This window comes from Streptomyces sp. NPDC004542 (assembly GCF_040610035.1).
GTDB lineage: Bacteria > Actinomycetota > Actinomycetes > Streptomycetales > Streptomycetaceae > Streptomyces.
The window spans coordinates 1-45,226 of the sequence record NZ_JBEXLP010000061.1; the positions used below are offsets into that span (position 1 = coordinate 1).

Sequence of the window (45,226 nt, forward strand, 5' to 3'; positions counted from 1 at the left end):
GGCCGGTCCGTCCTGACGGACCGGCCCCCGCGGTGCGTTGCGCCGGCCCCGTGGTGCCGGCCGCTCAGGCCTCCGCGGCCGGCTCCTCCGTCACTTCCTCGGGCACGACGAACCCCGGCAGCCACTCCTGCAGCTCCTCGCGGAGCCGTACCGTCGCCCCCAGCTGGCACAGGACCCCGATGGTGCTCAGGGTCACCCGGTGGATGAGGAGGTACGCCGGGGGCAGGTTCAGCTGTTTGCCCAGCTGGTGGGCGGGGGAGCGGGGGTCGGCGATGCGGGCCGCCTGGCTGCGCATCCAGGACCGGGTGAAGGTGAACTCGTCCGCCCGGGCCGGCTCGATGATCGGCAGGAGGTAGTCCAGAACCGCGTCCGGGTCGAGGTCTATGGACTCCTTGACGAAGCCCTCGGCACACAGCAGCTCGTAGATCTCCTCGGCCCTGCCCTCCAGCGTCATGCGCAGGGAGTCGCCGATCGGCGTGGGCAGGCCTCCCGGGAGGCGGTCGACGGTACCGAAGTCCAGGACGCCCAAGCGCCAGCTGTCCTCGCCGTCGGGCAGCAGGCGGAAGTTGCCCGGATGCGGGTCGGCGTGCAGCAGGCCGGTGCGGGCCGGGCCGGAGAACAGGAAGCGGGCCAGGAGCTGGCCGGCGCGATCGCGCTGCTCCGTGCTGCCGTCCGAGATCACCTCCGAGAGCGGGATGCCGTCGATCCACTCCGTGACCAGCACCTGATCACATTGGTGCACCACCGCCGGGACCACGACGTCGGCGTCGTCCGTGAACTCCTCCGCGTGGACCCGCTGGGCCTGCGCCTCCAGGCCGTAGTCCAGTTCCTCGGAGACACGGTCCCGCAGTTCCGCGATCAGCGGCTTGACGTCCATCCCGGGGATGAGCGGGCCCAGCAGACGGGCGAAACGGCTCAACTGGTTGAGATCGGACAGGAGGGCCTCGCCCGCCCCCGGATACTGCACCTTGACCGCCACCTCGCGGCCGTCGTGCCACAACCCGCGGTGCACCTGCCCGATCGAGGCGGCCGCCGACGGCTTGTCCTCGAATTCCAGGAACAGCTCACGCCACTGCGGCCCCAGCTGCTCCTCCAGCACCGCGTGCACCGTGCGGGTCGGCATCGGCGGAGCCGCGTCCTGCAGCTTCGTCAGGGCAGCCCGGTAGGGTCCGGCGATCTCCTCGGGCAGGGCCGACTCGAAGACGGACAGCGCCTGCCCGAACTTCATGGCCCCGCCCTTCAGCTCGCCGAGGACCTTGAACAGTTGTTCGGCCGTCCGCTGTTGCAGCTCACGGCCGACGATCTCCGCGGACTCGCCCACGATCCGCTTGCCCAGGCCCCAGGTCGCCCGCCCGGCGAAACCGAGCGGGAGCGCGGCGAGCTTGGCGGTCCGGGTGACCGCCTTCCGGGGAAGATCAGACATGCGCCCTCCAAGTCCCAGTCGGCCGCGTCTCGTCCATCGTGCTCGGTCGACGCGTCGACGGCCGTTGCACCGCCATTGTCTCGTGCGGCTCCCCGTTCGTGGAGGAGTGTTCCCCGTTACCTCTGTCCGCGGCCCCGCAGGGGCATGCGGGATGCGGCCAGATCGGCCGGGCGTGCCAGTTCAGGCCGGGTAGGGAGACCTCCCAGCGTGCCCCCGCGCTCGACGGTGATCCGCCGTCGAGGAAGGCCAGGGCGTGCGCGGCCGCGAGTCCGGCGACCGTCGTGGCCAGCGTCACATCGCACGGCGGCACCGGCCGGGTCCTCCCGGAGCGCCACTGCGCGACCAGGCGGGGCCAGACCGGGTCCCGGTCCGTACGGCCCTGGTGCAGACATCCGGCGCACCCCGTCTCGCCGGGCAGTACGAGGGGACCCACGACGCCGGTTCCCTCCACGACACCCACATGCAGATGAGGTGTCCCGGAGGCGAGCAGGGGCTCCGCCCCGGATGGGTCGGGGGCGTGCACGGCCACGTCGTCCCGAGGGGCGAGGACCACCAGGGAGAAGCCCGGCTCGCCACTCTCCGACGGCGACCGCCGGCCCCGGCGCGGCGGACGCCCCGGGGCCGCTCTGCGCACCGCCTGCCGCGCCGCCTCCGTCCGCCGCTCGCCGATGGACTCGGCCGGCAACCCGCCCGGCCCCACGTCCCACGGCTCGACGCACCCGACGTCACGCACGTCCACCTCGCCGACACCCGCACCCGACAGCAGTGAGGCCACGAGGGCACCGACCCGGCCGGTGCCCCGGACCTGCACGCGCAGCGCGCGGCGGGCCGCCAGCCGGGCGAGCGCCTCGCCCGGCTCGCACGCGGTCAGCGACAGCGACGCCAGGTCCGGCCGCAGCCGGTCGAGGACGTCCGGCTTGGCGCGCAGCGCGTCGGCGTCCGGCCCGCCCCCCTGGGCGTCATCGAGGAGCCCCGCCCGCGTCAGCCGTCGTACGAGCCCGTCGACATGGCCGTCGGGCAGGTCCATCCGACGTCCCTCCTCGCGCAGGAGGGGCAGCCCCCGGCTGCCGTTGAGCAGGTCCAGGAAACTGCCGGTCGCCGTGTCCATCGGACCCAGTGTCATCGCGTGCGCCGGAGTCATCCCGAACTGCACGGTGTTCAGGTCGCGCCAGCCGCGCCGGAGCGCGGGTTTCACCATCGGATGCATCGCAGGCCCCCGTAGTCCTGAAAAAATCCCCGAACTTCTTCCTGGGCGGTGAAGCCGGTCACGCTCCGCCGACGAGTGCCAGCATGCCCGGTCCGGCGAGCGGGTGCCCGAAGTTGTCCACAAGCGGCATGGTTCGTCATATAAATCAATGTTCAGTACCGGTCGTGCACACCGGGTGATCACCGGCCGTGCGCATCGGCCGTGGGCATCGGTCGTGCGCATCGGTCGTACGAATCAGACGGATGGCGGGGGATCGGCAGGGAACCTTTCCGGACCCGGGACTTCCCGCGGGCGCAACGGGTAACGTCGGGGCGTGCCCGCCGACCCACTGCACCGCGCCGCAAAGCCACAGCGCAGTACGACGAGCCAGCCGCCGAGCGGCTCGGGGGCGAGCGCGATCGAGGTCCGCAGGAGCGACCGGCGACGCCGGACGGTCTCCGCGTACCGCGAGGGCGATCGCACCGTGGTACTGATCCCTGCCCGGATGTCCGAGGCGGAGGAGCAGCGCTGGGTGACCGTCATGCTCGACAAACTGGCGGCCCAGGAGAGCAAGCAGGTACTGGACGACGCGGAACTGGCCGGGCGCGCACAGTGGCTGTCGGCCCAGTACCTCGGCGGCAGGGCCCGGCCCGCCACCGTGCGCTGGGTCACCAACCAGAACACGCGCTGGGGCTCGTGCACCCCCGCCGAGGGCAGCATCCGGCTCTCGCACCGGCTGCAGGGCATGCCCGAGTACGTCGTCGACTACGTCCTCCTCCACGAACTCGCGCACCTGCTGGTCCCCGGCCACGGCCAGCGCTTCTGGCGGCTGCTGGAGGCCTATCCGCGTACCGAACGGGCCCGTGGTTACCTCGAAGGAGTGGTCGCCGCCGAGCGGTTGCCCCATCTGCCCGGTACGCGGTGAATTGACCGGCCGGTACGCCGTGATCCCGGGCGGATGCCGACCACGGTTTTGTACCGGGTCCGTACCGACTTCGTCCGGTCTCGGAGTTTGCCGTTAGCCTGGCGCGACGCACTCACATTCGGGATGGGGGACGGTCGTAACGCATGGCCAGGGAATTCCAACGGGGCCACAAGGCCAGGATCAGTGACCTCACGGCGGGTACCGATCTGTACGTAGGTGTGCAGATCTCCGCCCCCGGGCTGACCTTCGACATCAGCTGCTTCGGTCTCGACGCCGACGAACGTCTCTCCGACGACCGGTACTTCATCTTCTTCAACCAGCCGAAGTCCCCCGAGGAGTCCATCCAGCTCCTGGGTACACAGGCCGGGGACACGGAATCCTTCCGGGTCACCCTGGACCGCATCCCGCCGCAGATCCAGAAGCTGTCGTTCACGGCGACCATCGACGGCGCCGGTCAGATGTCGCAGGTCGGCCCCGGGTACCTGCGCATCGTGGCGGGCGGCGAGGAGGTGGCCCGGTACTCGTTCACCGGCTCGGAGTTCTCCACCGAGCGGGCCGTGATGCTGGGCGACTTCTACCTGAAGGACGTATGGCGGTTCGCCGCGGTCGGACAGGGCTTCGACGGCGGCCTCGAGGCCCTGCTGAAGAACTTCGGCGGCGAGGTGCTCGAGGAAGAGGCGCCCGCCGCCGCCCCGCAGCAGCCCCAGGCCGGGGTCACGCCGGGATTCGCCCCGCCCGCCCAGGCCACCGCGCCGCCCGCGTTCAGCGCCCCGACCGCCCCCGCCCCCGCCCCCGCCCCCGTCCCCGCTCCGGCCCCCGCCCCGGCGCCCGCGCCGCAGGGCTTCACGCCGCCGCCCGCGCCCAATGTGCACGCCGCGCCGACGGTCATCGCCCCCCTGACCCCGCCCACCGGCCCGGTCCCGCCCCCGCCCCCGGCACCCCAGTACGGCCAGCCCGCCGCCCCCGGCGCGCCCCTGCCCCCTGGCTACGCACAGCCCCCGCAGGCCCCGGCGCCGCCGCCGGGCTACGGCCAGCCCACCCCGCCCCCCGGCTACGGCCAGCAGCCGTCCTTCGGCCAGGTCCCGGGCCAGTCGGCCGCACCGTACGGCGTGCCTCAGGGTGCCCACCAGGGCGCCGGGGTGGGCGCCGCGCTCCAGCAGTTCAAGGAGACGCCCACCGGGCAGCGCTGGACACAGCAGAACAAGAAGCTCATCCGCGTCGACCTCGGCATCGGCGGCCAGCCCGTGCTCGCCCGCCAGGGCAGCATGGTGCTCTACCAGGGCAAGGTCGACTTCAACTACAAGGGGGCGGGCTTCGCCGGCCGGATCGTGGGCAACGCGACCGGCCAGGAGATGCAGCTGATGCGCTGCACCGGCCAGGGCCAGGTGTTCCTCGCCGAGAATTCCACGCACCTGCACCCGGTCGAACTCCAGGGCGACGCGATCTGCGTCTCCGCCGAGAACGTGCTGGCCTTCGACGAGAGCCTGCAGTACGAGGTCCGCCGCATCGAGGGGCACGGCATCCCGGGCGGAGCCCTGTTCACCATGCAGTTCCAGGGCACCGGCACGATCGTCGTCAAGACGCACGGCACGCCGGTCGTCCTGCCGGTCACCCCCACCACGTTCGCCGACTGCAACGCGGTGGTCGCCTGGTCCGCCGCCTCCCAGGTGATCGTCTCCAGCCAGGTGCGCATGCGCCGCAACGCCTACCCCGGCGACACCGGGGAGAGCGTCAACCTGCAGTTCCGGGGCGCGCCCGGCAACTTCATCGTCGTCCAGCCGTACGAGGTCTGAGGGAGCCCGTCATGAACCAGCCGCTCGCGGGCTATGCCCCCGCACCCGTCACCGCCCGCATGGAGAACCACGGCGACCACATGCTGAAGGTCGCCATGCAGACCGGCAACGACCTCCTCGCGCGCGTGGGCTCGATGGTGGCCTACGAAGGGTTCATCCAGTACGAGCCCAACCCGCCGGCCGTGCGTCAGGTCGCCCGTGACTGGATCACCGGCGAGGGCGCTCCCCTGATGAAGGTCACCGGGGACGGCCTGCTCTACCTGGCCGACTACGGGGCGAACGTCGTCGTGATCAACCTCAACGGCGACGGCATCTCCGTCAACGCCACCAACCTGCTCGCCTTCGACGCCCACCTCACCTGGGGCGTGGAGCGGGTCAAGGGCCTGGCGAAGTTCGCCGGACAGGGCCTGTGGAACACCAAGATCTCCGGTCAGGGCTGGGTCGCCCTGACCTCCCGGGGCAAGCCGATCGTCGTGGACTGCGGTGGCGGCGAGGACGAGACGTACGTCGACCCGGACGCGCTCGTCGCCTGGTCCCCGAACCTCAAGGTCAAGGGCAAGCGCAGCTTCAAGGCGCAGTCGCTGATCGGCCGGGGCAGCGGCGAGGCCTACCAGATGGCCTTCTCCGGCCAGGGCATCGTCGTCGTCCAGCCCAGCGAGGACAGCACCGACCGCCTCCGGTTCCGGGGCTGAGGGGGAGCACACATACCATGCAGAGCCCGCTTTTCGCCCACAACGACCTGCAGACGCAGGAGCGGTGGAGCCTGCAGAACAAGCAGATGCTCCGCGTCACCCTGGACGGGCACGACGACCTCCTGGCCCGCAAGGGCACCATGGTCGCCTACCAGGGGCTGGTCGAGTTCGACGCCGAGTACCGCAGCAACAACCAGGCACGCGCGCGTGCGTACACCGGTGAGGGCCTGGACCTGATGCGCTGTCACGGGCAGGGCACGGTCTACCTGGCCAACCTCGCCCAGTACGTCCACGTCATGGAGGTGGAGCAGGACGGCCTGACGGTCGACAGCGGCTACGTCCTCGCCATGGACTCCTCGCTGCACCACGAGGTCATCGCCGTCGACAGCCTGTACGGCATCTCCGGCTCCGGGAAGTACCAGCTCAACATCACCGGGCGCGGCAAGGTCGCCCTGATGACCTCGGGTGCCCCGCTGCTGATGCAGGTGACACCCGACAAGTACGTCAACTGCGATGCCGACGCGATCGTCGCCTGGTCGACCGGGCTGCGCGTGCAGATGCAGGCCCAGACGCACTCCTCCGGGGTGTGGCGGCGCCGGGGCAGCACCGGCGAGGGCTGGGAGCTCAGCTTCATGGGCACCGGCTTCGCGCTGGTCCAGCCGAGTGAACTGCTGCCGCCGCAGCACGCCCAGATCGGACAGGGTCTCGCCGCGCAGTTCGGGATGGGACAGCAGGGGGCGCGTGGACAGAACCAGGGGAACGTCTGGAGCTGAGCACAAGGGAGGGGTGACCGCGCCGGGCGGTCACCCCTCGTCCCGTCAGAGTCTGGCGCGCGTGGCCCCGAACAGTCGTACCACCGACTCGTCCGCCACGTCCGCCACCTCGTCGTAGCCGAACCAGCGCAGATCGAGGGACTCGTCGCTGATCTCCTGGATCGCGCCGGACGGCGCCAGGACCGCGTACTGCACGTCGAAGTGCCAGTGGCACGGCGCCGGGATCGGATGCCGGTCCAGCCGCACCGGCCCGCCCGGCAGCAGAGCGAGGCCGGTGATGCCGGACTCCTCCGTCGCCTCCCGCAGGGCGGCCTCCTCCAGGGTGGCGTCCCCCGGCTCGCAGTGGCCGCCCATCTGGAGCCACATCCGCAGCTTCCTGTGCAGGGTGAGCAGCACCCGGCCGCGCTCGGGATCGATCACCAGGGCGCTCGCCGTGAGGTGCCCCGCACCGCAGGCCTTCCACATGCCGTCCGGGTGTGCCGCCAGGTGGTCCAGGTAGGCCTGGCGCAGCGCTTCCTGGTCCTCGTAGCCCTTGAGCACGAGGACCGCGTCGTCGTACAGGCTCACTCGGTGTCGTCGCCCTTGGCCTCGTCCCCGTCCTGCTCGCCGAGGTCCGGCTTCCTCAGGTCCGGCTTCCCGGCCGAGCCGCCCGCCGCCTCGCCGAGCATCTTGTCCAGCTCGGAGAAGTCCAGCTGCTCGCGGTGGACGAAGCCGTCCGGGTCGTCCAGGTCGGTGGCCGTCGGCAGCATGTCCGGGTGGGACCACAGGGCGTCCCGGCCGTCCACGCCGCGCGCGTCGGTGAGCGAGGCCCACAGCCGGGAGGCGTCACGCAGGCGGCGCGGGCGCAGCTCCAGGCCGATCAGCGTGGCGAACGTCTGCTCGGCCGGGCCGCCGGTGGCGCGGCGGCGGCGCAGCGTCTCGCGCAGCGCGTCGGCGGACGACAGCCGGGGCTTCGCGGCCGCGTGGACCACCGCGTCCACCCAGCCCTCGACGAGTGCCAGCGCGGTCTCCAGGCGGGCCAGGGCCGCCTTCTGTTCGGGCGTGTCCTCCGGCTGGAACATGCCCTGCTGGAGAGCGTCCTGCAACTGCTCGGGGTTCTGCGGGTCGAACTGGCCGACCACGTCCTCCAGCTTGGCGGTGTCCACCTTGATCCCGCGCGCGTAGCCGTCGACCGCGCCGAACAGGTGCGAGCGCAGCCACGGCACGTGCGCGAAGAGGCGCTGGTGGGCGGCCTCGCGCAGGGCGAGGTAGAGCCGCACCTCCTCCCGCGGCACGCCGAGGTCCTTGCCGAACGCCTCGACGTTCGCCGGCAGCAGCGCGGCCTTGCCGGCCGGGCCGAGCGGCAGTCCGATATCGGTGGAGCCGACGACCTCGCCCGCGAGCACGCCGACGGCCTGCCCGATCTGCGTGCCGAACATGGCGCCGCCCATCGAGCGCATCATGCCGATCAGCGGGCCCGCCATGGCCTGCATCTCCTCGGGCAGGACGTCGCCCATGGCCGCGCCGACCCGCTCGGCGACCGGGTCGACGAGCTCCTGCCAGGCCGGCAGGGTCGCCTCGACCCACTCCGCGCGCGACCAGGCCACCGCGGTGCCCGCACCGGACGGCAGGGACGTCGCGTCGTCCAGCCACAGATCGGCCAGACGGACGGCCTCCTGCACGGCCTGGCGCTCGGCGGGGCCGACGCTCGCGTCCTTGACGCCGTCCGGGGTGCCCTGGGAGACCGTCTGGCGGGCGATCTGCTTGGCCATGTCCCAGTTCACCGGGCCGCCCTCGTAGGAGAGCATCTGGCCCAGCTGCTGGAAGGCGGCGCCCAGGTCGGTGGGGTTCAGCGAACCGAACATGGCTGCGAGCGGATGGTCGGCGCCGGGGCCGCCGAAACCCCCGGCCCCGGGCAGCCCGAAACCGAACGGGTTGGCCGGTCCCTGCCCACCACCGCTCTCCTGGTCCTTCTTCTTGCCCTCGTCGCCGTCTTCCGGCTCCTCCGGCGGAAGGCCGAATCCGAATGGGGTGTCACTCACGGGATTCCTCGGCTGGTAAGGCCACCGGTTCTTCCGGCGGCGCGGCTGCCCGACAACACCACCCAGCGTAGACACCCCGACCCGATCGGGCCTCGGTGCTTCGCCGACTCTCGGCCTGCGGCAGGATGGATGCCACCTGGTACGTACGCGTCACTCACGCTCGTACTGAAGACAACCGCTGGAGACGCCTGGTGAGTTCCCCAGATCCGCAGGTTCGCGCAGCGCGAAACCACTCAACCGGTCCTGCCACGCGCGGGCCCGTCGTCGCCGTCACCGGCGCCGCGACCGGGGTCGGGGCGCTGCTCACCGAGCGGCTCGCCGCGTCGGACGAAGTCAAGCAGGTCATCGCCATCGACGAACGGCGCGGGGAGTGCGCGGCGGCGCAGTGGCACATCCTCGACGTGCGGGACCCGGCGATCGCGGACAAGCTGCGGGGCGCCGACGTCGTCGTCCACCTCGCGCTCGACCTGGATCTGGAGACCGATCCGGCGGCGCGTACGGCCTACAACGTCCGGGGCACGCAGACCGTGCTGACCGCGGCCGCGGCGGCCGGGGTGCACCGTGTGGTGCTGTGCACCTCCGCGATGGTCTACGGGGCGCTGCCGGACAACGAGCTGCCGCTGTCGGAGGACGCGGAGCTGCGGGCGACGGCCGAGGCGACCGGGGTCGGGGACCTGCTGGAGATCGAGCGGCTCGCGCGGCGCGCTCCGCGGGCGCATCCCGGGCTGAACGTCACCGTCGTACGGCCGGCGGTGCTGGTCGGGGGCACCGACACCGCGCTGACCCGGTACTTCGAGTCGCCTCGGCTGCTGGTGGTGGCCGGGTCGCGGCCGGTCTGGCAGTTCTGTCATGTCGAGGACCTGTGCGGCGCGCTGGAGTACGCCGTTCTGGAGAAGGTCGAGGGGGAGCTGGCCGTCGGGTGCGACGGGTGGCTGGAGCAGGAGGAGGTCGAGGAACTCAGCGGGATCCGGCGGATGGAGCTGCCGTCGGCGGTGGCGCTGGGGGCGGCGGCGCGGCTGCACCGGATCGGGCTGACTCCGTCACCGGCGGGGGACCTCGCGTACACGATGTACCCGTGGGTGGTGAGCGGGAGCCGGTTGCACGACGCCGGGTGGCGGCCGCGGTGGACCAACGAGGAGGTGCTCGCGGAGCTGCTGGACGAGGTGTCCGGGCGGCACACCGTTGCCGGGCGGCGGCTGGGGCGGAAGGACGCGACGGCGGCCGGGGCCGCGGGGGCGACCGTGGCCCTGCTGGGCGCCGCAGCCGTGGTGCGGCGGGCCCGGAAGGCACGGCGCCGCATCTGAGGAGCGGTTCTCGCACCCGCCGCCCTTGCCCTTCCCGGCCCCAGGAGCCGCGTCCCTCCCCTCTCCTCACGGGTCGTGCCCGGCATCCCTCGCGGGCTGTTCCGTGTCGTCGGTGTCGTGCGGCACGATGGTCCTATGTCAGCCAGTAATGAGCACCCCGCAGAGCGTCCCGGCCAGGATCCCGTCAGGTTGATCGGCGTCCGGGAGAGCGCCCTGTCGGTGGATGAGGTGTTCCGGGCCGTCGGGGACGACGCCGCCGGGGGGATCGCTCTGTTCGTGGGGACGGTGCGGAACCACGACGGGGGCGCCGACGTCGACGCGCTGGGCTATTCGTGTCACCCGAGTGCCGAGGCGGAGATGCGGCGCGTCGCCGAGAAGGTCGTCGCGGAGTACCCGGTGCGGGCGCTGGCGGCCGTACACCGGGTGGGTGACCTCCGGGTAGGGGATCTCGCCGTCGTCGTCGCGGTGGCGTGTCCGCACCGGGCGGAGGCCTTCGAGGCCTGCCGGAAGCTGATCGACGACCTCAAGCACGAGGTGCCCATCTGGAAGCACCAGAAATTCTCGGACGGCACCGAGGAGTGGGTCGGCGCCTGCTGAGCCCACTTGCCGTATCCCGGTTGCGTAACCCGACCCCTGCCGTGAGCGTTGTCAGTGCGGAAGGTTAATCTGCTGATCAGTCAGTCCGGATGCTCACCCGGATGCTCACATGGGTTGGGAGGGCGGCATGGCGGCACTCGCCTGGTTGCTGATTCCGCTGGTGGCTGCCATCGGCGCCGGACTCTGGGGCAGTTGGGCCAACCGGACACGGAAGGTCCGGAGCGACGGCCCCGAGCTGGACGGATACGCCCGTTTCCGTGAGGCCATGGAGAGGTCTCACTCCCGTACTTGACGGGGACGGTACAAGGGTGGCCCTGACGGTGCGCCGACAGGGGCGTCCCGTACTGTCGAGGCATGCCACGCCGCACCGCGACGATGCTCGCCTCCACCCTGATGCTGATCGCGCTCCTGTGCGCGGGAGTCTTCATCCCCGTGCCGTACTCGGAGATGTCTCCGGGGCCGACCGTGAACACCCTGGGCGACCACGACGGCGAGCCGGTGCTGCAGATCTCCGGGCACAAGACGTACGCGGCCTCCGGGCACCTCAACATGACCACCGTCAGGGTCACCAGCGCCGACTACCGGATGAACCTGGTGGAGGCCGTCTACGGATGGCTCGCCCACGACAGCAAGGTCGTGCCGCACGACACGCTCTACCCGGACGGCAAGACGGAGGAGCAGTCCACCCAGGAGAACGCCGAGGAGTTCACCCAGTCGCAGGAGAGCGCCAAGGTCGCCGCCCTGCAGCAACTGGACATCCCGGTGAAGTCCTGGGTGATCGTCTCCACGGTGGTCAAGGACTCCCCGGCCGAGGGCCGGCTGCACGCCGGTGACGTGATCAAGGCCGTGGACGGCACGACGGTCAAGGAGCCGGCCGACGTCGCCGAGCTGGTGACCAAGCACAAGCCCGGCCAGGACGTCGTCTTCAAGGTCGTCACGGCCAAGGAGCAGGCCGCCGCCGAGAAGGAGCACCGGACGGCGACCGCCACCAGGGACGTCACGATCACCACGGCGGCCTCCCACGACACCGGAGCCAAGCGCGCCATCGTCGGGATCTCCGCCGGGACCGACCACACCTTCCCGTTCACCATCGACATCAAGCTCGCCGACGTCGGCGGCCCCAGCGCCGGGCTGATGTTCTCCCTCGGCATCTACGACAAGCTGACCCCGGGCGACCTGACCGGAGGCAAGTTCGTGGCCGGCACCGGCACCATCGACGACGACGGCAAGGTCGGTCCGATCGGCGGCATCGAGATGAAGACCGTCGGCGCGCGCGGCAAGGGCGCCCAGTACTTCCTGACGCCCGCCGACAACTGCGCCGCCGCCGCCAAGGACACCCCGAGCGGACTCCGGCTGGTCAAGGTGAACACCATCGAGGACGCCCTCGAGGCCCTCAAGGACATCCGTGGCGGCGACACCGCCGACCTGCCGAAGTGCACCACCAAGGGCTGACCCCGGCTGCCCGGGAGCCCCATCGGCTGAGCCGGCCCGGCCGGCTCGGCGCGCCCGGCCGGCTCAGTCGGCGAATGTCGCCATCAGCGCCTCCGCCAGTCCCGGCACCAGGTCGGGGCCGGTGAGAACCTCCGTCGGGGTGTCCTTCTCGCGCAGCCGCAGCGCCGACTCGCGGGTGCCGTCGCGCAGCACCGCGACCGTCATGCGGACCTCCTGGCGCTCGGGGTGGGCGGCCACCCACTTCGCCAGCTTCGCCTCGTTCAGGCCCTCGGGGACCTGGGCCTCGGCGGCCGGCGGCAGCATCAGGCGCTCCACCGTCAGCGCGCAGCCGGCCACCGCGTCGGGCCAGGCGATGGTGCCGAGGAACTCGTCGAGCGGCCGGTCCGTCGGCACCTCGTCCTGCTCGATCGGGGTGAGACCGGTGGTCTGCGGTCCCTCCTCCAGACCGAGCTGCGCCGCGAGCGAGGGTTCCTGGGCCCGCAGCCGCGCGGTGTCGACGAGGGCGAAGAGGCGAGCGGGCTGGTCCCAGCCGAGGCCGGAGGCGTACTCGTCGATCTCGAGTACGGCCCGGGTGAGCGGGCTCGCTGCCATGGGAGTGTTGGACATGGTCACAATCCTGCCTCGTTCCCGGCCGGAATCGGGAACCGAGTAAACCGTGAGTAAGTTGCATAGGTGTGGGACCGCGATCACGGGGGACCACGGACGGCCCGAGAACATCAGGGCCTGACGGATCGACAGCGAACATCGAGGGGCGCACCTTGGCTTTCCAGATGCCGGACCGCGGCGGAGGCCCGACGGGGCCGCGGATCAGAGTGGGCCGCCCGTCCAGGCGCGCCCGGACCCTGCTCATGACCCTGGGGGTCCTCGCCGCGCTCGGCATGGCGTTCACCATGTTCGCCGGCTTCTGGACGGACTGGCTCTGGTACCGCTCGGTGCACTACTCGTCCGTCTTCACCACCACACTGTGGACGAAGACCGGCCTGTTCTTCGTCTTCGGGCTGCTGATGGCCATAGCGGTCGGGTTCAACATCTGGCTGGCCCACCGGATGCGGCCCCCGCTGAGCGCCATGTCCATGGAGCAGCAGAGCCTGGACCGCTACCGCATGGGCATCGCGCCGTACAAGAAGTGGCTGCTGGCCGCCATCACCGCCCTGGTGGGACTGATCGCGGGCGCGTCCGCGGCCGGCCAGTGGCGGACCTGGCTGATGTGGGTCAACGGCGTGCCCTTCCACCAGAAGGACCCCCAGTTCCACCTGGACGTCTCGTTCTACGCGTTCGACCTGCCCTGGTACCGGTTCCTGCTCGGCTTCGGCTTCGCCGCCGCGATCCTGTCCCTGATCGCCGCCGCGCTCACCCACTACCTGTACGGCGGGCTGCGCGTCACCAGCCCCGGCGCCCGCGCCACGGCCGCGGCCACCGGACACCTGTCGGTGCTCCTCGGCGTCTTCGTCGCCCTGAAGGCGGTCGCCTACTGGCTCGACCGGTACGGGCTGGCGGTCAAGTCCAGCGACTTCAAGGCCACCGGCAACTGGACCGGCCTGAGGTACGTGGACGCCAACGCCTACCTGCCCGCCAAGACGATCCTGTTCTGCATCGCCGCCATCTGCGCCCTGCTGTTCTTCGCCACCCTGTGGCGGCGCACCTGGCAGCTGCCCGTGATCGGCTTCGGCCTGATGGTCCTCTCCGCGATCCTCATCGGCGGCCTCTACCCGGCGATCGTGCAGAAGTTCCAGGTCCAGCCGAACGAGCAGGCCAAGGAAGCGCCCTACGTCGAGAAGAACATCAAGGCCACACGCAAGGCGTACGGCATCGACGACGCGAAGGTCTCCGAGTACGCCGGCCGGAGCACCACCGAGGACAAGACCACCCTGCGCGACGACGTCGGCAAGGCGGCGAGCATCCGGATCCTCGACCCGAACATCGTCTCGCCCACGTTCCAGCAGCTGCAGCAGATGCGGAACTACTACGGCTTCCCGACCAACCTCGACGTCGACCGGTACACCAAGGACGGCAAGGACCAGGACACCGTCATCGGCCTGCGCGAGCTGAACCTCGACGGCATCCCGAAGAAGAACTGGATCAACAACCACTTCCGCTACACCCACGGCTACGGCGTGGTCGCCGCCAAGGGCACCGAGGCGGACTCCGAGGGACAGCCGGTCTTCACCGAGTACGACCTGCCCGCCAAGGGTGACCTGCCCAAGTACCAGCAGCGCGTCTACTACGGCGAGAAGACCACCACGTACTCCATCGTCGGCGGCCCCCAGAAGGAGGTCGACTACTCCGACGACACGGGCGAGAAGACCACCAGCTACCGGGCCAAGAGCGGGGTCAGCCTCTCCAGCCCGGTCAACCGCGCCGCCTACGCGGTGGCCTTCAACGAGCCGCAGATGCTCTACTCGGGCGCGATCGGCGAGGGCTCGCGGATCCTGTACAACCGCACGCCCAAGGAGCGCGTCGAGGCGGTCGCCCCCTGGCTGACCATCGACGGCGACGCCTACCCGGCGGTCGTGGACGGGCACATCCAGTGGATCGTCGACGCGTACACGACGACGAACGGATACCCGTACGCCTCCCGTACGACCCTCGGCGACACCACCGCCGACTCGCTGACCGCCACCAACGACAACCGCGCGGTGGTGGCCCAGCAGAACCAGGTCAACTACATCCGCAACTCGGTGAAGGCGACCGTCGACGCGTACACCGGCGACGTCAGGCTGTACCAGTGGGACACCGCGGACCCGGTCCTGAAGACCTGGATGAAGGCGTTCCCGGGCACGGTGAAGCCGAAGAGCGCCATCTCCGACTCCCTGATGGCCCACCTGCGCTACCCGCAGGACCTGTTCAAGGTCCAGCGCGAGCTGCTCACCCGCTACCACGTGACCGACGCGCAGACCTTCCTGACCGGCAGTGAGGTCTGGCAGGTGCCGGACGACCCGACCAACAAGTCGGGCAACGCGGTGCCGCCGTACTACCTGAGCATGAAGGTGCCCGGCCAGGCGTCGCAGGCGTTCTCGCTGTCGACGACGTTCACGCCCAACGGCCGGGACAACCTGAGCGCCTTCATGTCGGTCGACGCCGAGGCGGGCTCGGGCGACTACGGCAGGATCAGAATCCTGAAGCTGCCGACGAGCACGACGGTCGACGGACCGAAACAGGTCCAGAGCAAGTTCAACTCCGAACAGGACATCGCCGCGGCCATCAAGCTGCTCAAGGGCGGCGACTCCGACATCGAGTACGGCAACCTGCTGACCGTGCCGCTCGACGGGGGCCTGCTGTACGCGGAGCCGGTCTATGTGCGCGGCGGCGGGCTCAAGTACCCGCTGCTGCGGAAGGTGCTGGTGACCTACGGGGGCAAGACCGCCTTCGAGAACACCCTCGACGACGCCCTCAACGTGGTCTTCGGAGCGAAGCCGTCGACCACACCGTCCGACACGGACACGGACACGGAGACCGGCACCGGCACCGACAACCCGCCCACGTCCGGCAACCCGACGGTCCAGCAGGCCCTGAAGGACGCCCAGAAGGCGTTCGACGAGGGCCAGGAGGCCTTGAAGAAGAACGACTGGACGGCGTACGGCCAGGCGCAGAAGGACCTCGAGGACGCACTGCAGCGGGCCGAGAAGGCGCAGTCCCGGTCCGGCAAGGCCGGCGGCGGCTGACCGGGCCGGTCAACGGTCACCCCGCGCCGTGATACGGTTGAGTCACAACGGCGCGGGGTGGAGCAGCTCGGTAGCTCGCTGGGCTCATAACCCAGAGGTCGCAGGTTCAAATCCTGTCCCCGCTACTGCAATCGAAGGCCCGGATCCTTGACTGGATCCGGGCCTTCGTGGTGTGCGCAGGTGCGGCGAACGCATGTATCGGCGCGCGGACCCGCCGCGCCGCCGTGGGGAGTTCGGTGATCTGTGTTTGACTTGTCTCTCTGTGGGCATGTCGACAAAACGCTGAAGTGACCTCACGGGCTGCGGTATTCCGGGTGTACCCCGGTTGTAGGTGGTGCGACGATGGACGTTATGGGGGACAAGGCATCTCTGTGGGAGACAGGGCCTTTTGTGCAACCTGCAGCCTTTGCGCAGGATGCCGACTTCGTGCTGCCCGCCGACCTCGTGCCGTCCGCCGACCGTGACGAGGCGGGTGAGGTCGCGGAGGAGGCGCGTCAGCGGCTCGCCGCGCAGGCCGGTGACGCCGAGGCGATGAGCGTCCTCGGGGCCATGCTGCTGCGCCGCGGCGACCTCGACGGAGCCGAACCCCATCTGCGTGCCGCCACGGCGGCCGGTGACCGGGCCGCCGCCAACAACCTGGGCGTCCTCCTGCACCAGCGCGGGTACGCCGACGAGGCCGCCGGATGGTGGCGCATCGCCGCCGTCGCCGGTTCCGCCGCGGCCGCGCACGCGCTGGGACGGCACCACCGCGAGCGCGGGGACGAGCCCGCGGCCGAGTACTGGCTGCGCCAGGCCGCCGAACAGGGACACGTACTCGGCGCGTACGCGCTCGCCGACCTGCTCGAACACCGCGGGGACGCCGGCGCCGAGCGGTGGATGCGGGCCGCCGCCGAGCGCGGCCACCGGGAGGCCGCGTACCGGCTGGCGCGCGCCCTCGACCGCAGGGCCGCGCACGAGGAGACAACCGCGGCCGGCCACGCCGCCGAGGAGGCCGAGCAGTGGTACCGCCAGGCCGCCGCGCGCGGACACCGGCGGGCGGCGCTGCACCTCGGCGCGATCCTGGAGAAGCGCGGCGAGCTGAAGGAGGCCGGGCGCTGGTACCTGACCTCCGCCAAGGACGGTGAGGCGCGTGCCGCCTGCGCGCTCGGCTTCCTGCTGCGCGACGCCGGGGACACCGAGAGCGCGGCCGTGTGGTGGCTCAGGGCCGCGCAGGACGGTGACGGCAACGCGGCCAACGCGCTCGGGGCGCTGCACGCCGAACGCGGCGAGACCCAGACCGCCGAGCGGTGGTACCGGGCGGCGACGGACGCCGGTGACGACAACGGCGCCTACAATCTCGCCCTGCTCTGCGCCGAGCAGGGCCGGACCGCCCAGGCCGAGCAGTGGTACCGGCGGGCCGCGTACGCCGGGCACCGGGAGGCGGCGAACGCCCTCGCCATCCTGCTGCTGCAGGGCGGCGACACGACGGGCGCGGAGCCGTGGTTCTCCAAGGCGGCCGAGGCCGGCAGCGTGGACGCCGCGTTCAACCTGGGCATCCTGTACGCCGGGCGGGGCGAGACCGCCGTCGCGCTGCGCTGGTACGAGCGTGCGGCCGCCGCCGGGCACACCGAGGCGGCGCTGCAGGTCGGGATCGCGCGGCTGCGGGAGGGTGACGAGCAGGAGGCCGAGCGGCATCTGCGGTGTGCGGCGGGCGGCGGCAGCGCGGAGGCCGCGTACCGGCTGGCGACCGTGCTGGACGCGCGGCGGCCCGCCGAGCCGGCGCACGAGCTCGGTGAGGCCGTGCACGAGAAGACCGAGTGCGAGGAGTGGTACGAGCGCGCGGCGTGCCAGGGGCACCGGCGGGCGCAGGTGCGGGTCGGGATGCTGTCGGCGGCCCGGGGGGACGTGGTCGAGGCGGCACGGTGGTACCGGGAGGCGGCTCAGGCCGGGTCGCGCAACGGGGCGTTCAACCTGGGGCTGCTGCTGGCCCGGGAGGGCAGTGAGCCCGAGGCGGCGGTGTGGTGGGAGCGGGCCGCCGACGCCGGGCACGGGCGGGCGGCGCTTCGGCTGGCCCTGGTCTACGCGCGTCGGGGAGAGCTGGCGGTCGGCCAGCGCTGGGCCGACCGGGCGGTGACGCTCGGGCCCGCGGCGGTCGCGGAGCGGGCGGCGCGGTTGCGGGACGCGCTGCGGGAGGAGCTGTCCGCGTAGCGCCGGCCGACGGCATGCGCAAAGGCGGGTGATCCCGAGCGATTTGCTTCCCGGCGCATCCCTCACGTAGTGTCTGGTTCATCGACGCGGGGTGGAGCAGCTCGGTAGCTCGCTGGGCTCATAACCCAGAGGTCGCAGGTTCAAATCCTGTCCCCGCTACTGAAGGCCGAGGGCCGGAATCCAGAAATGGGTTCCGGCCCTCGGTGTTGTGACGAGTCGGCTGGTGTCGTGACGAGTCGACATCGCGGAAAGCCCCGGTACCCATCGGTGCCGGGGCTTCGCGGTGCTCGCGGTCCGAAGGCTAGGCCGCCGCGCAGTTCGGGCACACGCCGCGGTACGTCACCTCGACGTCCGAGACCGTGAAGCCGAAGCGCTCCGAGTCGGGGAGGTCGGCCAGCGGGTTGCCGATCGGGTGGACGTCCTTGATCGCGCCGCACCGGGCGCAGACCAGGTGCTGGTGCGGCCGGTGCGCGTTCGGGTCGTAACGCTTGGCCCGCTGGTCGGTCGAGACCTCGAGCACCTCGCCGAGGGAGACCAGTTCGCCGAGCGTGTTGTAGACCGTCGCCCGGGAGATCTCGGGCAGCTTGGCGACGGCCCGGGCGTGCACCTCGTCGGCCGTCAGGTGGACGTGTTCGCCGTCGAGGACCTCGGCCACGACGCGTCGCTGCGCGGTCATCCGCCATCCGCGTCCGCGCAGCCGATCCAGAAGGTCGCTCATGCGAACCAGCGTAACAGCAAGAGGACCAGTTTCCGAACGGGTGTGAGTTTGGAGCTCTACTTGACTTGGACTTTGTCCAATATAGGATCGAGCCTGACTTTGGGCTGAGTGGCAGGAAGGAAACGGCAGTGACGCAGGAGGCGGACGTGACGCGGGGACCGCTCACGACGGAGGCCGGTGCGCCGGTGGCCGACAACCAGAACAGCGAGACCGCGGGCGTCGGCGGCCCGGTGCTCCTCCAGGACCAGCTCCTTCTGGAGAAGCTGGCCCACTTCAACCGCGAGCGCATTCCGGAGCGCGTGGTGCACGCACGGGGCGCCGGCGCCTACGGCACCTTCACGGTGACCGCCGACGTCACCCCGTACACGCGCGCCGGCTTCCTCTCCGAGGTCGGCAAGCAGACCGAGGTCTTCCTCCGCTTCTCGACCGTGGCGGGCAACCTGGGTGCACCTGACGCCGTCCGCGATCCGCGCGGTTTCGCGCTGAAGTTCTACACCGAGGACGGCAACTACGACCTCGTCGGCAACAACACCCCGGTGTTCTTCATCAAGGACGCCATCAAGTTCCCGGACTTCATCCACACCCAGAAGCGCGACCCGTACACGGGCTCGCAGGAGGCGGACAACGTCTGGGACTTCTGGAGTCTGTCCCCCGAGTCGTCCCACCAGGTGACCTGGCTGTTCGGGGACCGCGGCATCCCGGCCTCCTACCGTCACATGGACGGCTTCGGCTCGCACACCTTCCAGTGGAACAACGAGGCGGGCGAGGTCTTCTGGGTCAAGTACCACTTCAAGACCGACCAGGGCATCAAGACCCTGACCGCCGAGGAGGCCGGGGCCCTCGCGGGCAAGGACCCCGACTCCCACCAGCGCGACCTGCGCGAGGCCATCGAGCGCGGCGAGTACCCGACCTGGACGGTCGGCGTGCAGATCATGCCCGCCGCCGAGGCCCCGGCCTACCGTTTCAACCCCTTCGACCTGACCAAGGTGTGGCCGCACGCGGACTACCCGGTCGTCGAGATCGGCAAGCTGGAGCTCAACCGCAACCCGGAGAACATCTTCGCCGAGGTCGAGCAGTCGGTCTTCTCCCCGGCGCACTTCGTGCCCGGCATCGGCCCGTCCCCGGACAAGATGCTCCAGGGCCGCCTCTTCGCCTACGGCGACGCGCACCGCTACCGCGTCGGCATCAACGCCGACCATCTGCCGGTGAACCGCCCGCACGCGGCCGAGGCGCGCACCAACTCCCGTGACGGCTACCTGTACGACGGCCGGCACAAGGGCGCCAAGAACTACGAGCCGAACAGCTTCGGCGGCCCCTCCCAGACGGACCGCCCCCTCTGGCAGCCGGTCCCGGTCTCCGGCGTCACCGGCGACCACGAGGCCCCGGTGCACGCCGAGGACGACGACTTCGTCCAGGCGGGCAACCTCTACCGGCTGATGTCCGAGGAAGAGAAGGAGCGCCTGGTCCGGAACCTCGCCGGCTCCCTGGCGCAGGTCTCGCGAAACGACATCGCCAAGCGCGCGATCGACAACTTCCGCCGGGCCGACGGGGACTTCGGCAAGCGGCTGGAGACCGCGGTGCCGGCCCTGCGCGGCTGACGCGCACCGGTGACGGGCCGGGCTCCCCCGCGGGGCCCGGCCCGTTCCGTGTTCAGGCCGGGACGACGTGTGGCCGGGCCGGTGCCCAGCAGCGGATGATGTCGCGCACCGAGACGATTCCGGCGGGCTCCCCGTTGTCCAGGACGACGAGGTGGCGGAAGCCGCCGTGCGCCATGGCGCGGGCGGCCTCCTCCAGGGTCCAGGTCGGTGCGGCGAACACGACGTTGTTGGTGGTGTGGGCGTGGATGCGTTCGGTGTCCGGGTTCTGGCCGAGGCCTACGGAGTTGAGGATGTCCCGCTCGGTCAGGATCCCGATGCCGCCGGCCTCCGGATCGAGGACGATGGCGGCGCCGATCCGGCGGGCGGACATCAGGGCGGCGGCTTGGCGGAGGGTGTGGGCGGGGCCGACGGTGAGGACCACCGTGCTCATGGCGTCACGGACGAGCATGGGATGGAGGCACCTCCTACGAATCCGATGAACCCGTGAAGGACATGGTTCATCGATTCACAAGTTCACAAACGAGGGTGCTCTCAGGGTCCCAGGTAAAGGACGGGTCAACAAGGGGGCGCACGCGGCCAGTTGAGGGCGCGCGTGATCGTCCCGTGGGACTCAGTAGCGCTGGTTGAGATACCCCAGCAACTCGTCGTGCAGCAGGCCGTTCGACGCGGCCGCGTTGCCGCTGTGCGGGCCGGGGCGGCCGTCGAGGCCGGTGAAAGTGCCGCCGGCCTCGGTGACGACGATCGCGGTGGCGGCCATGTCCCACAGGGACAGCTCGGGCTCGGCGCAGAGGTCGACCGAGCCCTCGGCGACCATCATGTAGGGCCAGAAGTCGCCGTACGCGCGCGTGCGCCAGACCTCGCGGGTGAGGTCGAGGAAGCCGTTCAGCCGGCCCTGCTCCTCCCAGCCGCTGAGCGAGGAGTACGCGAAGGAGGCGTCGGCGAGCTTCGACACGCGGGAGACGTGCATACGGGTGGCGGAGGTCAGGCTGCGGCCGGTGAAGGCGCCGTGGCCCTTCGCGGCCCACCAGCGGCGGCCGAGGGCGGGTGCGGAGACCACGCCGACGACGGGCTGGTAGCCGCCCTCGCCGGCCTCCATCAGGGCGATGAGGGTGGCCCAGACGGGAACGCCGCGCACGTAGTTCTTGGTGCCGTCGATCGGGTCGATCACCCAGCGGCGGGGCCCGGTGCCCTCGACGCCGTACTCCTCGCCGAGGATCGCGTCCCTGGGGCGGGCACGCTGGAGCTGGCCGCGGATGAGCTCCTCGGCGGCCTTGTCCGCCTCGCTCACCGGGGTCATGTCCGGCTTGGTCTCCACCTTGAGGTCGAGAGCCTTGAAGCGAGCCGTCGTCGCCGCGTCGGCCGCGTCCGCGAGGACGTGGGCCAGTCGGAGGTCGTCGAGGTAGTCGGGCATGCAGGAACCGTATCCGGGCGACTCGGGGCGGTGCTACCGGGGGCGGGGGGTACGAGGGGGCACGGGGGCACCGGACCGGGGCGCGGAGGTCAGCGGAGGACACGCGCATGCCGGTACGAAGGCGCCCCCTGGTGCCTTCGTGAACCCTTGACAGTGCCTGTGCGCGCGTCAAATCTGGGCGCAGAGCCGCTCGCCCGAGGGAGGCGATGATGCCTGCAGCGCGGGAATCCCTGCTGGACGCCGCCTACACGGCGCTTGCGCGCCGGCCGTGGTCCGCCGTACGGATGGTGGACGTGGCCGCGGCGGCCGGAGTGTCCCGGCAGACGTTGTACAACGAGTTCGGCAGCAAGGAGGGGCTCGCCAGAGCGCTGGTCCGGAGAGAGGCCGACGGGTACATCGCCGGGGTGGACCGGGCGCTCGCCGCGCACGCCGACCCGTGCGACCGGCTCACCGCCACCGCCGAGTGGATGACGTCGGCCGCCCGGGACAACGCGCTGGTACGGGCCATGCTCACGGGCTGCTGGAGCGAGCGCCTGCCCGCGCCGGCGCTGTCCGCCCTGTCGTCCTCCTCCGCCGTACCGGCGCAACGCCGGGCGGACGGCCCGCTGCCCTCGCCCGGCGACTTCGTGCGGATCGTGCGCGACCGGGCGGTCGCGGTGCTGGCCGGTCCCGGAGCGGGCCCGGCGGACACCGCCGAGCTGGCCAGGTCCTGTGAACTCGCCGTACGGCTCGCCCTGTCCTGCGTCGCGGCTCCGCCGGGGGCGGACGGGGTCGCGGAACTGGTGCGTGAGGCTCTGGCCCGACAGTCGGCGTGAGGCGTGGCTGCGGCGAGCCAACCTCCGTGGACAGAACACCTAGTGCGCCGAGCCCGACAGTTGCAGGCCGATCACGCCGGCGATGACCAGGCTGATGGAGATGATCTTCAGCGCGGAGACCAGGTCGCCGAGGAAGACCATGCCGTAGATCGCGGTGCCCGCCGCGCCGATGCCGGTCCACACCGCGTAGGCCGGGCCGACGTCCAGTTTCCGCAGGGAGAGGGTCAGCAGGCCGAAGCTGCCCAGGGCGAAGCAGGCGAAGGCGATCGTGGGCCACAGGCGGGTGAAACCGTGCGACAGCTTGAGGCAGACGGCGAAACCGGTCTCGAGCATTCCGGCCACGATGACCAGCAGCCACGCCATGTGCTGTCCTCCCGTAGGTCCGGCTCGGTGCGATTATGCACTTACCGGGCTCGCGTGCCGCCAAACAACGCGGCCGTCAGTCGCCTTCCGTGCGCTCCCGGGTGGCCAGCAGCCTGCGCAGCGAGTAGAGCCGTGCCGGATCGGCGTGGCCCTCGGCCACCCAGGCGTCCAGCGCGCAGTCCGGTTCGTCGTGACTGCACGCGCGCGGGCAGCCCGCCGTGCCGGGTTCGAGGTCCGGGAAGGCGTGGATGACGCGGGAGGGGTCGATGTGCGCGAGGCCGAAGGACCGTACCCCCGGTGTGTCGATCACCCAGCCCCCGTCGGCCGCCAGGGGCAGGGCGAGGGCCGACGTGGTGGTGTGACGGCCGCGGCCCGTCACCGCGTTCACATGGCCCGTCATGCGCCGGCGCTCCTGGGGGACCAGCGCGTTGACGAGGGTCGTCTTGCCGACGCCCGAGTGGCCGACGAAGGCCGTGATCCGGCCGTCCAGATGCTCCCGCACCCGGTCGGCCGCACCGCCGTCCTCCAGTTCCTCGCGGTTGGTGACGACGTAGGGGATGTCCAGGGCGCCGTACAGCTCCAGCAGCTTGTCCGGCGGTGCCAGGTCCGACTTGGTCATCACCAGGAGGGGCTCCAGGCCGCCGTCGAAGGCCGCGACCAGGCAGCGGTCGATCAGCCGCGGCCGCGGCTCGGGGTCGGCCAGGGCCGTGACGATCGCCAGCTGGTCGGCGTTGGCGACCACCACCCGCTCGTACGGGTCGTCGTCGTCCGCGGTGCGGCGCAGCAGCGACGAGCGCTCCCCGATGCGGACGATCCGCGCGAGGGTGTCCTTCTTCCCGGACAGGTCACCCACCAGCGCCACCCGGTCGCCCACCACCGCGGCCTTGCGGCCCAGCTCGCGGGCCTTCATCGCCAGCACCGTACGGCCGTCGACGAGGCAGGTCAGCCGGCCCCGGTCGACGGTGAGGACCATGCCCTCGGCCGCGTCCTCGTGCTTGGGGCGGATGTGGGTGCGGGGCCGGTTGCCCTTGCGGTTGGGGCGGGTGCGGATGTCGTCCTCGTCGGTGTGCTTGCCGTAGCGGCGCATGGCGGTGAGTCCCCTACGCCCTGTCGCTCCGGAGCATCCCGGTCCACAGCTCGGGGAAGTCGGGCAGGGTCTTCGCCGTGGTCGCCACGTTCTCGATCCGCACACCGTCGACCGCCAGCCCGATGATCGCGCCGGCCGTCGCCATGCGGTGGTCGTCGTACGTGTGGAAGGTTCCCCCGCGCAGCGGGCGCGGCCGGATGTGCAGGCCGTCGGCCGTCTCGGTGACGTCACCGCCCAGCTCGTTGATCTCCTTGGTCAGCGCGGCCAGCCGGTCCGTCTCGTGCAGCCGCAGATGGGCCACGCCGCGCAGCGTCGACGGGGAGTCCGCGAGTGCGGCGACCGCGGCGATGCCCGGGGTCAGCTCGCCGACGTCGCCGAGGTCCACGTCGATGCCGTGGATCGAGCCCGAACCCCTGAAGGCGAGTCCGTACTCGGTCAGCTCGCAGGAACCGCCCATCTCGGTGAAGATCTCGCGCAGCCGGTCACCCGGCTGGGTGGTACGGGCCGGCCAGTCCGGGATCAGCACCTTGCCGCCGGTGACCAGCGCGGCCGCCAGGAACGGCTGGGCGTTGGACAGGTCCGGCTCGATGGTCAGGTCGCGGCCGAGCAGCGCGCCCGGGGTCACCCGCCAGACGTTCGGCTCGCCGCCCGACTCCGGGGTGTCCACCTGGGCGCCGACCGCGCGCAGCATGTCGACGGTCATCCGGATGTGCGGCAGGGAGGGCAGCGTGGCGCCGGTGTGGCGGACCTCGACGCCCTGGTTGTACCGGGGGCCGGACAGCAGCAGCGCCGACACGAACTGGGACGAGGACGAGGCGTCGACCGACACCGGGCCGCCGTCCAGCGCGCCGCCGCCGTGCACGGTCAGCGGCAGTGCGCCCCGGCCGTCGTCGTCGATCCGGGCGCCGAGCACGCGCAGCGCGTCGATGACGCCGTTCAGGGGGCGCTCGTACGACCTGGGGTCGCCGTCGAAGCGGACGGGGCCGTCGGCCAGCGCGGCGACGGGCGGCAGGAAGCGCATGACGGTGCCGGCGTTGCCGACATCGACCGTGGCCGGGCCGTGCAGGCCGGTCGGGAGCACGCGCCAGGCCTCACCCGTGCCGTCCGGGCCGACCCCTTCCTCGATCTCGACGCCCATCGCGCGCAGGGCGCCGGCCATCAGCAGCGTGTCGCGGGAGCGCAGCGGGCGGCGCAGCCAGCCGGGCTCGGAGGCGAGGGCGGCGAGCACCAGGGCGCGGTTCGTGACCGACTTGGACCCGGGCACGTGGACCGTCGCGTCGACGGCTCCGCTCGCGTGCGGGGCGGGCCAGAGGGCGGTGTGGGCGTCGTTCGGGGCCATGGGCCCCACTTTAATGGCGGGCGGTCGGGGGCGTTGCCGGGCCGCGGGCCCGTCGGGGCCGGCCGCGCGAGCCTCACATGCCCAGCAGCCAGCGGCCGCCACCGATCAGCGAGCACAGCGACACCACATGGAACAGGAACAGCCACAGGCCCGCCGGGACGTGCGTGAGCCGGGACAGCTGGTCCGCGTCGGAGTCGCCCGCGCCGCCGCGCGACCGCTTCGCCTGGAGCTCGAACGCCGGACGGACGCCGCCGAAGAGCAGGAACCACACCACCGCGTAGGCGAAGGCGGCCTGCACCTGGGAGCCGGCCAGCCAGGAGACCAGGAGGAAGGTCCCGCCCGTCAGGACCACCGTCAGGACGCCGTACGCGTTGCGGATCATCACCAGCATCGCCACCAGGAGCGCGGTCGCCAGCCACAGCAGCAGCGTGATCCGTCCGGCGGCCAGCAGGGCGGCGCCGCCGAGGCCCAGCAGTGGGGGAGCGGTGTAACCGGAGGCGGCGGTGAGGATCATCCCGATGCCGTGCGGCTTGCCCCGGCTGAGGGTGAGGCCGCTGGTGTCGGAGTGCAGCCGTATGCCGGTGAGGGTGCGGCCGGTGAGCAGTGCGACCAGGCCGTGGCCGCCCTCGTGGGCGATGGTGATGGCGTTGCGGGAGACGCGCCACAGGGTGTGCGGGACGACCACCGCGAGTGCCGCGACCAGGGTGGCGAGCACCACCCACAGGTCGGGGTCCGGCTGGGTCCCCATGAGGCGGTCCCAGAGGTCGGGCAGCGCGGTGGCGGCGGTGCTCTGCATGTTCGGTGGTTGCTCCCTGTCGCGGTGCGGAGTCTGGCAGTGTGGCACGTATGTGCGGACGGTATGCGGCGAGTCGTGGGCCCGAGGATCTCGCGGGAATCTTTGAAATCGAGAAGTGGGAGCCCGAGGAGACCCTGGAGCCGGACTACAACGTGGCTCCGACCAAGGAGGTCTACGCGGTCCTGGACCGTCCTGTGAAGGACGCCGGTGACCCGGACCCGGTTCGCCAACTGCGCAGGCTCACGTGGGGTCTGGTCCCCTCCTGGGCCAAGTCGCCCGAGGGCGGCGCGCGGATGATCAACGCGCGGGCGGAGACCGTGCACGAGAAGCCGTCCTACCGCCGGGCCTTCGCCACCCGGCGCTGCATCCTGCCTGCCGACGGCTACTACGAGTGGGTCACCGGCCGGCAGGAGCGGGACCTGGAGGTCGAGGGGAAGAAGAAGCGGCCGCGCAAGCAGCCGTACTTCGTGCTGCCCGCCGACGGGTCGGTCTTCGCGATGGCCGGGCTGTACGAGTTCTGGCGGGACCGGACGCTGCCGGACGACCATCCGCAGGCCTGGTGGGTGACGTGCTCGGTGATCACCACGGAGGCGGAACGGACGCCGCTGGCGGTCGCGCCCGCGGAGGGACCGGACTCGCTGGCCGCGATCCATCCCCGGATGCCGCTGATGCTCACGCCGGACCGGTGGGACGCCTGGCTGGACCCCTCCCGTACCGACGTCGAGGAGCTGCGCGCGCTGCTGGAGCCGCCCCCCGCGGGGCTGATGCGGGCGTACCCCGTGTCCACGGCGGTGAGCAATGTGCGCAACAACGGCCCTGAGCTGCTGAAGGAACTGGAGGGGCCGGAGGAGGGCACGCTGTTCTGAGCGGGGCCCGGGAGCGCCCCCGCCGCCCACCCGTGCCGCCCCGGCGGCACGACCGCCCGCGGCCGTGCCGGCGTCCGGACGGCCGTGGCTAGGCTGGCGCGTGTGGAGATCGTGAGCCGTACCGACACCGTCGACACCGACGCCGGAACCGCCCGTGTCACCTGGCACCCGGCCGGGAAGCCGAAGCTCGTGCTGGCCCTCGGCCATGGCGCCGGGGGCGGTGTCGAGGCGCGGGACCTGCAGGCGCTCGCCGTGGCCCTGCCGGGCCACGGGGTGAGCGTCGCGCTCGTCGAGCAGCCCTGGCGGGTGGCGGGCCGGAAGGTGGCGCCCGCGCCGAGGACGCTCGACGCCGGGTGGCGCGGGATCTGGCCCGTGGTCGCCGGGCAGGGACTGCCGGTGGTCTCCGGCGGGCGGAGCGCGGGGGCGCGGGTCGCCTGCCGTACGGCCGGTGAACTCGGCGCGCATGCCGTGCTCGCCCTCAGCTTCCCCCTGCACCCGCCGGGCAGGCCCGAGAAGTCCCGCGCCGGCGAACTGCTGGGCGCCGGGGTGCCGACGCTCGTCGTGCAGGGCGGCAACGATCCGTTCGGGCGGCCGCAGGAGTTCCCCGAGGGGCCCCACGGCCTCGTCGAGGTGCCGTACGGCGATCACGGCTTCGCCGTGCCCAAGCGGGCGGGGATCACCCAGGAGCGGGCGTGGGAGGTCATCACCGACGCGGTCGTCGAGTGGATCGCGTCACTCGGCTGACCGCCGGGAATGCGCGGCACGGCGGCACTGTTGTGGCGGACGGAAGTGCTGAGCCACCAGCACAGATGCCGTAGGAGAGGAAGTCCGCCGCATGGGTTCGACCATCTGCCCGAGCCGCAGCAGCCGTCCTGACTTGGACTGGTCAGTGCTGCACGCGGCCAGGACCGCTCCTGTTCGAGCGGCGGCAGGCACCGGTCGTCGTCTATCCTCCGAATCGAGTGGGTCCGGCCTCGGCCCCACGCGCGATCTTGAGGAGGTGGGTCCGGTCACTGGGACGGACGCAGGGACCGACAACGGCCAGGCGGAGCTGCCCGAGGGCCAGGGCATCAGCGCGGAGTCGACCACGGAGCGCAGCGCGCGCTTCGAGCGGGACGCGCTCGAATTCCTCGACCAGATGTATTCGGCCGCCCTGCGCATGACACGCAATCCGGCCGACGCCGAGGACCTGGTGCAGGAGACGTACGCCAAGGCGTACGCGTCCTTCCACCAGTTCCGCGAGGGCACCAACCTCAAGGCGTGGCTGTACCGGATCCTCACCAACACCTTCATCAACTCGTACCGCAAGAAGCAGCGCGAGCCCCAGCGCAGCGCGGCCGAGGAGATCGAGGACTGGCAGCTCGCCCGTGCCGAGTCGCACATGTCGACCGGTCTGCGCTCGGCCGAGTCGCAGGCGCTCGACCACCTGCCGGACTCGGACGTGAAGGAAGCGCTGCAGGCGATCCCCGAGGAATTCCGCATCGCCGTCTATCTCGCCGACGTAGAGGGCTTTGCGTACAAGGAGATCGCGGACATCATGGGGACACCCATCGGTACGGTGATGTCCCGGCTGCACCGGGGCCGCCGTCAACTGCGCGGCATGCTCGAGGACTACGCCCGCGAGCGTGGGCTGGTCCCGGCCGGCGCCGGGGAGTCGAACGAAGCGAAAGGCTCGGGCTCATGAGCTGCGGAGAGCCGCACGAGACGGACTGCAGTGAGGTACTCGATCACCTCTACGAGTTCCTCGACAGTGAGATGCCGGACGTCGATCGCGACAAGTTCCAGCAGCACTTCAAGGAATGCTCGCCGTGCCTGGAGAAGTACGGTCTGGAACAGGCCGTGAAGAAGCTGGTCAAGCGGTGCTGCGGACATGACGACGTGCCGACCGACCTGCGCGCCAAGGTCATGGGGCGGATCGACCTGATCCGCTCCGGCCAGGCGGTCCCCGAGCACGACGTGACGGCCGGACCGGTCAGGCCCCAGGAGTCCTGACCAGGATTCCTGACCGGCAGGTCATCACCCGAACGTGCTAATCCCCGGGTCATAGGCCCCCGACCCCCCCGACTTCAGGCCTAGGCTCCGACTGCCTGGAAGGGCATGGTCGGGGGAGGGGTCATGGAGGCGGTTCCGGCACGGGTACGCGGCTATGTGGCCGGTATCGCCCTGCTCGCGCTGCTCTGCCTGTTGCCGCTGCCCGCACTCCGCGCCCCCTATGGAGTGGTCGCCCTGCTCGCCGCGCTGTACGCGGCCTGCGAGCACGCCGTACGGCGCCGCTTCCCGGGTGCGTTCCACCCGGTCTACCCCGTCCTGCTCGCCGGGGCGTTCCTGCTCCCCCCGCCCGCCGCCGCGCTCGTGCCGCTGCCGGGCGCACTGCTGGCCCCCGTGGGCCGGCGGCCCGCGACCGCGCGGCGGATCTGGCGGGCCGCCCGGCTCGCGCTCGCCGTGTGGGGCGCGGCCCGGGTGCACTGGACGCTGGGCGGCCGGGCCGCGGTCGTCGCCCCGGACTTCCCGTACGCCCTGCTGCCCGCCGTGGCCGCCGTGCCGGCGTTCTGCCTGGTGCTGGCCGCCCTCGACGGCGGGATGCTGGCCGTCGAGGGCCGGGTGCCGGCGCGCCGCGCCTGGCGGGGGCCGCTGTCCCGTTCCCTGGCACCGATCGGGGTGCACGGACTGGCCGGGCTGATGATGGCCGTGCTGTGGCGCAGTCCGTACGGCCCGGTCGCCGCGCTGCTCGTGCTGCTGCCGATGTACGTGTCCTGGTGGGTGTTCGCCCAGTACCACCGGGAGCGCGCCGCCCACCAGGCGACCATCCGCGCACTGGTGCAGGCCGTCGACATCAAGGACGGCTACACCCGCGGGCACAGCGAGCGCGTCGGGCAGGCGTCCGTGCTGATCGCCCGCGAACTGGGCATGGACGACCAGCGGGTCGAAGTGCTGCGCTTCGCCGGGATCCTGCACGACGTCGGCAAACTCGGCGTGCCCACCCGGCTGCTCCGCAAGGACGGACCGCTCACCCCCGAGGAGCGGCGGATCATCGAGCTGCACCCGGAATACGGCCACGAGATGGTCCGCGGCATCTCCTTCCTCGGCGAGGCACGCGCGGCGATCCTGCACCATCACGAGCGGATCGACGGCAGCGGATACCCCTACGGGCTGGTGGGCGGCCAGATCCCCGAGTGCGCCCGGGTCGTCGCCGTCGCGGACGCCTTCGACGCGATGACGTCCACCCGGTCCTACCGCAGGGCCCGGCCCGTACCGGCCGCCGTGGAGGAACTCCAGCGGTGCGCGGGGACGCAGTTCGACCCCCGGATGGTCGCCGCGCTGGCCCGGGCCCTGGGCCGGCACGGCTGGCGCCCCGCGGTCACCGCCGACGAGCCGGAGGGCGCCACGGCACCGTCCGAACCCGTCGCCGGCCGCCGGACCGGAGCGCGGCCATGACCGCGCTGCGCATCGTCCACGCCTGCGCCGCCCTCGTCGCCACCGCCGCCCTCGCCGACACCCTCTGGACCGGCCTGGGCGAACGCGGAGCCGCCCTCGCCTTCGGCGTGCTCGTCACGGTCGGCGAACTCACCCGGTGGACCGGCGCCCAGGTGCGCGAGGCCGCACCGCTGGGCGCCGCCGGGGCGATGGCCTACGCACTGCTCGGGGAGGAGGCGGGGCACGCCGCCCGGCACGGCGCGCCCCAGGTCGTCGCCGTCGTCCTCGCCGCCGCCCTGCTGGGCAACGTGCCGCACATCTGGAGCGGGCGCACCGGGACACTCGACCACCTGGCCCGCCGCGTCCTCACCGTCGGCTTCGCCGCCGTCTGCTTCCAACCTCTCTACGGCCGGGGCGTGTTCGAGACCTGGAGCGGACCGGCCTACGCGCTGCTGCTGATCGCGCTGCTCTCCCTCACCGCGCTGTGCGACGCCCTGCTGGCCGCCGCGCTGGCACACTCCCGCAGCCGCTGGCCGTTCGCTCCGCTCCTCAGGGACGAGCTGCGGGGACTGGTCGGGATCGGGTCGGCCGTGTGCGCGACCGGGGCGGTGATCGCGCTCGCGGTCGCCGTCGCGGGCCTGTGGGCGCTGCCCGTCTTCTGCCTGCCCCTGCTGCTCACCCAGCAGTCGCTGCGAAGGTACGCGGCCGTGCGCGCCACCTACCGGCAGACCATCGCCTCCCTCGCGCGGGCGACCGAGATAGCCGGCTGCACCCCGGCCGGGCACGCCCACCGGGTCGCCGCGCTCAGCCGGGCCGTCGGCCGCGACCTGGGGCTGACCCGGCCCGAGCTGACCGTGCTGGAGTACGCGGCCCTCATGCACGACATCGGCCAGCTCAGCCTCGTCGACCCGGTGCCGGCCGGCGCCACCGCGGTGCTGCCCGCCGAGGAGCAGCGGCGCATAGCCCTGCTCGGCGGGGCCGTCGTACGCCAGACCGGGGTGGACGCGGCGGTCGCCGTGGTCGTGGAGCGGCAGGCCGACCCCTACCCGGAGCAGCCGCTCGCCGCGCGGATCGTCCGGGCCGTGAACGCCTACGAGGAGAAGACGCGGGACGCCGGGCCCGGCGGGCCGCTGAAGGCGCTGGAGGAACTGCGGCTCGGCACGGCCGGGGAGTACGCGCCCGAGGTCGTGGAGTCCCTCGCGCGGGTGCTGTGGCACCAGCGGGGCGGCGTGCTCGGGGTGCCTGGGGGTGTTCCGCTCCGGGGCGGCCTCGGGCAGGCTGGTGGCGGGTGACGGCCCGGGCGACCGGCTGACCCTGCCGCGGGCCGGGTAACCGATGGGTAATGAGCGCCCTGGCCTGCGTACGTGGTTGGATGCGAGGGAGAGGGTGTCCGGGGGCACAAGCCAGCCCACTGTGCGGAACTGGAACTGGCAGGCGGGAATCGTGAGGATCTTCGGCAAGGGACGGCACCGGCCCTCCGCCTCCTGGCGGCAGGCCACCGACCGGGCGTTCACCCTGATCGGGGACGGCCGGTACGAGGACGCGGGCGAGCTGCTGACGCGCGCCGCCGACCTGGAGCCCTGGCTGTCGGAGTCCTGGTTCAACCTCGCCCTGCTGCACAAGTTCCGGCACGACTGGGAGCAGGCGCGGGCGGCGGGCCTCAGGGCGGTGGCACTGCTCGACCGGGAGACCGGGGCGCCGGACTGGTGGAACGTGGGCATCGCCGCCACTGCCCTGCAGGACTGGCCGCTGGCCCGCCGGGCCTGGCAGGCCTACGGGCTGAAGGTGCCGGGAGGGGCCACCGCCTCCGGCGAGCCCCTGGGGATGGACCTGGGCAGCGCTGCCGTGCGGCTGTCGCCGGAGGGCGAGGCCGAGGTCGTGTGGGGCCGCAGGCTCGATCCGGCGCGGATCGAGGTGCTCTCCATTCCGCTTCCCTCGTCCGGACGCCGCTGGGGCGAGGTCGTGCTCCACGACGGTGTGCCGCACGGCGAGCGGACCACGGCCGCCGGGCATGCCTACCCCGTGTTCGACGAGATCGAGCTGTGGGCGCCCTCGCCGGTGCCCACCTGGGTGGTGCTCCTGGAGGCCGCCACCGAGGCCGACCGGGACGCCCTGGAGCGGCTCGCCGCCGACGCCGGCTTCGCGGCGGAGGACTGGTCGTCGTCCGTGCGGCTGTTGTGCCGCATGTGCTCCGAGTCCCGGATGCCGTCCGACGAGGGCGACGGCGTTCACCTGGACCCCCACGACCACAGCGAGCCGGGACACCCCGGTCCGCTGGGGCACCGGACCGACGGGCAGCTGTGGGTGCCCGAGCGCGAGTGCGGGGTGGCCGCGCCGGCCGCACTGGTCCGGGGACTCCTGGACGGGTGGGTCGCGGACAGCCCGGATTCCAGGGACTGGCGGGATCTGGAGGAAGTCTGTTAGGCCGGTGGGCCGCAGCGGTGCCGCCGTGGCCGGCAGCGCGGTTCCCCGCGCTCCTTCGGGGGCGCATCCCCCTTACCCTGTATCAGCAGCGCACCTGAGGCGCGCACCCCCGTTTTTCCGAGGAAGGCGTACGTCGGTCATGGCCCAGCAGGACACCGATCAGCAGCACGCGGGCGTGCTCCCCGTCGACGAGGAGGGCTTCGTCGTCGATACGGAGGACTGTGAGGAGCGCGAGACCTCCTGGCGCGAGCGCGGCACCTCGCGGCCGATCACGGTCGTCGGCAACCCGGTGCTGCACAAGGAGTGCAAGGACGTCACCGAGTTCGGCGAGGAGCTTCAGGAGCTGGTGGCCGACATGTTCGCCAGCCAGCGCACCGCCGAGGGCGTGGGCCTGGCCGCCAACCAGATCGGCGTCGACCTGAAGGTCTTCGTCTACGACTGCCAGGACGACGAGGGCGTGCGGCACGTCGGCGTGGTCTGCAACCCGAAGCTCGTCGACCTGCCCGCCGACAGGCGCCGGCTGGACGACAGCAACGAGGGCTGCCTGTCGGTCCCGACGGCGTACGCGCCGCTCGCCCGGCCCGACTACGCCGAGGTCACCGGGCAGGACGAGAAGGGCAACCCGGTCAAGGTGCGGGGCACCGGCTACTTCGCACGCTGTTTGCAGCACGAGACCGACCACCTGTACGGCTACCTCTACATCGACCGTCTCTCCAAGCGTGAACGCAAGGACGCGCTGCGTCAGATGGCCGAGAACGAGCCTCGCTACCCCGTGGTCGCCAACGACTGAGCCCCGGCCCCGCATGTGCGGTGGACCGCAGGAGAGCAGCCACGACGCCCGGTCAGGATCTGTCCCGACCGGGCGTCGTTCGTTTGTTCGTCACGAGATTTCCGGAATCTTGGGGTGGTGAGTGGAGCAAATCCGTTCCCAGACCGGTCAGTTGTAGTGCTGAATGGAAGAGCGGGGATACGCAACGGCGCACGCCCGGCACAGCGGGAGGGGCGTGCGCAACCGGCGGCTGAGAGGGGTTTGTTCGTGCATGCTTTCCCACGCAGCACCACATCGACACCGGCGGTCGCGGTTCCGCCGTCGCTCGCCCTTCCGGTGATCGAGGACGCCTTCCCACGGAACCTGCATCCGTATTGGCCAAAGCTTCAGGAGAAGACCCGCCTGTGGCTGCTCGAAAAACGGCTCATGCCGGCGGACAAGGTGGCGGAATATGCCGACGGACTGTGCTACACCGACCTCATGGCCGGGTACTACCTCGGCGCCCCCGACGAGGTGCTCCAGGCCATAGCCGACTACAGCGCGTGGTTCTTCGTCTGGGACGACCGTCACGACCGTGACATCGTCCACGACCGCGCCGGCGACTGGCGGCGGCTCAGGTTCCGCCTGCACGCGGCCCTCGGCTCACCCAGGCATCACCTGCACCACCCGGACCCTCTGGTGGCCGGTTTCGCGGACAGCGTGCTGCGGCTGTACTCGTTCCTGCCGGACACGTGGAACGCGCGGTTCGCCCGGCACTTCCACGCGGTGATCGAGGCGTACGACCGGGAGTTCCGCAACCGCACCCAGGGGCGCGTCCCCGAGGTCGAGGAGTACCTCGCCCTCCGGCGCCTGACCTTCGCCCACTGGATATGGACGGACCTGCTGGAGCCGAGCGCGGGACGCGAACTCCCGGACGTCGTAAGGAAATCCCCGGCCTATCGCCGCCCGGCCCTGCTGAGCCAGGAATTCGCCGCGTGGTACAACGACCTCTGCTCGCTGCCGAAGGAAATAGCGGGCGACGAGGTGCACAATCTCGGAATCAGTCTGATCACCCATCAGGGACTCACTCTGGAAGAGGCGGTCGCGGAGGTCCGGCGGCGCGTCGAGGAATGCATCGACGAATTCCTGGAGGCGGAGCGGATCGCCTTGCGGTTCGCCGACGGCCTCGACGACGGCACGGTGCGGGGAAAGGAACTCGGCGTCGCGGTACGGACCTGTCTCGGCAATATGCGGAACTGGTTCAGCTCCGTCTACTGGTTCCACCACGAGTCCGGCCGGTACATGGTCGACAGCTGGGACGACCGGTCCACGCCCCCGTACGTCAACAACGAAGCGGCAGGTGAGAAATGACCGTCGAGTCCGTGCAACCCGTGACGCCCGACGCGTCGGAGCCGGCGGAACCGCCCTTCGCCCGGGGCGCCGTCCCGCTCCTCGGCCACGGCTGGAAACTGGCCCGCGATCCGCTGGCCTTCATGTCCCGGCTGCGCGACGACGGAGACGTCGTACGCCTCAGGCTCGGCCCCAAGACGGTGTACGCCGTCACCGCGCCGGATCTCACCGGTGCGCTGGCCCTCAGCCCCGACTACCACATCGCCGGACCGCTGTGGGAGTCCCTGGAGGACCTGCTCGGCAAGGAGGGCGTGGCCACCGCCAACGGCTCCCTGCACCGCCGCCAGCGGCGCACCATCCAGCCCGCCTTCCGGCTCGACGCGATCCCCGCCTACGGGCCGATCATGGAGGAGGAGGCGCACGCGCTGGGCGAGCGCTGGCGGCCCGGCGAGACCCTCGACTGCACCTCCGAGTCCTTCCGCGTCGCCGTGCGCATCGCGGCCCGCTGCCTGCTGCGCGGCGCGTACATGGACGAGCGGGCCGAGCGGCTGTGCGTCGCCCTCGCCACCGTCTTCCGGGGCATGTACCGCCGGATGGTCGTCCCGCTCGGACCGCTCTACCGGGTGCCGCTTCCGGCCAACCTGAAATTCAACCGGGCGCTGGCCGATTTGCATCTCCTGGTCGACGAGATCGTCACCGAACGCCGCGCGTCCGGTCAAAAGCCGGACGATTTGCTGACGGCATTGCTGGAGGCGAAGGACGACAATGGCGACCCCATCGGGGAACAGGAGATCCATGATCAGGTGGTGGCGATACTCACCCCCGGAAGCGAAACAGTCGCCTCCACGATCATGTGGCTCCTCCAGATCCTCGCCGAACACCCGGAACACGCCGCCAGGGTGCGGAGCGAGGTCGAATCCGTGACGGGTGGCCGGCCCGTCGGATTCGACGACGTACGGCGGCTGACCCACACGAACAATCTCATCGTCGAGGCGATGCGTTTGCGTCCCGCCGTATGGATATTGACGCGGCGGGCGATGACCGACACCGCGCTGGGCCGCTATCGCATTCCGGCGGGGGCGGACATCATCTACAGCCCGTACGCGATCCAGCGCGACGCGCGTTCCTACCCGGAGCACCTCGAGTTCGACCCCGACCGCTGGCTGCCGGAGCGGGCCAAGGACGTGCCCAAGTACGCGATGAGCCCGTTCGGCGTCGGCAACCGCAAGTGCCCCAGCGACCACTTCTCCATGGCCCAGCTGACCCTGATCACCGCCACGGTGGCGTCGAAGTACCGCTTCGAGCAGGCCGGCGGGTCGGACGACGCGACCCGCGTGGGCGTCACGCTGCGTCCGCACCGGCTGCTGGTCAAGCCCGTGGAGTGGTGAACGGCGGCCGGCCGGCACCGGCGCCCGCTCCGGCCCCGTGGCCGGCCCAGGCGGCCTCGGGGCCCCGGAACGCGCGCCGGTAGGCGTTCGGCGTCGTGCCCAGCGCCCGGACGAACTGGTGGCGCAGCGCGGCCGCCGTTCCGAACCCGGTCCGCCAGGCGATCGTGTCCATCGTCTCGTCCGTGCCCTCCAGCAACTCCTGCGCCAGCAGCACGCGTTGGCGCAGGAGCCAGCGGTAGGGGGTGGTGCCGGTCTCCTGCTGGAAGCGGCGGGCGAAGGTGCGCGGTGCCATGCGGGCGCGGGCCGCGAGCTGCTCCACGGTGACCTCCTCGTCGAGGTGCCGCTCCATCCAGGCCAGCACCTCGCCCACGGTGTCGCAGGAGCTCCTCGGCAGCGGGCGCTCGATGTACTGCGCCTGTCCGCCGTCCCGGTGCGGTGGCACCACCATGCGCCGGGCGATCTTGTTGGCGACCTCCGGGCCCTGCTCCTTGCGCACGATGTGCAGACAGGCGTCGATCCCGGCGGCGGTACCCGCCGACGTGATCACGGGGTCGTCGTCGACGTAGAGGACCTCCGGCTCGACGAGGGCGCGCGGGTACCGCCGGGTCAGCTCGTCCGCGTGGTGCCAGTGCACCGTGCAGCGCCGCCCGTCCAGCAGTCCGGCGGCACCGAGGGCGAACACCCCTGAGCACACGCTCAGCACCCGGGCCCCGCGTTCCACGGCCCGCACCAGGGCGTCGAGGAACGCGGGCGGGTAGTCCCGGCGGTGGTACCCCTCACCGGCCGGCACGGCGATCAGATCGGCCTGGTCGAGCCGGTCGAGACCGTACGGCGTGGAGACGGTCAGCCCGCCGACGTGCGTGCCCAGCGCCGGGCCCTCGGCCGACACCACCGTGAAGTCGTACACCGGCAGCCCCTCGTCGCTGCGGTCGATGCCGAACACCTCGCAGACGACGCCGAGCTCGAAGGGATGCACGCCGCCCAGCAGCACGACCGCCACGTTCTTCAGCATGCTGCCAGTGTGCCCCCACGGTGGCAGGAATTTGAAGATGCATGGCAGTCCTGCCACTCACGGTAAGGGGTATCCGGCGCGACAGTGGTGTCATGACTACCGCGCAGACAGAAACCCTGACCGCCATGCTCGTCGTCCTCGGACTCCTGGTCCTGCTGGCCCTCCCGTCACTGATCGGCATCGCGCACGACCGGCGCGTCGACCGGCGGATCAGGGAGGCCCGGCAGGCACGGGAAGAGACCGGGGATCAGAAGTCCTCGTCCAGGTCGACGGTGCCCTCCACCGCCACCTGGTACGCCGAAGGACGCCGCTCGAAGAAGTTGGTCAGCTCCTGAACCCCCTGGAGCTCCATGAAGGAGAAGGGGTTCTCGGAGCCGTACACCGGAGCGAAGCCGAGGCGCGTGAGGCGCTGGTCGGCGACACACTCCAGGTACTGCCGCATCGAGGCGGTGTTCATCCCCGGGAGGCCGTCACCGCACAGGTCGCGCGCGAACTGCAGCTCGGCCTCGACGGCCTCCCGCAGCATGTCCGTGACCTGCTCCCGCAGCTCGTCGTCGAAGAGGTCCGCCTCCTCCTTGCGGACGGTGTCCACCACGTCGAAGGCGAACGACATGTGCATCGTCTCGTCGCGGAACACCCAGTTGGTGCCGGTGGCCAGCCCGTGCAGCAGGCCCCGGCTGCGGAACCAGTAGACGTACGCGAAGGCGCCGTAGAAGAACAGGCCCTCGATGCACGCGGCGAAGCAGATGAGGTTGAGCAGGAACCGGCGGCGGTCCGCCCTGGACTCCAGACGCTCCAGCTTCTCGACCTCGTTGATCCACTTGAAGCAGAACCCGGCCTTCTCGCGGATCGACGGGATGTTCTCCACGGCCGCGAAGGCGGCGGCGCGGTCGTCCGGGTCGGGGAGGTAGGTGTCCAGCAGGGTCAGATAGAACTGGACGTGCACGGCCTCCTCGAACAGCTGGCGCGACAGGTACAGGCGCGCCTCCGGGGAGTTGATGTGCTTGTAGAGGGTCAGCACCAGGTTGTTCGCGACGATCGAGTCGCCCGTCGCGAAGAAGGCCACCAGCCGGCCGATCAGGTGCTGCTCGCCCGGCGTCAGCTTGGCGAGGTCGGCGACGTCCGAGTGGAGGTCGACCTCCTCCACGGTCCAGGTGTTCTTGATGGCGTCCCGGTAGCGCTCGTAGAAGTCCGGGTAGCGCATGGGGCGCAGGGTCAGCTCGAAGCCCGGGTCGAGGAGACGGGTGTTGCGGGTGGTGCTGGTCATTACTGGCAGGCCTCGCAGGACTCGGGGTTCTCAAGGGAGCAGGCGACCGCGTCGGGGTCGGCGGCCTGCTGGACGGGGATGGTCGTCGGGGCTTGGGCCCGGGCCTGGCCCTGGGCGGCACGGGCGATGCGGGTCGCCGGGCGGGAACGCAGGTAGTACGTCGTCTTCAGGCCCGACTTCCAGGCGTACGCGTACATCGAGGAGAGCTTGCCGATGGTCGGCGTCTCCAGGAACAGGTTCAGGGACTGGGACTGATCCAGGAACGGGGTCCGGGCGGCGGCCATGTCGATCAGGCCGCGCTGCGGGATCTCCCAGGCCGTCCGGTACAGCGCCCGCACGTCGGCCGGGATCCAGGCGAAGTCCTGTACCGAGCCGTTCGCGTCGCGCAGCGCCTCACGGGTGCGGGCGTCCCAGACGCCGAGTTCCTTGAGGTCCTTCACCAGGTACGAGTTGACCTGGAGGAACTCACCGGACAGCGTCTCGCGCTTGAACAGGTTGGACACCTGCGGCTCGATGCACTCGTACACGCCGGCGATCGAGGCGATGGTGGCGGTGGGCGCGATGGCCAGGAGCAGCGAGTTGCGCAGGCCGCTCGCCGCGACGCGTGCGCGCAGCGCGGCCCAGCGCTCCGGCCAGGTGAACTCGACGCCGTAGTGGTCGGGGTGCAGCACGCCGCGGGCCGTACGCGTCCTCTCCCAGGCCGGCAGCGGGCCGCTGCGCTCGGCGAGGTCGGCGGAGGCCTCGTACGCGGCGAGCATGACGCGCTCGGCGATACGCGTGGAGAGGGCCTTCGCCTCCGCCGAGTCGAAGGGCAGGCGCAGCTTGAAGAAGACGTCCTGCAGACCCATGGCGCCGAGGCCGATCGGACGCCACCTGGCGTTGGAGCGGCCGGCCTGCTCGGTGGGGTAGAAGTTGATGTCGACGACGCGGTCGAGGAAGGTGACGGCGGTACGGACGGTGTCGTCCAGCCGCTCCCAGTCGAGGTCGCCGGCCGCGGTGTCCACGAAGGCGCCGAGGTTGACCGACCCCAGGTTGCAGACCGCGGTCTCCCCGTCGTCCGTGACCTCCAGGATCTCCGTGCACAGGTTCGAGGAGTGGACGACGTGGCCCGGCTCGGCCGTCTGGTTGGCGGTGCGGTTGGCGGCGTCCTTGAAGGTCATCCAGCCGTTGCCGGTCTGCGCGAGGGTGCGCATCATGCGGCCGTACAGGTCGCGGGCCGGGATGGTCTTCTTGGCCAGGCCCTCGGCTTCGGCCTTGCGGTACGCCGCGTCGAACTCCTCGCCCCACAGGTCGACCAGCTCGGGCACGTCGGCCGGCGAGAACAGGGACCACTCGGCGTCGGCGTTCACGCGGCGCATGAACTCGTCCGGGATCCAGTGCGCCAGGTTGAGGTTGTGCGTACGGCGGGCGTCCTCACCGGTGTTGTCGCGCAGCTCCAGGAACTCCTCGATGTCGGAGTGCCAGGTCTCCAGGTAGACCGCGGCGGCGCCCTTGCGCCTGCCGCCCTGGTTCACCGCGGCGACCGAGGCGTCGAGGGTCTTGAGGAACGGCACGATGCCGTTGGAGTGCCCGTTGGTGCCGCGGATGAGGGAGCCGCGCGACCGGATCCGGCTGTACGACAGACCGATGCCGCCGGCGTGCTTGGAGAGCCGGGCGACCTGGTGGTAGCGGTCGTAGATGGAGTCCAGCTCGTCCTTGGGGGAGTCGAGGAGGTAGCACGAGGACATCTGGGGGTGCCGGGTGCCCGAGTTGAACAGGGTGGGGGAGGAGGGCAGGTAGTCGAGGCGGCTCATCAGCCCGTAGAGCGCGGCGACCTCGTCGACCGAGCGGGTCCCCGCCTCCGGGCCGGACGCGCTGTCCTCGGCGAGGCCGCTCGCCACCCGCAGCAGGAAGTGCTGGGGTGTCTCGACGACCTTGCGGGTGTGGGGGTGCCGCAGGAGGTAGCGGCTGTGCAGGGTGCGGAGCCCGAAGTAGCCGAAGCGGTCGTCGGCGTCCGGGTCGATCAGCGCGTCCAGACGGGCCGCGTGCAGCCGTACGAAGTCGGCGGTGCGGTCGGCGATGAGGCCCTCGCGGTGGCCGACGGCCACGGACTCGGTGAACGAGGTCACGCCCTGGGAGGCGGCCTCCGCGGCGATGCTGATCGTCAGCAGCCGGGCGGCCAGCCTGGAGTAGGCAGGGTCCTCGGAGATCAGGCCGGCGGCGGCCTCGGTGGCCAGTTCGCGCAGTTCCGCCTCGTCGGCGCGGGCGGACCGGCCGCGCAGCGCGGCGGCGGCGACCCGGCCGGGGTCGGCGTCGGGCAGGTCGGCGGTCAGCTCGGTCAGGGTCCGCAGCAGCGCGGTACCGGGACCGTCGGACTCCACCCGGGTCGCCTCGGTCGCCGGGGCGGCTGAAGCCGGGTCGGCTGGCGCGATGGTCACGTGGGGCACTCCCTCGCTCGGCAGGGGGCCTGGCGGAGGGCAGGGGGCAGCACACGAGCGCGCACGGCGTCGCGTCCACCGGCCCACTCCACGAGGCCCGGACGTCACAGCGCCCGACCGGGACGGCCGGGGCGCGCTGTCGACAGGTCCTCGGACTGACTCCTGTGCACGGATGTGCACAAGTACACCGTTGCGGGACAGTTCCGGATTCGCACCGGATTCCCCTGCGGCGACAGCGAGCATGAGCATACATCTTGTGCTCGCCTGTCACGCCACCCCCAGATGTTGTGTCGAGGCGGTTTCAGAGCGTCAGCTTGTAGGTGAGCAGGGTGAGGTCGTCCAGGTGTGGCACGGGATTCCAGTCCCGCTCCGGTGTGCGCACGAAGCCGAGACGTTCGTAGAGCCGGTGGGCGGTGTGCATGGAGCGCTGGCTCGACAGGACGACGTGGGTGCGGCCCTCCGTGGCGCGGGCACGGTCGATGCACGCCCTGACGAGGGCCTCGCCGACACCCTGCCCGCGAGCACCGTGTTCGACGGCCAGCGCGCGGATCTCGGCCTCCCCGGGGCCGGCGATGTCGGCGACGGGGCCGCCGTCGGGGACGAAGGTGACGCCGCCGAGCAGCCTGCCCTCGCGCACCGCCACCAGTACCTCGGCCGCGGCGGCTCGCTTCGCGACGTCCTTCAGCACGGGCAGGTACTCGTCGCCCTCGCCGTAGTCGAGGAGGCCGTCGTCGAGGTAGGCGCGGGCGGTGATCTCGCCGAGTGCGGCGTACTCGTCGGGCGTTGCTTCGCGGATCCGGATGTCCATGGCGGGCAGTGTGCCCCACGCACACGACGGCGGGCCGCCGGTTTTCCCCGACGGCCCGCCGACAGCCCGGCGTGATCCGGGCGAGAGGCCGTAGGCCCTGTCGTCGAACTCCCGCCTGCCGCGCTGCGCCGTGCACGCTCCCCACGGCCTGAAGGGCGGGGGAGGTGCCCCCATGCGCGGCCACGGGCCCTGACCCGAGTACATCCCGTACGAGGGGCAGGGCCCGGCACTCCCCCAGCCTTCGGCCGCGGGACCCTCGAAGCACACGCACCTGACGCCGCGCGGTCCGCCCTTCGGGCGGCGGACTACGGGAGTTCGACGACAGGGTTCAGTGGGACGCTCCCGCCGTCGCCGGCGGCAGTTCCACCTGGACGCCCGGGTCGCCCGCGTCCGCCGTGTAGTCCTCCGGCTTGGTCTCGTCCACGCCCTCGGGGGCCTTCACCGCCTTCAGGGCGAAGGTCAGGACCACCGACACGGCGACGTTCAGGACGAACGCCGTCAGACCGATGTAGCCGATCTCCCCGATGCCCGGGATCTCCTTGGCGCTGCCGCCGAAGTGCGCCTGCGTCGGCGAGGCGATGCCGTACGCGGCGACCGTGCCGTACACCATGCCGACCGCCCAGCCGGCCAGCAGGGCCCAGCGGTGGAACCAGCGGGTGAACAGGCCGCCGACCAGGGCCGGGAAGGTCTGCAGGATCCAGATGCCGCCGAGCAGCTGGAAGTTGATGGCGACCGTCTTGTCCATGGTCAGGACGAAGACCAGCGCGCCCACCTTCACCAGCAGCGACACGATCTTGGAGACCCGGGTCTCCTCCTTCGCCGTGGCGTCCGGCTTGATGAAGTCCTTGTAGATGTTGCGGGTGAAGAGGTTGGCCGCCGCGATCGACATGATCGCCGCCGGCACCAGGGCGCCGATGCCGATCGCCGCGAAGGCCACGCCCGCGAACCAGTCGGGGAACATGTCCTCGAACAACTGGGGGATCGCCAGCTGGCCGTTGGTGACCTTCACCCCGGCCGCGATCGCCATGAAGCCCAGCAGCGCCAGCAGACCCAGCATGAGCGAGTACAGCGGCAGGATCGTGGTGTTGCGGCGGATCACCTCGCGGCTGCGCGAGGACAGGGTCGCGGTGATCGAGTGGGGGTACATGAACAGCGCCAGCGCGGAGCCCAGCGCCAGGGTCGCGTACGTCCACTGTCCCGCCGGGGCCGGCACCAGTGCGCCCGCCTTCGCCTCCGCGTACTTCGCGCCCGCCTTGGCGAAGACGTCGTCGAATCCGCCCAGCTTGATCGGGATGTAGATGATCGCGACGGCGATGACGAGGTAGATCAGCGTGTCCTTGACGAACGCGATCAGCGCGGGTGCCCTGAGACCCGACGAGTACGTGTACGCGGCCAGCACGCCGAAGGCGATCAGCAGCGGCAGGTCCTTCACGAACCAGTTGGTGTTCTCACCGCCGCCGACGCCCATCACGTCCAGCACGGCCTGGATGCCGACCAGTTGGAGCGCGATGTACGGCATCGTCGCCAGGATGCCGGTCAGCGCCACCGCCAGTGACAGGCCCTTGGAGCCGAACCGGCCGCGCACGAAGTCCGAGGTGGTCACATAGCCGTGCCGGTGCGACACCGACCACAGGCGGGGCAGGAAGGTGAAGATCAGCGGGTACACGAGGATGGTGTACGGCACCGCGAAGAACCCCGCCGCGCCCGCCGCGTAGATCGCCGCCGGCACCGCCACGAAGGTGTACGCCGTGTACAGGTCGCCGCCGAGCAGGAACCAGGTGACCCAGGTGCCGAACGACCGGCCGCCCAGACCCCATTCGTCGAGGCTGTGCTCGTTGTCGGGCCTGCGCCAGCGTGCGGCAAGGAAGCCCATGACCGTGACGGCCAGGAAGAAGAAGACGAAGACGCCTAGCGCGACACCGTTCACACCGTCCTTCATTCCGCCGCACCTCCCTTCGCGGACTGACGGGCCCGCTGGTCACGGCGCCACAACTGGTAGGCGGTCATGGTCAGCGCGGTGGAGATCAGCACCCACAGCATCTGGTACCAGTAGAAGAACGGGATACCGATGAACGCGGGGTCCGTCCTGGCGTAGGAGCCGACCCACAGCATCGCCACGAAGGGCGCGACGAGACACAGTCCGATGATCACACGGACCGGTGTCACGACCGGTGGTCTCACTTCAGGCGTTTCGGACATGCCCCAGCTCCGTCCCTCGCTGATCACCTGTGTAATGCGCAGGCAATCTAGGCGACGGGGTCACGGCAACGGAAGACCTCATCCGCGCATCGGTATGCCGATTTCGGGGTCGCGGCGTGAAGATGCCGACGCGCCTACTCCTGCGGGCGCTTGAGTCTCGCCACGAACTTGTAGCGGTCTCCCCGGTACACCGACCGCACCCACTCCACCGGCTTGCCCTCCCGGTCCAGGGAGTGCCGGGACAGCATCAGCATCGGCAGGCCCACGTCCGTACCGAGCAGTCCTGCCTCGCGCGGGGTCGCCAGCGAGGTCTCGATGGTCTCCTCGGCCTCGGCGAGGTGGATGTCGTAGACCTCGGCGAGCGCGGTGTAGAGCGAGGTGTACTTCACCAGGCTGCGGCGCAGTGCAGGGAAGCGCTTCGCCGACAGGTGCGTGGTCTCGATGGCCATCGGCTCACCGTTGGCCATGCGCAGCCGCTCGACGCGCAGCACCCGGCCGCCGGCCGTGATGTCGAGCAGCTCGGCGAGCCGCCCGTCGGCGGTGATGTAGCCGACGTCCAGCAACTGCGAGGTCGGCTCCAGACCCTGGGCGCGCATGTCCTCGGTGTAGCTGGTGAGGTGCAGCGCCTGCGAGACCTTCGGCTTGGCGACGAAGGTGCCCTTGCCCTGGATGCGCTCCAGCCGGCCCTCGACGACCAGCTCCTGCAGGGCCTGACGGACGGTGGTGCGCGAGGTGTCGAACTCGGCGGCCAGGGTGCGCTCGGGCGGGACGGGGGTGCCCGGCGCCTGGGTCTCCGTCATGTCGAGCAGGTGCTTCTTCAGGCGGTAGTACTTGGGCACGCGCGCGGTACGGACGGTGGCGCCGCTCTCGTTCTCCGCACTGCTGACGTCGGTGCTCATGCTCTGCCTTCCCGGCTCCGGGTGCCCGTGCGACCGACATGCCCGTCGGCCGCGGCTCACATCGTGGCACGGCTCAGCGTGTCGGGCGCCCGCCCGTACGCTCCGTGATCCCCTCTGTATAGCGTTGTGATTTCCCCTGGTCTAGTCCAGGGCCGCGGTGCCGCTCCCGGACGCCCGTCTCAGATGCCCTGCCAGTCCGGTTTGCCCGCGTAGGTGTACCGGAAGTAGTCCGCGTGCTTGAGCTTGGCCGCGGCGGGTTCGTCGGCGATGAGGGTGGCGTGGGGGTGCAGTT

40 protein-coding genes, 2 tRNA genes, 2 pseudogenes and 1 riboswitch are annotated in these 45,226 nt (G+C 71.3%); of the genes and pseudogenes, 24 read left to right on the plus strand and 20 right to left on the minus strand.

Going from position 1 to position 45,226, the window contains the following annotated elements:
* Nucleotides 1-64: 64 nt before the first annotated feature.
* Nucleotides 65-1,423 (minus strand): AarF/ABC1/UbiB kinase family protein, encoded by a 1,359-nt coding sequence (locus ABZX30_RS26765; RefSeq protein ID WP_355937802.1) that lies wholly within the window; start codon nucleotides 1,421-1,423, stop codon nucleotides 65-67.
* A complete protein-coding gene (locus ABZX30_RS26770) occupies nucleotides 1,416-2,630 on the minus strand; it encodes a TOMM precursor leader peptide-binding protein (RefSeq protein WP_355937804.1) in 1,215 nt (404 codons plus the stop codon). The genes ABZX30_RS26765 and ABZX30_RS26770 overlap by 8 nt, the downstream gene beginning before the upstream one ends.
* Nucleotides 2,631-2,943: 313 nt before the next feature.
* On the opposite strand from ABZX30_RS26770, the gene ABZX30_RS26775 reads away from it, so the two are divergent.
* The 4 genes from ABZX30_RS26775 to ABZX30_RS26790 all read left to right on the plus strand — a co-directional run bounded on the left by ABZX30_RS26775 (nucleotide 2,944) and on the right by ABZX30_RS26790 (nucleotide 6,792).
* A complete protein-coding gene (locus ABZX30_RS26775; RefSeq protein ID WP_355937806.1) occupies nucleotides 2,944-3,534 on the plus strand; it encodes a M48 family metallopeptidase in 591 nt (196 codons plus the stop codon).
* 143 nt (nucleotides 3,535-3,677) lie between these two features.
* Entirely contained in the window at nucleotides 3,678-5,327 is a 1,650-nt protein-coding gene (locus tag ABZX30_RS26780) for a TerD family protein (RefSeq protein WP_355937808.1), read from the plus strand.
* Between the two features lie 11 nt (nucleotides 5,328-5,338).
* On the plus strand, nucleotides 5,339-6,019 hold the full coding sequence (locus ABZX30_RS26785; protein WP_355937810.1) for an AIM24 family protein: 681 nt from the start codon (nucleotides 5,339-5,341) through the stop codon (nucleotides 6,017-6,019).
* 17 nt (nucleotides 6,020-6,036) lie between these two features.
* Complete coding sequence (locus ABZX30_RS26790) at nucleotides 6,037-6,792, plus strand: AIM24 family protein (protein WP_355937811.1); 756 nt, start codon at nucleotides 6,037-6,039, stop codon at nucleotides 6,790-6,792.
* Between the two features lie 45 nt (nucleotides 6,793-6,837).
* Here the strand turns inward: ABZX30_RS26790 and ABZX30_RS26795 are convergent, their stop codons facing one another.
* A complete protein-coding gene (locus ABZX30_RS26795) occupies nucleotides 6,838-7,359 on the minus strand; it encodes an NUDIX hydrolase (RefSeq protein WP_355937813.1) in 522 nt (173 codons plus the stop codon).
* Nucleotides 7,356-8,813 carry a zinc-dependent metalloprotease gene (locus ABZX30_RS26800; RefSeq protein ID WP_355937815.1) on the minus strand — a complete coding sequence of 486 codons (1,458 nt, stop codon included), beginning with the start codon at nucleotides 8,811-8,813 and terminating at the stop codon, nucleotides 7,356-7,358. The genes ABZX30_RS26795 and ABZX30_RS26800 overlap by 4 nt, the downstream gene beginning before the upstream one ends.
* A gap of 191 nt (nucleotides 8,814-9,004) precedes the next feature.
* Between ABZX30_RS26800 and ABZX30_RS26805 the strand changes: the two genes are divergently transcribed.
* The 3 genes from ABZX30_RS26805 to ABZX30_RS26815 all read left to right on the plus strand — a co-directional run bounded on the left by ABZX30_RS26805 (nucleotide 9,005) and on the right by ABZX30_RS26815 (nucleotide 12,166).
* Nucleotides 9,005-10,117, plus strand: a complete 1,113-nt coding sequence (locus tag ABZX30_RS26805) for an SDR family oxidoreductase (protein ID WP_355937817.1) — start codon at nucleotides 9,005-9,007, stop codon at nucleotides 10,115-10,117.
* Between the two features lie 135 nt (nucleotides 10,118-10,252).
* Nucleotides 10,253-10,714 carry a molybdenum cofactor biosynthesis protein MoaE gene (locus ABZX30_RS26810; RefSeq protein WP_355937819.1) on the plus strand — a complete coding sequence of 154 codons (462 nt, stop codon included), beginning with the start codon at nucleotides 10,253-10,255 and terminating at the stop codon, nucleotides 10,712-10,714.
* A 354-nt stretch (nucleotides 10,715-11,068) separates the two neighbouring features.
* The gene (locus ABZX30_RS26815; protein WP_355937820.1) at nucleotides 11,069-12,166 is read left to right on the plus strand and encodes a PDZ domain-containing protein; all 1,098 of its coding nucleotides are present in this window, start codon (nucleotides 11,069-11,071) and stop codon (nucleotides 12,164-12,166) included.
* Nucleotides 12,167-12,229: 63 nt separating this feature from the next.
* Here ABZX30_RS26815 and ABZX30_RS26820 read toward each other — a convergent pair whose 3' ends face one another.
* The gene (locus ABZX30_RS26820) at nucleotides 12,230-12,772 is read right to left on the minus strand and encodes a PPA1309 family protein (RefSeq protein ID WP_355937822.1); all 543 of its coding nucleotides are present in this window, start codon (nucleotides 12,770-12,772) and stop codon (nucleotides 12,230-12,232) included.
* A gap of 164 nt (nucleotides 12,773-12,936) precedes the next feature.
* Here ABZX30_RS26820 and ABZX30_RS26825 point away from each other — a divergent pair, with 164 nt between their 5' ends.
* From ABZX30_RS26825 to ABZX30_RS26840, 4 genes are all read left to right on the plus strand, one after another.
* A complete protein-coding gene (locus ABZX30_RS26825) occupies nucleotides 12,937-15,828 on the plus strand; it encodes a UPF0182 family protein (protein WP_355937872.1) in 2,892 nt (963 codons plus the stop codon).
* 51 nt (nucleotides 15,829-15,879) lie between these two features.
* Nucleotides 15,880-15,953 (plus strand) — tRNA-Met (locus ABZX30_RS26830).
* Nucleotides 15,954-16,170: 217 nt separating this feature from the next.
* Nucleotides 16,171-18,015, plus strand: coding sequence for a sel1 repeat family protein (locus ABZX30_RS26835; RefSeq protein ID WP_355937824.1), 1,845 nt, complete (start codon nucleotides 16,171-16,173; stop codon nucleotides 18,013-18,015).
* A gap of 85 nt (nucleotides 18,016-18,100) precedes the next feature.
* Nucleotides 18,101-18,174: transfer RNA gene (locus tag ABZX30_RS26840), tRNA-Met, on the plus strand.
* 142 nt (nucleotides 18,175-18,316) lie between these two features.
* Here the strand turns inward: ABZX30_RS26840 and ABZX30_RS26845 are convergent.
* Nucleotides 18,317-18,733 carry a Fur family transcriptional regulator gene (locus tag ABZX30_RS26845; RefSeq protein ID WP_355937826.1) on the minus strand — a complete coding sequence of 139 codons (417 nt, stop codon included), beginning with the start codon at nucleotides 18,731-18,733 and terminating at the stop codon, nucleotides 18,317-18,319.
* 146 nt (nucleotides 18,734-18,879) lie between these two features.
* Here ABZX30_RS26845 and ABZX30_RS26850 point away from each other — a divergent pair, with 146 nt between their 5' ends.
* Complete coding sequence (locus ABZX30_RS26850; protein WP_355937874.1) at nucleotides 18,880-20,331, plus strand: catalase; 1,452 nt, start codon at nucleotides 18,880-18,882, stop codon at nucleotides 20,329-20,331.
* 52 nt (nucleotides 20,332-20,383) lie between these two features.
* Here the strand turns inward: ABZX30_RS26850 and ABZX30_RS26855 are convergent, their stop codons facing one another.
* Entirely contained in the window at nucleotides 20,384-20,779 is a 396-nt protein-coding gene (locus ABZX30_RS26855; protein WP_355937828.1) for a CBS domain-containing protein, read from the minus strand.
* A 162-nt stretch (nucleotides 20,780-20,941) separates the two neighbouring features.
* Complete coding sequence (gene hisN, locus ABZX30_RS26860) at nucleotides 20,942-21,742, minus strand: histidinol-phosphatase (protein WP_355937830.1); 801 nt, start codon at nucleotides 21,740-21,742, stop codon at nucleotides 20,942-20,944.
* Between the two features lie 209 nt (nucleotides 21,743-21,951).
* On the opposite strand from hisN, the gene ABZX30_RS26865 reads away from it, so the two are divergent.
* Entirely contained in the window at nucleotides 21,952-22,557 is a 606-nt protein-coding gene (locus ABZX30_RS26865; protein WP_355937832.1) for a helix-turn-helix domain-containing protein, read from the plus strand.
* Nucleotides 22,558-22,596: 39 nt separating this feature from the next.
* On the opposite strand, the gene ABZX30_RS26870 is transcribed toward ABZX30_RS26865, so the two are convergent.
* The 4 genes from ABZX30_RS26870 to ABZX30_RS26885 form a co-directional block, all read right to left on the minus strand.
* Nucleotides 22,597-22,920 carry a multidrug efflux SMR transporter gene (locus tag ABZX30_RS26870; protein WP_355937834.1) on the minus strand — a complete coding sequence of 108 codons (324 nt, stop codon included), beginning with the start codon at nucleotides 22,918-22,920 and terminating at the stop codon, nucleotides 22,597-22,599.
* A 76-nt stretch (nucleotides 22,921-22,996) separates the two neighbouring features.
* Nucleotides 22,997-24,007 (minus strand): ribosome small subunit-dependent GTPase A, encoded by a 1,011-nt coding sequence (rsgA, locus tag ABZX30_RS26875; RefSeq protein WP_355937836.1) that lies wholly within the window; start codon nucleotides 24,005-24,007, stop codon nucleotides 22,997-22,999.
* A 13-nt stretch (nucleotides 24,008-24,020) separates the two neighbouring features.
* A complete protein-coding gene (aroA, locus tag ABZX30_RS26880; protein ID WP_355937838.1) occupies nucleotides 24,021-25,346 on the minus strand; it encodes a 3-phosphoshikimate 1-carboxyvinyltransferase in 1,326 nt (441 codons plus the stop codon).
* A 73-nt stretch (nucleotides 25,347-25,419) separates the two neighbouring features.
* Nucleotides 25,420-26,142 (minus strand): M50 family metallopeptidase, encoded by a 723-nt coding sequence (locus ABZX30_RS26885; RefSeq protein WP_355937840.1) that lies wholly within the window; start codon nucleotides 26,140-26,142, stop codon nucleotides 25,420-25,422.
* A gap of 50 nt (nucleotides 26,143-26,192) precedes the next feature.
* Between ABZX30_RS26885 and ABZX30_RS26890 the strand changes: the two genes are divergently transcribed.
* The 10 genes from ABZX30_RS26890 (at nucleotide 26,193) to ABZX30_RS26935 (ending at nucleotide 36,332) form a co-directional block, all read left to right on the plus strand.
* Entirely contained in the window at nucleotides 26,193-27,008 is an 816-nt protein-coding gene (locus ABZX30_RS26890) for an SOS response-associated peptidase (RefSeq protein ID WP_355937842.1), read from the plus strand.
* 111 nt (nucleotides 27,009-27,119) lie between these two features.
* On the plus strand, nucleotides 27,120-27,752 hold the full coding sequence (locus ABZX30_RS26895) for an alpha/beta family hydrolase (protein ID WP_355937876.1): 633 nt from the start codon (nucleotides 27,120-27,122) through the stop codon (nucleotides 27,750-27,752).
* A 256-nt stretch (nucleotides 27,753-28,008) separates the two neighbouring features.
* Nucleotides 28,009-28,692, plus strand: coding sequence for an RNA polymerase sigma factor SigR (gene sigR / locus ABZX30_RS26900; RefSeq protein ID WP_355937844.1), 684 nt, complete (start codon nucleotides 28,009-28,011; stop codon nucleotides 28,690-28,692).
* The gene (rsrA, locus tag ABZX30_RS26905; protein ID WP_355937846.1) at nucleotides 28,689-29,000 is read left to right on the plus strand and encodes a mycothiol system anti-sigma-R factor; all 312 of its coding nucleotides are present in this window, start codon (nucleotides 28,689-28,691) and stop codon (nucleotides 28,998-29,000) included. Before sigR ends, rsrA begins: the two co-directional genes overlap by 4 nt.
* 123 nt (nucleotides 29,001-29,123) lie before the next feature.
* Complete coding sequence (locus ABZX30_RS26910; protein WP_355937848.1) at nucleotides 29,124-30,443, plus strand: HD-GYP domain-containing protein; 1,320 nt, start codon at nucleotides 29,124-29,126, stop codon at nucleotides 30,441-30,443.
* Nucleotides 30,440-31,714 (plus strand): HD domain-containing protein, encoded by a 1,275-nt coding sequence (locus ABZX30_RS26915; protein ID WP_355937850.1) that lies wholly within the window; start codon nucleotides 30,440-30,442, stop codon nucleotides 31,712-31,714. Before ABZX30_RS26910 ends, ABZX30_RS26915 begins: the two co-directional genes overlap by 4 nt.
* Nucleotides 31,715-31,865: 151 nt before the next feature.
* Nucleotides 31,866-32,846, plus strand: a complete 981-nt coding sequence (locus ABZX30_RS26920; protein ID WP_355937852.1) for a hypothetical protein — start codon at nucleotides 31,866-31,868, stop codon at nucleotides 32,844-32,846.
* Between the two features lie 139 nt (nucleotides 32,847-32,985).
* Nucleotides 32,986-33,636 (plus strand): peptide deformylase, encoded by a 651-nt coding sequence (gene def, locus ABZX30_RS26925; RefSeq protein WP_355937854.1) that lies wholly within the window; start codon nucleotides 32,986-32,988, stop codon nucleotides 33,634-33,636.
* Nucleotides 33,637-33,882: 246 nt separating this feature from the next.
* On the plus strand, nucleotides 33,883-34,965 hold the full coding sequence (cyc1, locus tag ABZX30_RS26930; protein WP_355937855.1) for an epi-isozizaene synthase: 1,083 nt from the start codon (nucleotides 33,883-33,885) through the stop codon (nucleotides 34,963-34,965).
* Nucleotides 34,962-36,332, plus strand: a complete 1,371-nt coding sequence (locus ABZX30_RS26935; protein ID WP_355937856.1) for a cytochrome P450 — start codon at nucleotides 34,962-34,964, stop codon at nucleotides 36,330-36,332. Before cyc1 ends, ABZX30_RS26935 begins: the two co-directional genes overlap by 4 nt.
* Before the next feature lie 49 nt (nucleotides 36,333-36,381).
* Here ABZX30_RS26935 and ABZX30_RS26940 read toward each other — a convergent pair.
* Nucleotides 36,382-37,344 (minus strand): annotated as a pseudogene (locus ABZX30_RS26940) (helix-turn-helix domain-containing protein); the annotation flags it as partial.
* 92 nt (nucleotides 37,345-37,436) lie between these two features.
* Between ABZX30_RS26940 and ABZX30_RS26945 the strand changes: the two are divergent.
* Nucleotides 37,437-37,679 carry a hypothetical protein gene (locus tag ABZX30_RS26945; protein ID WP_355937858.1) on the plus strand — a complete coding sequence of 81 codons (243 nt, stop codon included), beginning with the start codon at nucleotides 37,437-37,439 and terminating at the stop codon, nucleotides 37,677-37,679.
* Here ABZX30_RS26945 and ABZX30_RS26950 read toward each other — a convergent pair.
* The 7 genes and pseudogenes from ABZX30_RS26950 to ABZX30_RS26980 form a co-directional block, all read right to left on the minus strand.
* Entirely contained in the window at nucleotides 37,592-38,611 is a 1,020-nt protein-coding gene (locus ABZX30_RS26950) for a ribonucleotide-diphosphate reductase subunit beta (RefSeq protein ID WP_355937860.1), read from the minus strand. The two genes, ABZX30_RS26945 and ABZX30_RS26950, sit on opposite strands and share 88 nt — an antisense overlap.
* Nucleotides 38,611-41,028, minus strand: a complete 2,418-nt coding sequence (locus ABZX30_RS26955; RefSeq protein ID WP_355937862.1) for a ribonucleoside-diphosphate reductase subunit alpha — start codon at nucleotides 41,026-41,028, stop codon at nucleotides 38,611-38,613. The genes ABZX30_RS26950 and ABZX30_RS26955 overlap by 1 nt, the downstream gene beginning before the upstream one ends.
* 145 nt (nucleotides 41,029-41,173) lie before the next feature.
* Nucleotides 41,174-41,252: riboswitch (cobalamin riboswitch) on the minus strand.
* A gap of 77 nt (nucleotides 41,253-41,329) precedes the next feature.
* Entirely contained in the window at nucleotides 41,330-41,836 is a 507-nt protein-coding gene (locus ABZX30_RS26960; protein WP_355937864.1) for a GNAT family N-acetyltransferase, read from the minus strand.
* 328 nt (nucleotides 41,837-42,164) lie between these two features.
* A complete protein-coding gene (mctP, locus tag ABZX30_RS26965) occupies nucleotides 42,165-43,775 on the minus strand; it encodes a monocarboxylate uptake permease MctP (RefSeq protein WP_355937866.1) in 1,611 nt (536 codons plus the stop codon).
* Entirely contained in the window at nucleotides 43,772-44,035 is a 264-nt protein-coding gene (locus ABZX30_RS26970; RefSeq protein WP_355937868.1) for a DUF3311 domain-containing protein, read from the minus strand. The genes mctP and ABZX30_RS26970 overlap by 4 nt, the downstream gene beginning before the upstream one ends.
* Nucleotides 44,036-44,169: 134 nt before the next feature.
* Nucleotides 44,170-44,934 carry a GntR family transcriptional regulator gene (locus tag ABZX30_RS26975; RefSeq protein WP_355937870.1) on the minus strand — a complete coding sequence of 255 codons (765 nt, stop codon included), beginning with the start codon at nucleotides 44,932-44,934 and terminating at the stop codon, nucleotides 44,170-44,172.
* A gap of 179 nt (nucleotides 44,935-45,113) precedes the next feature.
* A pseudogene (locus ABZX30_RS26980) lies at nucleotides 45,114-45,226 on the minus strand (glucosamine-6-phosphate deaminase); the annotation flags it as partial.

Bases quoted from the DNA above. Each gene is read 5' to 3' on its own strand.
- ABZX30_RS26765 (WP_355937802.1), bottom strand. From the start codon at position 1,423: ATGTCTGATCTTCCCCGGAAGGCGGTCACCCGGACCGCCAAGCTCGCC.
- ABZX30_RS26770 (WP_355937804.1), bottom strand. From the start codon at position 2,630: ATGCATCCGATGGTGAAACCCGCGCTCCGGCGCGGCTGGCGCGACCTG.
- ABZX30_RS26780 (WP_355937808.1), top strand. From the start codon at position 3,678: ATGGCCAGGGAATTCCAACGGGGCCACAAGGCCAGGATCAGTGACCTC.
- ABZX30_RS26785 (WP_355937810.1), top strand. From the start codon at position 5,339: ATGAACCAGCCGCTCGCGGGCTATGCCCCCGCACCCGTCACCGCCCGC.
- ABZX30_RS26790 (WP_355937811.1), top strand. From the start codon at position 6,037: ATGCAGAGCCCGCTTTTCGCCCACAACGACCTGCAGACGCAGGAGCGG.
- ABZX30_RS26810 (WP_355937819.1), top strand. From the start codon at position 10,253: ATGTCAGCCAGTAATGAGCACCCCGCAGAGCGTCCCGGCCAGGATCCC.
- ABZX30_RS26815 (WP_355937820.1), top strand. From the start codon at position 11,069: ATGCCACGCCGCACCGCGACGATGCTCGCCTCCACCCTGATGCTGATC.
- ABZX30_RS26820 (WP_355937822.1), bottom strand. From the start codon at position 12,772: ATGTCCAACACTCCCATGGCAGCGAGCCCGCTCACCCGGGCCGTACTC.
- ABZX30_RS26825 (WP_355937872.1), top strand. From the start codon at position 12,937: ATGCCGGACCGCGGCGGAGGCCCGACGGGGCCGCGGATCAGAGTGGGC.
- ABZX30_RS26835 (WP_355937824.1), top strand. From the start codon at position 16,171: ATGGACGTTATGGGGGACAAGGCATCTCTGTGGGAGACAGGGCCTTTT.
- ABZX30_RS26845 (WP_355937826.1), bottom strand. From the start codon at position 18,733: ATGAGCGACCTTCTGGATCGGCTGCGCGGACGCGGATGGCGGATGACC.
- ABZX30_RS26855 (WP_355937828.1), bottom strand. From the start codon at position 20,779: ATGCTCGTCCGTGACGCCATGAGCACGGTGGTCCTCACCGTCGGCCCC.
- hisN (WP_355937830.1), bottom strand. From the start codon at position 21,742: ATGCCCGACTACCTCGACGACCTCCGACTGGCCCACGTCCTCGCGGAC.
- ABZX30_RS26865 (WP_355937832.1), top strand. From the start codon at position 21,952: ATGCCTGCAGCGCGGGAATCCCTGCTGGACGCCGCCTACACGGCGCTT.
- ABZX30_RS26870 (WP_355937834.1), bottom strand. From the start codon at position 22,920: ATGGCGTGGCTGCTGGTCATCGTGGCCGGAATGCTCGAGACCGGTTTC.
- rsgA (WP_355937836.1), bottom strand. From the start codon at position 24,007: ATGCGCCGCTACGGCAAGCACACCGACGAGGACGACATCCGCACCCGC.
- aroA (WP_355937838.1), bottom strand. From the start codon at position 25,346: ATGGCCCCGAACGACGCCCACACCGCCCTCTGGCCCGCCCCGCACGCG.
- ABZX30_RS26885 (WP_355937840.1), bottom strand. From the start codon at position 26,142: ATGCAGAGCACCGCCGCCACCGCGCTGCCCGACCTCTGGGACCGCCTC.
- ABZX30_RS26890 (WP_355937842.1), top strand. From the start codon at position 26,193: ATGTGCGGACGGTATGCGGCGAGTCGTGGGCCCGAGGATCTCGCGGGA.
- rsrA (WP_355937846.1), top strand. From the start codon at position 28,689: ATGAGCTGCGGAGAGCCGCACGAGACGGACTGCAGTGAGGTACTCGAT.
- ABZX30_RS26910 (WP_355937848.1), top strand. From the start codon at position 29,124: ATGGAGGCGGTTCCGGCACGGGTACGCGGCTATGTGGCCGGTATCGCC.
- ABZX30_RS26915 (WP_355937850.1), top strand. From the start codon at position 30,440: ATGACCGCGCTGCGCATCGTCCACGCCTGCGCCGCCCTCGTCGCCACC.
- def (WP_355937854.1), top strand. From the start codon at position 32,986: ATGGCCCAGCAGGACACCGATCAGCAGCACGCGGGCGTGCTCCCCGTC.
- ABZX30_RS26935 (WP_355937856.1), top strand. From the start codon at position 34,962: ATGACCGTCGAGTCCGTGCAACCCGTGACGCCCGACGCGTCGGAGCCG.
- ABZX30_RS26945 (WP_355937858.1), top strand. From the start codon at position 37,437: ATGACTACCGCGCAGACAGAAACCCTGACCGCCATGCTCGTCGTCCTC.
- ABZX30_RS26950 (WP_355937860.1), bottom strand. From the start codon at position 38,611: ATGACCAGCACCACCCGCAACACCCGTCTCCTCGACCCGGGCTTCGAG.
- ABZX30_RS26960 (WP_355937864.1), bottom strand. From the start codon at position 41,836: ATGGACATCCGGATCCGCGAAGCAACGCCCGACGAGTACGCCGCACTC.
- mctP (WP_355937866.1), bottom strand. From the start codon at position 43,775: ATGAAGGACGGTGTGAACGGTGTCGCGCTAGGCGTCTTCGTCTTCTTC.
- ABZX30_RS26970 (WP_355937868.1), bottom strand. From the start codon at position 44,035: ATGTCCGAAACGCCTGAAGTGAGACCACCGGTCGTGACACCGGTCCGT.
- ABZX30_RS26975 (WP_355937870.1), bottom strand. From the start codon at position 44,934: ATGAGCACCGACGTCAGCAGTGCGGAGAACGAGAGCGGCGCCACCGTC.